Source organism: Leptospira alexanderi serovar Manhao 3 str. L 60, from assembly GCF_000243815.2.
Lineage (GTDB): Bacteria > Spirochaetota > Leptospiria > Leptospirales > Leptospiraceae > Leptospira > Leptospira alexanderi.
The window spans coordinates 47,501-89,558 of the sequence record NZ_AHMT02000020.1 but is presented as its reverse complement, the minus strand read 5'-3'; the positions used below and the strand labels follow the sequence as shown (position 1 = coordinate 89,558).

Sequence of the window (42,058 nt, the reverse complement as noted above, 5' to 3'; positions counted from 1 at the left end):
AAAGATCGAGAGTTGTATTTTTGAGAGATGCAGAAGAGCCACATTTGTTTCTGGGTAAGATGGGTAAGAAGCTGGAGCATTCGAGTATTACAAGTCTCTTTGCGGTGTTTAGAGAGGCGGCTTCTGTCAACAAGCGTCAAGCGGTTCATATCTTCAGGCATACGACGGCGACTGGGATGTTGGACAACGGAGCGGACATACGGCACGTTCAAGAGATGCTTGGACACGCGGATCTAAGTACGACTCAAATCTATACCCACGTAGCGATTCGAAAGTTAAAGGAAGTGTATGACAAGACGCATCCATCACTCCATACGCCGGATTCGAGTTCTTTACTGATCCCTATAAAAATGAGTACCTAAATGCCGGCTTGTCTCCAATAACTATCAAAACTGATTGTATTTGATTTCAATATACCTAAAGTAGATTTAGTTCTTTGAATCAATTGGCTAAGATTCTCCGGACAAAAATTAGCCATATAGTTTTTCTTCCAACGACACCAGATATATTCTTGCGGATTTAACTCCGGAGCATAAGGAGGCAAAAATTCTACTCGAAGCCTTTTCTCATTTGCTTTTAAAAATTCATTCATTGCTTTGCTTTTATGAGCAGATAGATTATCCCAAACTATTAAAATCTTTTTGCGATTTCCCTTTAAAAGTATCTTTAAAAAATAAATAAGGTCCTGGCTTTTAACAGAACCTGTTATGATCTGGAAGTGAAAATCTTTTTTAGAAATAGCACCGATTACTGATAACTTTTTCCAAGACATCTTGTGACGAAGGATCGGTGTCTTACCTATTAAGCTCCAAGTTTTTATCGTATATGGATTCTGGCTGATTCCGCTTTCATCTAAAAATATGACCTTAAACCCTTCATTCTCTGCTTTTTTTATACCGGGCCAAGTTTTCGTTTTCCAAGTTTCAATTGCCTTTTCATCTCTTTCCAACGCTCTTCTTTTAGGTTTTTGATACGAAAATCCTAATTGATGTAAGAGAATTCCTACGTAATCTTGATGATACGTTACTCCGAATTTTTTTCGTATGATTTCCGATACGCGATACGTTGACCAAAGTTCATTCGGATAACCGTTACTGATCGGACCTTTCAAGATGATTCTTTTTAATTCTTTCTTCTCTGAAATGGTCAATTTGGTCGGTCGACCTCGTCGACCATTCCATTTTACTCCTTCGATTCCTTCCGATTCATATCTTTCTCGCCAACGCATTACCGATTGCTTACTTACTCCAAGCTTTTTTGATACTCCGTAGCACGTGTAGCCTTTCTTCAAGAGAGCAATTCCCTTCAACCTACGTTTTTCCAAACGTTTTAACTTTTCCCTTTCTAAGTTTTGCATTATGACAATGGGATATTATTGTTATATTTTTGGTACTCTTTTTTGTAGGGATCAGTAGTCTTGAGCACAGATACCGTTTTGAAATTTTCAATCCAGCGACAAGATTTGAGATAATATTCTTTGAAGAATACAATTACGAACGAATCAGACTTTTTAAATTTTCCGAATCAATAACCCAGTTTGTAAAACATTTCGTTGACGGCTTTTGCGCCCTGACAATTGAGATGAATCTGATCCGAGTAATATTCAGGTTTCATAAATTGTTTTTCAAATTGTAAAACCTTAAGATGTGGGTATTTCGCGTTCAGCAATTCGAAAGCATGCCAAAATTTCGAAAAGTACCCCGTTGACTGAATATACTCCGGAAAAGGCATTAAGATATAATAGACATTTATGTTTTGAGCCTGAGTATATTTGAGAAAATCCTCAAACGCACTAAAATCGAAACTCGGCTCTGTCTTATAAGACGCGAGAACCTCTTCCTTAAGTTTGTCACGACTCATCTGATAGAGGACAGCATGCTGCGGTTTGATTCGATCCGAAATATTTAAACCCCCGTTTTGAAAACTTAATTTTTCGGAAATCCAGCGATTATCCCTGAAATTACTTTCGGGAGGCATACACTGAGGAGTATAAAGTTCCTCGCATCCGCAATCAAGCTTCATCTCAGCTTCAACAGATCTGTAATTCTCATAGGAAAATACGTTTAAAAGGGCTTTGCGATACCGATATGTGGAAAATACGTTCGGAATCGAAGCAGAAAGTACGTAAAGAAGCTCAGGGCCTTTGTATTGTTCGAACATTTCCCCCACAGAAAATAAATGAAGAATTCTATGAGAAAAGAACTTCCAATTGATCTCGGAGACCGCTTTCCGCATATTATCCGGGGCGCTTTCCATTAAAAAATTCTTATACGTTAAACCGGAAATAAAACGGTTCTTTAAATATTCAGAAAGACTCATATTCGGTTTAACATATTTTATGAGACTCGGGTCGATGATCGGATCTCCATACCCCCCCGCAATCAATCCCGGACTGGAGGCAAATAAAATAAATTCCGGTTTTTTATTTCCCGCTTTGAGGTACTTCGAAAGATAATGAGCGTAATATCTTGCTCCCATCGCTGGAAGACTGAAATTATATATCCCAGATTTTTCGGAGGGAATCAAGGACATACTTCTGGAATCTCCGAATATAAGACCTTTGTAATCTAGGACTCCTGACTCCATTTTTTTACGAACATTGTTGACTAAAAAAACCTCCGTATGTTCGTAAAAGTAGATCTCCGTAAATTTGGCTACGAGTTCAATCGAAACCACAATTGAGAGAACGATCAAAACGACTTTATTCTTAAAAAGCGAAATAAATGACATTTTTGCCGAATACACCTTTTAAAACTATACAGTAAAAGAAAAAAAGATACGTAACAATTCGAATTATTACGGGTTTATCGAAAATAAAGAACGCAGAATTATTCTTATAATGAAAATAATCCCAGATCAAAAGAGGTCCCACAATCTTTAAGATTTCCGTAAAGTAGTTAGAGACGCTGATCTGATCGTTTAAACCCTTAAGTACGAAAAAATTTTCTACGATATTCATAAAAAGAATCTTCACATGATTTCCGTCGTAACTTCTAAAGAATATGGAAGTCATCGCAAACATGAAGAACGTAATAAAACAGGACCAAAAGAAAAATCCTTTCGTGAAGAACGAATGATTCAAAAAAGGAAACTTGGATTTGAGCGTAAACTTGAACTTATCGAAAGGCTCGCGGAATATCATATAAAGCACGATATAAAGCCCGCAACAAAGCCCCCAAAACACAAAATTCCAACTTGCTCCGTGCCAGACGCCCGAAAGACCGAAAATGACGAACAAATTTCTATAGTTGTAAAGTTTGCTCACCTTACTCCCGCCTAACGGAATGTATACGTAATCCGTAAACCATCGGTTGAGGGTAACGTGCCATCTTCGGAAAAGCTCCCTAAAGTTTACGCTGAATTCCGGAGTGATAAAATTCTCGCTCAGATGGAAACCTAAAAGAAACGCGGAACCCCTGGCAATGTAAGAATATCCCGCAAAGTCGCAATAAATCTGAAAGATAAACGCACACAAAGCAAGAACGGTATGAATCGCGGAATGTCCCCCCGCAAGTTCCGGATTGGATTTATATACGGAAGAACTTTTCAACAAAACCAGATCCACAAGTTCCGCCAGATTGTCCGCAACGTAGGTTTTCATGTAATAGCCTACAAGAATCAAAAGACAACCCTTATAAAAAAGATCGAGATTGATCTTTCTGTCTTTTTTGATCTGAGGAAGAAGGTCTCCGGCTCTTTCGATCGGCCCCGCGACCAATTGAGGAAAAAAACAAACAAAAAGTGAAAAGTCGATTAAGTTTGTCTCCGCTTTGAGTTTGCGATAATAGACGTCGATCACGTAAGAAAGAGTCTGAAACGTAAAAAAGCTGATTCCTACGGGAAGAATGATCTGAAGAAAAATAGAATCTTGAAAAAGAGTCGGATTCTCCACGCTGAAAAGTCCGGCGGAAGTTTTGACTGCAACGTTTAGGTTATCTATAAAAAAATTATAATATTTAAAAAAACAGAGCATTCCCATGTCGATGAGAACAGCCAAAAACAAAAGCCACCCCCTGGTCTTGAAGGATTCCTTTTGTTCGATCAAAAGAGCGATGTAAAAATTGGAAACGGAAACGGAAATAATCAGAATCAAAAAGATCCAGTCCCACCAACCGTAAAAGATATAAGATACGATCAACAAAAAGAAGTTTTGAATGTTTCTAGGAGTTTTTCTAACGGCAAAAAAATAACAAACCGCCAATACGACTAGAAAAAAGTAAATAAAAACCGCTGAATTAAAAATCATTTCGATAGACCGATCAGGAAAGGGACGGCGTTAGAGTTCCATTCTTTTGGCATCTCGCCAGAGTCTGTCTAAATTATAATATTCTCTTTTTTCCGGAGTCATAATGTGAATGATGATTTCTCCAAAGTCCAAAAGCGTCCAACCCGAAGTGGTGGAAGCTCCCGTTTTATCCACTTCTTTATGAGTTAGTTTATATTCTTTTAATGTTTTTCTGATTTCTCTTGCGACCGCATTCGCTTGAACCGCAGAATTGACGGTACAAATTACAAAGAAACTCAAATAACTATTGACGTTTTCTAAATTTAAGATGCTGATCTCTTCACATTTTTTATCCACCATAATATCGTAGATGACTTGAAGAACTTCTTTAGTAGTCGGATTTTGTTTCGGAGCAGGATTCATGAATCTTTATTTTCTCGGTTCGTAATCGGAACCAACGACGACGGTCGCATCCAAACCCAAATCCTTTCTTAGTACATGATGTACTTCAGCTTTTTCTAAAACGGTTGAAATCCGATCCATGATCGCGGTATTGCCGGAGCGATCAATCACTACGGTTTTCGGGAATCCTTTTTTCCAAGCATTATCCGCCGCAAGCACTTTGATTCTCTTATCGGAAAGAATTCCACGAACATCCTTTGCAAGACCGGAAACTTCGGTTCCGTTGAGAACTTCCGTTCTGGCAAACTCCGCATCTACAAAAACGTCCGAGTTCATATCCTTGAGAAATTTACGAAAAGCGACTCTAGCTCTTGCAATATCCGTTTTTAAATAGAGTTTTTTCGTCTTCGGATCGTTTGCGGGTTCTCCCGGAAGTTCCGAGATTCCGAACTGAATTCTTCTAGAATTGATAAACTTAACGAGGCTTACGAAATCTTCCTTAGAAAGATCGGATTCGATTAAACCGTGCGCAAAGACCAAAAGAGGAGTCGTTAGAAATTCTCTTCTTTGAAAAAGAGTTTCGTAAAGAGTAAGAACCACACTCTCTTGACGAGAGATCCTTTCCAAGTAATCCAAGGTTTCTTTTTTGTCCATCTTACTCGTGTAGTCGTAAACGTCGGCACCGGACATCGTATAAACTCCGGCCTCCCGATTGTACTGCGAGGAATTACGAACCGTTTTGTTATCCGTATAAACGCTTAGACCTCCGAGAAGATCCACGATACGAATCCAATTGGAAGCGGAAAGAGAGATCGTATAATGAAGTTTGGCGTCGATCAAATCGGTGATTGCGCTTTTGACTGAAGATTTAGCACCGGATTTGAGAAGATCCAAAGAATCGTCCGGATCGTCAAACGACGTGATCGGATGAATGAAGTATAACGCACAACGGTTGTTAGACGGAAAGAGAACGGCTAAAAGACCGAACTCGTATTCCTCCGAATCTCCGACCGCATGAAATAAAAAGTAAATCGGCTTACCGGTTGCGATTTTTTCTTCCAGTCCGGTCCGATTGAACTTGCCGATCAAAAAAATGAGAGCTGAAAACAGTAGAATCCCCGCCACGATATAAAGCGGCCAACCCGATGTTTTTTTAAAAGTATCTTTCGACTCCAAACCTACGCTCCGATTCCATTCCAAACCGGAAAACCTGTCTGTCAAACGGTTATTTTTAGACCGCTCCTCGTTTCAAAGGAAACGATTCAAAACGCAGAATCGATTCTATGCTTGCGAAATCGATTTCAGTAGATCGATACTCTTTGTTTTCAAGTAGGCGATTGAAGTAGTTTCCTAAATTCACGGCTTTGATGTAAAACCGCATACACATCGATATGATTTTTTGAGGTTTTGTAAAAAATTCTAAAAGGAAAACGACGAGTCAACAGTTGTCTAAAATCCTTGTAAACAAACGGACCGATTTCAGGAAAACGACTAGCTCTATCAAAAACGGAATCAATTTCTAAAACGAATTCAAAACCAAGATTTTCTTTTTTGCGATTGTAGTAATCTACCGCTTGAACAATGTCCTGTTCGGCGCCCGGCTTGATTCGAACAGGGAGAAGTTTCACTTTTGTTTTTTAAGAAGCGATTTTTTTAAATTCTCCCAAGGTTTGCTAGGTATATCTTCTTCACGAAGAACGCGCTCATCCAACAACTGCTTATCTTCCTTCGAAACATCAAATCCAGGATTTTTGAATGCAATTTGATCCCAAATTGAAGAGAGTGCCTCTATCTGTTCGTTCAACTGCATGTTTTGAATTTCAGCGATTGTCGTTTTGGGAATTATATTCACGGATTTAGTTTCCCTTCGATTTATGAAAAATCAAGTCCAAAAAAATAACGGAAAAAACCTGTCTGTCAAACGGTTATTTTTAGACCGCTCCTCGTTTCAAAACGCAGAATCGCAGGCTTTTCCCCGAACTTTTCATTGACGGACTTTGAAAGAATCGTACAATTCCGTTCTCACCAATCGATATAAAATTTTTTTGAGCCCAGGAGAACTTTTATGAAATCTACGATGATGAACTATCAATTGACCGTTCCCGCTATTTTACGTAGAGCTTCCGAAGTACATCCCGAAAAAGAAATCGTGACGAAGATGAACGACGAATCCATACATCGTTACACATACGGAGAGTTTTCGTCCCGAGTAAACAAGCTGATCGATTCTTTGCAAAAACTTGGAATTCGTCCCGGCGATCGAATCGCTACGTTCGGAATGAATCACTATAGACACCTCGAAGTTTACTTTGCGGTGCCTTCGATGGGCGCGGTTCTGCATACTTTAAACGTACGACTTTTTCCGGAACAGCTCGTATTCATCGTCAACGACGCGGAAGACTCCGTGATCTTTGTGGATAAAAGCCTGGGCAGGGTTCTTCTCGACTTACTTCCTCAATTTAAAAAGAAACCTAAGTTTGTCGTCATGGACGATCTCGAAGCGACAGAGTCGGCAGCTCTTCCGGACGCGATTGATTACGAAACGTTCCTCAAAAACGGAAGTAAGGAGGTCGCCTTACCGGAGTTAGATGAAAATCAGGCCGCCGGGATGTGTTATACTTCGGGAACGACAGGAAATCCGAAAGGAGTCGTTTACAGTCATCGTTCCATCTACCTACACAGTATGTCCATCTGTATGTCGGACAGCTTGGGTATCTGTGAAAAGGAAACGGTTCTTCCCGTAGTTCCTATGTTCCACGCAAACGCATGGGGAATCCCTTTTGCCTGCGTGATGACTGGAGCGGTTCTTGTGTTTCCCGGAAAACATCTGTTAGGTCACGGACTTGCTTCCCTATTAGAACAAGAAAAAGTGAGTATCGCCGCCGGGGTTCCCACGATTTGGAACGTCTTGTATCAACATCTCAAAAAGAATTCCTACGACCTCGGCAAATTGCACACCATGATCGTAGGAGGTTCTGCAGCACCCCAATCCATGATCGAGGGATTCAAGAATGATTTCGGAATTCATATCCTTCACGCGTGGGGAATGACCGAGTTATCCCCCGTCGGAACAGTATGCAGACTCAGGACCACGATGAACGATCGAAAAGAATCAGAAAAAATGCAACTTCTTGCAAAACAAGGTCCGGCGGTTGCGGGAGTGGAACTCAAGGGAATTGACGACCAAGGAAAAGACATTCCCAAAGACGGTAAAACTCCGGGAGAATTGATCGTGAGAGGACCTTGGATCACAGCTTCTTATTACGGAAACCCGAGCAAGGAATCTTTCACGGAAGACGGATGGTTTCGAACCGGAGATGTAATTACAATCGACGAACACAGTTATATCCAAATCACGGATCGCAAAAAAGATCTGATCAAAACGAGAGGAGAATGGATTTCTAGCGTCGAAATGGAAAGTTACGTGTTGAAAGCCCCAGGAGTTTTAGAGGCGGCCGTTGTCGCCAAACCCGACGAGATTCGAGGAGAAGTTCCCGTAGTGTTCGTGGTCGCAAAGGAAGGGGAAAAAGTAGATAAGAAATCGGTTCTCGAAATTCTCAAAGAAAACTTTGCGAACTGGCAATTGCCTCACAGTGACGACATTAGATTGATCGAAGCGATTCCAAAAACGAGCGTGGGCAAGTTCGACAAAAAGGTACTCCGATCCGGAATGAACTCGGGTAAATATTAGATTTTTTGAAAATGCGGACGATTCCGTCGAAAACGCAAAGATCCCACATCTTTTCAAAATAGGAAATACACTTCAACATTCTCGTAGTGTTTTAACGTTATGCTTATTTTGCCTCCTGATGAAGGGCTTTTTTAAGAATTTCTTCTAAGTCCTTCCCGGAAATTACATCGAGCAAGGAAGAATTATCCGCAAGAAAACGTTTGGCACCTTCCGTAAACTCCGCATCTCCGATGATAAAGGCCTTATCCAAACCCAATTCGTTCAACTGAACGATCGTATCCCGGAGAAAAATATCCGAAATTTTGGCGTCCTTCCATTTACGGAATTTAAATAAGGAACGGGTTTCCTTATCCGCTTTGTTCAGACCCGTAAGATTGAGACCGTCCCCTTCCTTGTTGGGAACTTCGCGACTCACGGTATAGTTCAGAGCCATCGCGACTCGAACGCAGAGATTCTTAAATTCCACCCCTTTCAATTGACGATAGTGATCCAAAACTCCGACTCCGATTTTAGAAACGTCCGAAAGAAGTTTATTCCCTTGATCGTCCAAGATCCCTTTGATATGAAAGGATTTGGAAGACTTAAGTCCGGAAAGTTCATAAAAACGTTCCACCGGAAAGAGTTCGCCAAAAATTCTCGCAATCTCGTCGTCCAAGGAGAAACCTCCCGGTGCGGCTTTATTTGCTTCGATTCTTTTGGTCTCCAATTGAAACTTGTAGTTCGCAAGTTCCAAAATTCTTTGATCGTCGATCCTTTCAGACTCGGCCTCAATGAGATATTCGCTCGCTTCTTCCAGCTTACCGAGTTTGACCGCTAAAAGAGAAAAATAAACGTCGGAGTCGATCATCTCCTGTTTCCAACCGCTGTTCCTCGCCATCTCCATACAAAGCCTCGAGTGTTTAAGAGCCTCACCCAAATTCTTTTGAAGAATAAAACAACACATCAAAAACTGAAAGATCGTATAACGTATGTAATCGTCTTCGATCAGATCCGCAACGGAATTTGCGATTCGAACGGCTTCGTCGTATTTACCGTCTCTAGTCAAACTCAGAGCATATAAAAAACCTCCGACCGGAGAGGAAGGCTCGAGATCGTACGCTTTTGCAAAAAAATCGACCGGATTTCCTTTCCGAAGAATCGCGGAAATCACTCCCTTTCCGATGAAGATGGAAGCGTTTTTGATTTTTTCGTCGGAAATTTTGCTTAGGAACCGATCCGCGATCATGAATTCTTTTTGGCCTAAAGCCATAAAACCGATTCGGACGTTCGCTTCCGGGTTTTCCGGGTCGATTGTTACGGTATCCAAATAATGAAAGAGAGCTTCTTCGAATAAGTCCTGCTGGTAGTAGATATCCGCGATTCGGTTGGAAACGGCGATCTCGTTGATTCCCTTTTCGTATGTTCCGATTTTTTTGATTTTCTCAAGATGCCGGGCTTCGTTGATCGTATCTCCTTCCATTGCGTAAATTTTCGCGATCACATAATGTGCCCGAACGTTCGAAGGAGAATTATCCAAAATATCCCGGATCATTACTCGAGCATCCACATAATTCCCCATTGCCGCAAGAGCCAGGGCCTTTTCATAAGCGTCTTTCTTGGTCTGAATCAGGAAGGATCCAGACGCAACGATCAGAATGATTCCAATGGCTACGAGAATGACGAAGATCATTTTTTTTGTTTTTCTTTCAGGTTCCAGTTGGTAAATGGATAAAATCCCGGAAATTGAGTTCGGGCATTATCCAGTCTTGGGATAAATTCAATCATTTTACAGAAACGAAAACCAGATGGGAAAACTTACCTACTTCAGATTCGCATATTCTATTGTAAGACGGGATATCACAATCAGTATTCTTCATATAGGATTTTCCGCTTTATTTTGTTTTTTCCTGATCTTTGGGATCTTTCTACTTAGAATGGATAAAGCTCCTTCCAACTCTTCTAGTATCGAACTCTTCCGGAATTATCCACAGTTGGTTTTATTACTCAGTTCCGCCGGTTTGATCTTTATGGCGATCACAAGAACCCTGCTACGAACGTCTGACGCGGGTATTATGATGGCCGTCGGAGGAAATCGAACCGGAGCAATTCGACTTTTGGTCGCAGAACTCTGGATTTTACACGGAATCGGATTTTCCTTAAGTACGCTCGCGACCGTCTTTTTTCCTCCTTGGGTAGCAGAAGGGTCGAGTTTATTCGATTATGGAAAAGCGTTTTTCATTTGTATTTTTCTCATCTCGGGAATCGGAGCAATTCTATCCTTGATTCTCACCTTTTTGGATCCATACCGATCGATTCGGAGGGGAAAATGATACTTCGCATCAACAATCTCTCCCGAGAATACGGAAAGTCGAAAGCCGTAAACGGAGTTTCTTTCGACATGAATCAGTCCGACTATGTCGCAATCGTAGGTCCTTCCGGTTCGGGAAAAACAACTCTTCTCTCCATGATCACAGGAATGCTTTCCAGCACTTCAGGAGAAGTTTATTTCGATACGACCAAGGTCAGCGAAATGAGTAACGGAGCGCTTGCAAACTTCCGGGCGAGAAACATAGGTCTCATCTTTCAGTTTTCCGAACTCCTTCCCGACCTGAACGTAGAGGAGAATATCTTGCTTCCGGCTCTCCTTGTTGAAAAATTCAGTTCGAAAGAATATTTGGAAAAATGCGAATACCTCATCCAAAGTCTTCATCTCGAATCGATTCGAAAGAGTTACCCGAGCAAACTTTCCGGCGGTCAAATTCAGATGACCGCGATCGCGAGGTCGCTTATCAACGAGCCCGAACTTCTTCTCGCAGACGAACCTTCGGGAGATTTGGACCCCGAAAACAGCGAACTCGTCCGGAATCTTCTCTACGATTTTAATTCCAGAGGCCTTACAATTCTATTAGTAACCCATGATATGAATCTCGCCTTCGACGCAAAAACAATCTATGAAATGAGAGAAGGAGCCTTTACCCGGGTGGTAAAATGAAATCTTATCTCGGAATCGATATCGGAGCGGGAAGCATCAAGGCCAATCTAGTAGCTCCAGACGGAACCATTTTAGAAAGCACTTCCCGCACAACGGGAGTGGAAACAGATGAGTCACAATTCCTGGATTCTCTTGCTAGTATCGTATCGGAAATGAAAAATTCCTCTTTGGCCGCAGTTGGAATCGGAAGTCCGGGACCCATCGACTGCGAAAACGGAATCCTAATTCAATCGGCGAATCTACCTCTTTTGAAAAACGTAGCGTTAGTTGATCATCTAAAAAAAAATTTTCGATTCCGGTCTACTACAACAATGACGCAAATCTCGCCGCACTCGGAGAATATCGTTTCGGTCTCGGAAAAGGATCCCCAAGTTTGGTGATTCTTACTTTAGGAACGGGACTCGGAGGAGGCTGGGTGTATCAAGGAAAGTTATTTGACGGCTACAAAGGAAGCGGAATGGAAGCGGGACACGTCACGTATCTTCCAAACGGCTCCCTCTGCGGCTGCGGACAACGAGGATGTACCGAAGCGTATTTTAGCGCGAGCGGATTCTTAAATCGATATCAGGAAAAAACGGGAAATACTTTAAACTCCGCCGAAGAATTTTTCGATAGGAACCGAAAGGGAGAAACCGTCGCATCAATTTTATTAAACGAAGGAATCGAAGCCCTCGCACAACTCTGTAGAGGGCTCATTCATACCATCAATCCGGAAAAGATCGTCTTTACGGGAGGGCTTGTGTATTCTTGGGATCTATTCGGCAACTCCCTCAAAGAAAGAATTCAAGAACTTATCTTTCCGATTTTCAGAACTTATACCCAAATTCTGCCCGGAGGAAACATATCCGGAACCTTAGGCGCGGCGGCGCTTTGTATGGAGAACCAAGAATGAACGACCACAATTGCATCTTCTGCAAGATCATCCGTAAGGAAATTCCTTCCAAGATCGCGTTTGAAAACGATGAAATATTAGCTTTTTATGATATTTCTCCTCAGGCGCCGGCTCACATCGTCTTCGTCCCAAAGAAGCACATAACGTCCCTCACAGAAATCGAAAACGAAGATTCTTCCCTACTCGGAAACATGCTACTCCGGATTCGAGACACCGCAAAGAATCTCGGTTTTGCGGAAAACGGCTACAGAATCGTAAATAATACCGGAAAAAACGGAGGACAAACTGTTTTTCACATCCACTTTCATCTTCTAGCGGAACGTCAACTGCTCTGGCCTCCGGGTTGAAGTCGGGAATATCGCATTGAAACGTATTTTATTTGGAACCGTCGTCAGCGTAGCTGCTCTCGGATTTTTATTTTCAAAACTCGATCTGAGCGAGTTCGCAAGGATTCAAGAACGCTGGGATCCGATCTATCTCATTCCATTTTGTATCTCTTCCGCCTGGGGTTTGCTCCTTTTTTCCTGGAGATGGCATCTTCTTATGGGAAAACAAATTCGATTCCGTTATGCGCTCCTTTCCTCCTTTATCGGTGTGGGGGCGAATATGTTTCTTCCTGCGAGAGGAGGCGACATCTTTCGTTTATATTTCTGCAAAAAGGAATCGTCGCTTCAATACCCCACTCTGGTAACCGCGCTCTTTATCGAAAAAGTATTAGACTTTTCTTTTATATTTTCCGCGGGAATCTGCGCTTTGATGTTTTTAGGCATCAAAGACGAAAGCAGTGATTCCTTTTTTATCGTATCCTCTTTGGTAATCGCCGGAATTTTCCTAAGTTTGATCGCGGTGAGATTTTTGAATGAAACGATCGTATCGATCCTCGCCTCGGTCGCAAGTCTTTTCGGTAAAAAAGAATGGTTCAACCATAAACTCGCGCATTATGTTCGGGACTTGGGAAGTTTTTTAGTTCTGAAACGATTCATTTTTCCCGCCTTTCTTACCGCATCGACTTGGTTAATCGGCTACGCACTCAGCTACGGTATTCTTCTCAAACTTGTCGGAATTCCGATGAGTTATCCCGGAATCATACTTATCATGTTCGCAGGCGCCGTCGGCGTTATGGTTCCTTCCGCACCCTCCGGTGCGGGCGTATTTCACGCCTCCGTCACATCTTCTTTCGTTCTGATGGGTAAAAAGGCTTCCGAAGGTTTGTTCTATGCGACAACCGTCCATCTCGCACAATTCATCTTACAAAGTGTATTCGCGATAATTCTTTATCTCTACTGGATCATAGACAGAAAAAAACGCGGACTTGGAAAAGCGGAATTTTCCCTCAAAGAATCCGAAGTCATCGAAGTGGAAACCGCAGAATGACGTAGGAATTACGCGGGGATCCAAACGTATTCCGTTTTTTACGTTTCGTCGTCCATTTTCTAGTTCCACGCAAACCGATTTATAAACCCATCCATTTCAAATAACGTGAGTTCGATATAACAAAATGCGAAAGCGATTATTATGTTGCGCCCATAGGAAGCAACATTGAGTTTAAATTCCGAAGGAATTGGAGTGAAAAGCGCGGTCGCGAGCCATTTTATCTATGAAACTCGCGAGCTGCGACGACGACCCGCAGAGCGACCTAAACACCGACCCATAGGAAGGTGTTTGCTGAGTTCAGGAAAGCTCTGCGCCTGAGTTCAGGGGAGTCGTTGCACTTTAGTTTCTTATTCGCCCAAACTTTCTTACGACCCTGCTCACGTTAAATATAAAAAAATAATATACTAAATTACGCACATAGTTCAAAGATTTTCCAACAGACCAGAAAACCAAAATTCCACCCGTTCCAAAGACAATTTTTTGCGATTTTAGTTGAAAGGCTTCGAGTTCGATTACAACTCGTTTTGAAACGAGCGGGCTTGCCTGGAGCGAGTTTTCTTTTTTAATGAAGAAAAGGGAAACAAGAAAAAATAAATGAAAGTCTAATACGCCCATGATTACCGAATCCTTAGGACGCGTCAGAAATCGAAGCGAAATCGCGAAAAAGAACTCGGCACTTTCAATCTACGATACTCATAAGAAACACTTTTTTAAACTTTCTTTGTACGACTTCATTTTAGAATTTTATTCGTCTTCTGTATAGATGCGGCTCGGGCAATACAAACCTTCCATTCCTTTAACAAAAACTCTAAAACAAATAAATTGGATGAAAGCACATGTTTACCACGATATAATCAAACCGTAAAAGTAAATCTGGCGAAACCATGAATTTAAAAAAACCGTCCTTTCTCGGATTAAATCTGAATTTTCTGAAAATAGAAACACGCATCCTTCTGCCTTTTCTTTTCGGTTGTATCTTACTAATCCTTCTTCTAGGAAGTCTTCTCCTTTATTATCAAAAAAAGAATACAGATACTACCGCGATACGAAACGTAAAAACCGTCGCACAACAGATGCTCGCGCTTCGGGTTTATTATTCGGATAATATAGTAAATAAGGCGTTACAGGAAGGAACGGAGGTCACTTACAAATACAAAACGGTTCCGAAAAGTATTCCTCTTCCAGCAACGATCGTAAAAGAATTCGGAGAACATCTTACACGTCAGTTCGAAGGGATTCGAGTAGAATTATATAGCGAATATCCGTTTCCCAATCGACACAGATACGGCGGCCTTGACGACTTTCAAAAGGACGCACTAAATCGTTTGCAGAAAAATCCAGATATACCCTACTATACGTTTCAAGAAATCGATTCAATACCTTACGTTAGATACGCTCTTGCGGATCGAATGCAGACTTCTTGTATTCAATGTCACAACACTCATCCAGAATCTCCGAAAAAAGATTGGAAGATCGGAGACGTAAGGGGAATCCTCGAGATCAGCATGCCAATCAAACAGGCCGAAAGCGGCGCCGACATGATCTTATTTTCCACCGTAGCAATCCTGATCGGACTCGGAACCATATTCATCGTAAACAATACGAGAAATAAAGAAAACGAATCCATGATTCTGGAACTCAATGCAAACCTGGAACAAAAGGTGGAAACGAGAACGGCGGAACTCGCAAAATCCAACGAAGATCTAATGAATGCGATCGGCAATCTCGAAAAATTAATGCGAAATCTTCGGGACACTCAGCACCAGCTCGTACTTTCCGAAAAATTGGCCGCCTTGGGTCAATTGGCCGCCGGAATCAGTCATGAATTAAACACTCCCCTCGGCGCGATCTCCTCTTCCTGTAGATCTATATCGGAAGTCGTGAATAATGAATTAAAAAATGTTCCTATTCTGCTTTCAAATTTAAGTCCAGAGGATTCGGAACGTTTCAATACGATCTTGGAAGAAAGCCTGAAACATATATCCGAATCTCCGATTTTACCGAATCGTGGAATCCGTCAAGAGTTGGCTCGCGATTTGGAAAATTCCGGAATTAAAAATCCGAACTCGGTCGCGCGTACGATCACGGATCTGGGCATACACAAATTAGGAGAGCGGTTGATTCCTTTGTTACGATCGGAAAAAATCGCCGAAATTCTCGCTGCGGTGGCTTCCTTTATCACGATCGCACGCGTAAGCAACGTGATATGGATCGCTACGGACAAGGCTTCTAGAGTCGTAAACGCGCTTAAAAGTTATCTACGCCCCAAAACGGAGGGAGCCCAAGGGGAACTTTACGCGATCGACGTTCAGATGGAAATTGAGAACATTCTAATATTATATCATAATAAAATTACCTATGAAGTCGAAATCGTAAAAAATTACAAAACCGAAAAACGATGTTTGGGAGAGGCGGACAAATTGAATCAAGTCTGGATCAATCTTCTCAACAACGCCCTTCAATCCATGAACTACAAAGGGAAGATAGAAATCGAGACGAGAGAAGAGGACTCTTGGGTTGTGGTTTCCTGGACGGATTCCGGAACAGGAATCCCAGAAACGATTCAAGACAAAATTTTCGATCCCTTTTTCACCACAAAAAAACACGGGGAAGGAATGGGACTCGGACTCGACATTTGTAAAAAAATAATCGATAGTTTCGGGGGAAAAATCGAGTTCCAAACCGCTCCCGGTCGAACCAAATTCAGCGTATGGCTCCAAGCCGTATAACGTGCAAAGTGGAGAATGTCGAATTGGAACTAGAAAACAAAACGAATATAATTCCCGACGTGGACGAAGAGTCGATCATTTTGATTTCGCTGACATAGAAAATAAACTCGGGCACGAATTCTTTAATGAAACACATTCAAATTCTTGAATTTATTTCGAAAAATTTAAACCGATCCTACAAACGCCCTTTGTTCTTCGTTCTTGAACAATTTGTGAACGGTGGCTTTTTGACCTACTCCTTTAAGAAAAGCCTCGTGTCTTTCGGATTCATATCCTTTCAGATTTAATTCTTCCTGAATTCCAGGGCTGGAAAGAATCGGCTCAGTCACCCAGATTTCTCCCGCAGATGCGAGCGCTTGCACTCTTGCCGCAATGTTAACGCTTTGACCGAAGTAATCGAGCCTTTCGTCGTTGACGACGGCAAGAGCAGGGCCTTCATTTAAACCGACTTTCAAACCGATCTCATGTCCGTGTTCCTTAAATTCCTCGTTCATCCGATCGATACGAAACATCATTTCTAATGAAGCAAATAATCCTTCGAGCGGACTAGAAAAAGTCGCCATAATCGCGTCCCCCATCGTTTTCACGATAGCGCCGTTGAATTTCTTTACGGTTTCGGCGAGTAAACGGAAATGTTCCTGAACCAATCGATACGCAAGGATATCTCCCGCTTTATCGTACATTTCGGTCGAGCCTCTCAAATCCGTAAAAAGGATCGTAAGACTTTTTACGTTTAAATTCAATTGACTGCTTAATTGTTGAACGCGAAATAATTCCCGGAAGGTTTGATTGTTCAAAAGCATCTTCGCGGTTAGAAACGATTCGATCACTGTCGGATGTTTCTCAATAATTTCCAGGATTCTTTTCAAGTTCGGTTTAATGATTAAAAAGCCGGAGGTCGCGATCGTCCGATTAGAAACCTTAACCTCGTATTCTCCCGGTGAAAGATGCAATTCCACAGGAGTAAATCCGGTAGAAAGAAGACTGAGATCGATGATCCTATCCTTTGTGATTTCCTTAGAATCAAAATACAAAAAGACGGCCGAGTTATTTTCCACAGAACTGAATTGATACACGGGAACATTTATCGCATCCAAACGAATTTGTTTTGTCGCACCCGGTTCCATAACGATCAAATCTTGAATATTCGAAAAAATGAAATTAAGAAGCTCTTTGGACTTGCGAAAGTTGGCGGAAATATGATATCTGAGATACGCTTCTACATCCGCCAAAGGATTCAGAGATTGTTTCTTAAGAGACGGATTTACCGAAAAACTGACTTCCACCTGATCATCCAAAGTAGTTGGCACGTCGATGTTACAAATATAACAATGAAAACTTTTTTCCTCGATTTGATCTAGAGACGTGTGAGAAGCGGCGACACCTCCACAAGCGGGACAAATCATGTTGTATGCAAAATCAAGAAAACCGATCTTTGCGGAATGAAGGAAAAGATCAAGTGTCTCTCCTATTTCAAAATCATTCTGCTTTGCAAAACGAATCGGATTGATCCGATGAAGCTGCCATTCGTCCAGAACCTTTATGTTTTCCATAAATTGAGCAATGGATTTTTTCGACAAAACTCCAAATCCTTCCAAAGATTTCTTCTTTTGTTCGAAAAGGGTTTCATTCCACATAACGTTCTCCCGGCTTCTTAGCCCAAAACGCTCCCAGTCTTCCGAGCCTCTATTACTTGTCAATCATTTTGTAACTTTTTTTATTACACTTATTTCAAACCAAACGCACTTCCATGAGGCGGATTTTGGTTAGCGAAAATTACTCGAGAAATATTTATTCAAAAGAAAAGAATCGAATTTTAGAATATTCTTGGATTCTTCAGTCAAAGAACCATAGTTTCCATCCGATTTCCAGGATCGAGACGGAAAAAAATGCAAAAACAATCCGTTTCGTTTTTTTGATTTGATTTTTATCGTCCAATCTCTTACTTAAAACTATCTTCTAAATCGAATTAAAAACAGTATTCGGAGTTCATTAAAAGACTCTCAATTTCGGGTGAACCGTTCTTTCGATTTCCGTAAAAACCGACTCCCCGCTTCATATTAGAGAAACTTAATGCCCGAATACTACTTTTTTTCAGGACGTGACTTTTTAGAAAGAAAGGAATGTATATTCGTAAGAAGATTAAAATTCGCTTATAGGAAGGATCAAAAGAAAAGTATACGTTATTTGCTCTTAGTTTCCAGAAATATAAGAAATCATTCCAAGAACGATTCAGTAAATACTGATCTCCATGGGATGGAAGATCTTGTAACTTGAGGTATTCGTGGCGATAGAAAATCTGAATTTTAGGACAAGCAGTAAAATCAAAAAGTATGGATAAAACAAACACCAATCATAATTCAAGAGTTGCTATTACTGGAATCGGAATCATTCTTCCGAATACGTATTCTGTGGATATGTTTTGGAAAAATCTTTCCGAAGGGAATTCGCAGATAGATAAAATCACCCGGTTTCAAACCGACGACATGACCGTAAAAGTTGCGGCGGAGATGAACGACTTCAACTGGAAAAAATTCCTACCTGATTTGGAAGAAAAATACGCAAAACGTTACAACCGGGAAACATTCGCGATTATGTCCGCGATGGCGGAAGCTCGAAAAGACGCAAAATTAGAAAAGGACTCCGTAGATCCGTCCAAAGTAGGTTTTATCGATTCTTCTTCGAGATCCTCTCTTGCCTGGTGGGAACACGCTTGGAAACTCTACCACAAAGAAAAAACCTAAATATCTTCGATCGTTATTCCGTTCTCACTTCGATGGCTTCCAATCCTACCAACCTTACCGCAATCTACGCAAACATTCAAGGATTTGTGACTACGATCACCGCCGCTTGCGTCGGTGGACATCACGCGATCAGTCTTTGTTATCAAGCGATTCGAAAGGGAAGAGCAGAAGTGATGTATGCGGGAGGTCACGAGTTTCCTCTCCTAAAACCTCTGATAATGATGTATTCTGATCCTGCGAGTTCGGTCATGTCTTCCGAAGAAAACAATCCAAAGTCCGCAATCAAACCCTACGATCGCAATCGAGACGGTTTTATTCTAGGAGAAGGAGCGGCCGTTCTCTGTTTGGAAAGAATGGATCATGCCCTCGCCAGAGGTGCGAAAATTTACGCGGAAGTTTTAGGAACCTACAGTTACAACGAGGCAGACCACGCAATGAGAATGGATCTAACTGGTAAAAAAGCTGCGGTCGGTTTAAGCCGACTTTTGAGAATCAGCGGACTCAAACTCGAAGATATTGATTATTTCTGCGGACACGGAACCGCGACAATCAACAACGATATGGCCGAAAGTCGCGCGCTCAATATTTTATACAACGGACTCTCTCGAAGTAAATGGGCTCCTCTCGGTTCCATCAAACCAATTTTCGGTCATACGTTCGGAGCGGCGGGAATCATCAATGTCGCCGCAACCGCTCTAATGCTAAAAAAACAAATCCTTTGTCCAACAATCAACCTCAAGGAGGTGGACCCGGAATGCGATCACGATCATATCACCGAAGGTGCAAGAAAGACTCGGCTTAGAAATGCGATTTCGATGGCCTTTGCAATTGGAAGTCAATCTTCCTTTGTTAGTCTCGCCGCACCGCCGGATCTTCTTTAAGGAAAACAAAATGAGATTCGACAAATTGTATAAACAATACGATTATTTAAAAAAGCTAAGATCGGTTCTCTATTACCAGGGCGTAGTGACACATGAAATCTTAGGGGATCTTACACAAATACTTAAGAGTAGAATTGCAAACGAAAAACGGAAGAACAAGATCCTAAATGTGTTTGTGGAAATGGTTCAGAACGTAAGTCACTATTCTTTGGAAAAAGAAGGAGGTTACGGAGTCGGTTTGATCTTAGTTAAAGAAAAAGATCATATTTTAAAGCTCTCTACCGCAAATTTTTTGAGTTCAGAAACCGCGTCTTCCTTACAAACGAAATTGGATCACCTTTTATCCCTTACGGAAGCAGAAGTAAAGGAATTGTATCTGGAGAAAATCAAGGGAGAAAGACCTAAGTACAGCAAAGGTGCCGGTTTGGGTTTTTTGGAAATATTAAGAAAATCTGATTTTCCGTTTCGCTCCTCTTTCGAAAAAACTCCGAACGGAAACTTCTTCTTTACCCTTACCGTTTTTTTTCGCTTGGGGTAAGTTTTCGAGGTTCGGAACGGGCAAACATCATTCCCTGAACTTCGATCACAATTATAGAAGTATTGTCCTTCGTCATCCTTAGGTTCGCCTCTTCCAAAAGATGATAACAGGCCTCTTTTACGTTAGACGAGTTTTTTAAGATTTCTTCCAAATCATCTATTTTGATGACGTCCGTCAACCCGTCCGTACAAAGCAAAATTCGATCCCCTGTGTTGAGCGAACTCGTGATGTCGAAAAGATCCATCTGAAGATCCGTAGTCCCCCCTCCGATACAGCTCGTGATATAACTCCTAGAGATCTGGTTTCCTTTGATAGTACCCGCAAAAGAATGATCGACCGTAATTTTATGGATTCCTTTGGAAGAAAAATGATAAGCCCTACTGTCTCCCATATTAAAGACAAGGACCTTTCTTTTTCCAAACAAGATGCCGACTAACGTGGCTCCCATTCCCAGCTTTCCGGTCGCTTTGGCATGATCATTGATTTCATGATTGATGATACTGAATAAACTTTGCCAACCGGCACGTGGCAATTCTTCCAAAGGTTGAACGGCCCTTTCCGTCCATGCGAGCTTTTCAAGTGTCATACGACTTGCAACTTCTCCGGAAATATGTCCACCCATCCCATCCGCAAGGGCAAGAATCAGAGGAGTCGTCGCAGAATCTCGAATTCCGGAAGAAGAAAAAGAACCCGAAACGTTTCCGGCCACAATTTCTCCGGATGCGTACATAGAATCCTCATTGTGCGAGCGAAAATTCCCTTTTTCCGTAATTCCAAAGTAGTTGATAATCATGGAGAAATACTGCTAAATTGAAATAATTTCCAAAATTCTATTACAAATATGTGTCATCAATAAGGAACTTCAAGAAGAAATTTTCGTTAAATGATTTTTTTAAGGTAAACCAGTGACCTCATCCTTATTTTCATTTTAAAACATCCCACCCAAAGATTTTTTTGGAGAATTTTCATTTTGCCGAATATCCACCGTCGACCGGAATTGCAGTTCCCGTGATAAAGGAAGAATCCTCGCTGCAAAGCCAGACCACAGTCTTTGCAATTTCTTCCGGAGAGGCGATCCGATGAATCGGGTGTAATTTTACGAGTTGTCTTTCCGCTTCCGCCGGATCTTTTGCGAGATGAAAAAGCTCGTCTAAAATTTCAGTCTTTACCGCACCCGGACAAATCGCGTTGACCCGAATATTCTTTTTTGCATATTCCAAGGCCGCACTTTTCGTAAGTCCGATAACTCCGTGTTTTGCCGCGGCATAAGGATTGATTCCGACAACCCCGTTAATTCCAGATATAGAAGAAACATTTACGATTGCCCCTCCTCCGATCTTAATCATTTCGGGAATCTGGTATTTCATCGAAAGCCACGTCCCTTTGAGATTCACGTTCACCACACTATCCCAAATATTTTCAGGATACTCATGCAGGGGATGATTGAGTCCCATGATTCCCGCATTGTTGATCCCAAAGTCCAGTCTTCCGAATTTTTCCAAAGCGGTATCGATCACCTTTTGAACCTGCTCTCCGGAAGTCACATCGCAAACTACGAAATACACTTCTCCGCCTTGAGAACAAATTGCGGATTCCAGCTTTTTTCCTTCATCTAATCTACGGCCGCAAAATACAACTTTGACACCTTTCGAAACGAACTCGCTTACGACGGCTTTCCCGATTCCGGTGCTTCCTCCGGTCACCACGGCGACTTTGTCTTTCATGGTACTTTCTCCGAATATTATATTAGAATTTTAGAATTTATTGTAAAATTTTTTTCCAAACTAATCCGAAAATCAGATTTTCTCGTATCTTCGCGTCTCGGCACCACTCGTATTTCGAGATGATTCCGCTTTAAGCCCTCATTCTTAGAAAAGAGACATATCGAAATAACCGAAAAAAAATTCCGCCAAAACAAGAATCCAAATCAGAACTCGACTTTAGATCAGTTTTCTCGTCTTTCCGTTTCGGACTCGGACAAGATATTTTTTTAGATGTCCGTTGATGATTTCCAGATCGGATAATTCCCTTTCGATGGAATAGATCCTTAAATCCTGGACAAGAATCAAAAGGTACCTAAGCTCCTCAAGATGCACCTTCGCTTTTAAAATATTTTTGATCTTTTCCGAGAGAATTCTACTTCCCCAAGCCCCGGCAATTCGAACAGGTAAAAGGATTGAGATCGAGCGGATATGTTCGAGAAGAGATCCATGCTCTTTGATTCTAGATATATCCGTTTTATTTCCAAGTGCGTATAATTTTAAAATTAGGCCATGAGCAAGACGCAATACTTCCAGTTTATCAAATTTCCAAATCTGAGTCGCACTTTTCGATGAGGTTTTTTCCTGAATACCTACCGGAGGAGAAGAATAAGAAGGAATTTTTTCTTCGGTAAAAATTTTTCTAAAACCCTCGGGGACAGGCACTACTTTACGAATAGAATAGTCAAAAAACAAAACCCGGATTTTTACGAGTGCGACCTTCTCTCTTCTTTGATCCTTGGACAGACGAAACGTAAGATCGAAAGCTTTTTCTTGTAGATTGTCCAATACGACATCGATCTTAACTTGATCGTTATAGAGTAATTCCCCTTGATAGAGAATTCCAGCATTCGCGAATATAATACTCTTTCCGTAAATATCGGTGACGGAAAAACCGAGATATTGAAAGAACTGAAGATGCGCTTCCATCACGATATCAAGAATGGACGCGAAAGACACGTGAATATCCAGAGCAAGATCTGTCTTACGTATGGAAAGCTCTGTTGAAAAATGATACCTTTCCGGAAATTCAATCTGTATCTCTGTCATCGTTTATCGACTATACCACAAGTATTTGGGACATAAGATCATTTTATATTATTCGAATTTACGTTTCCTCTTCGGCATGAAAAAAATTTTTTCCTAACAAAAAGTCTTCAAGGAAAAAACAAGAAAGGGCTTCGTTCTTTCTAATTTTTAATTTCGGTTATCGGAATACTTGTCTTGAATCAGTCCCGAGTTTTGTTTCAATTTATAAAAAAGTTCTTGCTATAGCATTCTCAAAAGTAAAACTTTCTATCGTTATAGTACACTTTAATTCATTCGGCGTCTGCCCGAGAAAAGAATTGTATAAAAACATTTGATAATTTTAAAAGAAGAAATTTTTTTATAACGATTTACTTCCTCGTAGGGCTATAACAAGAAAGATTCGTCCAAATTTGGAGGCGAAGGGTTCGTCGTGTCCGTATTACTCAGGGAATAAAAATCATTGGAAAAAAATGCGAAGATCTTTAAAAATCCCGATGAGATGATCCGAGAAATGGTGAGCCCGGGAATGTATTTACATCTTTCGGCGACTATGTCCAGACCTAATGCGCTTATCTATTCCCTCGCCCGTTGTTTTCAAAATTCGAATCCAGAATTCGTGATTAGCATGGCGGGAATTCATTCTAGCGCGCACGCTCTCACGATCGCAAAGATCGTAAAAAAAATGATCACCGGTTTTGCAGGCGATAATTATCCGAAACCTTCTCCTAATTCATTATATTCTAATTTACTGGAAGGGAAGCCGTTCGAACTGGAACTTTGGTCCCTTCTCAGCATCGTTCAAAGACTGATGGCGGGCGCAATGCGTCTTCCGGGTTTTATCACAAACTCTCTTTTAGGAAGCGATCTCATTTTAGACAAATTAGGTAAAACCGCATTTCTATTGCCCGACCCCGGACATTGTCCCGTTAGTGCAAACGGCTCCCATTCTCCGAATTATAGGGGTAAGAAAGGAGTGGACCTTGCATACATTCTCCCCTTAAATCCGGACTTCACTCTTTTACACGCGATAGTCGGAGACGAAGAAGGAAACTTAGTTCTCTGCCCTCCCAGCGGAGAGGGTTACTGGGGAGCTCTCGCGGCAAAAGAAGGTGTGATCGCAACCGTGGAAAAAATCGTTCCCAGAGGTTCCATTCCTGCGGAAATGGTTACGATTCCAGGAAATCGGGTAAGAGCACTTTCCGTTGCGGAATTCGGTGCGCATCCTCAATCCCTTCGGGTCCATAATCTTCCGGGAATTCCCGCATTCAAAGGGCTTTCCACATACTTGGACGACTACGAATTTCAGATCGAGGCCAACGAAGCTGCAAACGCTCCTTCTCGGGCCGACAAATGGTATGCAAACTTTGTAAACTTAAAAGGCGGTCACGCGGAATATCTGGAACGCCTGGGAAGCGCTCGTCTTAAGAGATTAAAAAGTATTCCCGAAGAAAACAAAGCCGTCAAACTGGAGAATCCGAAAACGGTAAACGACTCAGAGCAGATGATCATTCTCGCGGCGAGAGCCATTCAAGAATACGTCAAAACCAACGGTTATAAAACAATTCTCGCGGGAATCGGCGCGGCTCACATCTCGGCTTGGACCGCGGCCCGATTTTTGGAAAAAGAAGGAATCGAAGTCAAAGTTGTCACCGAACTCGGTTTTTTTTCGATGAAACCTCATACCGGAGACGTTTTTCTTTTCAGTCAATTACACGCTAAAAATTGCACAATGCTCTCCGACATCACAGGCATCTTAGGAACTGTTGTTCCCGATCACTGCCTCGGAGTTTTAGGCGCGGCGGAAGTGGATTGGTTCGGAAATATCAATTCCACAAAAACGTCCAAGGGCAAATTCCTCGTGGGTTCGGGAGGAGCCAACGACATCGCGGCCGTCGCGGATTGTATCGTGGTCGCAAAAGCCAATCGAGGAAGATTTGTTAAACACGTAAACTACATCACCTCGGTCGGAGACCGAGTAATGGAAGCGGTCTGTCAATTCGGAAGATTTCAAAGAAAACCGAATTCGGATCACGTTTTCGAATTCTCTCACTGGATTCCCCCTCCTTCCGACGAAGAAATGGAACCGGAAGAAGCGGTATTACGTTATACTTCTTGGCTTCCCCCGGACGAAGACATCCCTCTTAAACAAGAACCTCCGGTGACGGCGGAAGAACTCACCGTTTTACGCGAATTGGATCCGGAAAAGATTTACATAGAACAATTTATGGTATATACAAGACTTCCATAATAAAATGAAACTCGAATTTATTAGAGGTCCCTTATGAGTGGAAAAAATCAAACGTCGAACGGAATCAGAATCACCGGCTTCGGCCACTATCTCCCGGAACGAATCGTGACTAACGAGGAAATTCGTTCCCGTTTGAAATTTCCGGAAATGCATCCGGCTGAAAAAGCAGTGATTGGAAATATAGGTGTCAACGAAAGAAGAAGGGCCAACGAAACCGAAACCGCAATGTTTATGGCTTCGAAAGTAGCGGAAATGGCTCTGAAAGACGCAGGAAAAAAACCGGAAGATGTGGATCTTTATATTCTCGCGAATTGGACCGATCGTTATTACCTTCCCGATCTCGCTCCCCAAGCATCGAAACTTTCCGGAACTAAAAACGCCCTCGCTTTCGACGTTAGTACCGCTTGTACGGGTTTCGTTCATGGGGTTCAAACGGCATCCGCATACTTGAGAACGGACAAATTTAAAAACGCTCTCGTTATCGGGAGCGAACGATTTTCCGTCAGAACCAGAATGGGAGGTTACGGAGAATTTACCGCGGGAGACGCGGCGGCGGGTGTTTTTTTAGAATATACGGGGGATAAAAATTTCGGAATCATCGATTCTTTTCTACAAGACGACGGTGATCTTTCAGGTATCATCGTAACCGGACCTCCGCCGACGAGTTACGTGAAAAGTTATCCCGAACTCGTGAGCAAAGCGGCAGAACTCACTCTCAAGTCCATGGACCTGCTTTTGGAAAAAAACGGTCTTACCATAGACGATGTGGACTGGGTCGTTCCTCATCCCGGAACGGACGTAGTCGTTCAAGACGTTCTCAAAAGAACCAAATTCCCGAAAGAAAAGATTCTTATGAACTTCGAAAGAGTCGGAAACACTTCCGCCGCCTCCATCCCGATCGTATTATCAGAATATTATTATAAAGGAAAGTTTAAAAAAGGAGATTTATTCCTTACCCCCGCCGTAGGAGGCGGATTTTATTGGGGAGGACTCTTATTCCGTCTCTGAACGTAATAAGAACATCGATACGTATGAAAATAGAAGGTTACGAAATAAAAGAAAGAATGAACACGGACTCGTCCACGGAGGTTTACAAGGCCGTACGATCGAAGGACGGAATCAACGTAATCATTAAGTACATCCCGATCCTGGACGAATTGCATCCTGCTGTCGTAAATTTGAGAAACGAATATGAAATTTTGAACTATCTCTCATCCGATAAAATGATTCAAGCCTTTGGAATGGAGAAAATTCCGGAAGGGTTCACCCTTATCTTGGAATTCGTTCCCGGAGAATCACTCAAACAGTTTTCCAAAAAAAAACCGGTCAACCTAAACGACTTTTTCAAAATCGCGATCGACCTCACCGAAAAACTCGGAGAAATCCATAATAAAAAAGTAATACACAAAGATTTAAAGCCGGATAACATCATATTCAATCCGGATGAAGACATTTTAAGAATCGTAGACTTCGGGATTTCTACCCGACTCTCCAAAGAAGAAACTTCCTGGTCCAATCCAAATCGCCTCGAAGGAAGCATTCACTATGTTTCTCCGGAGCAAACCGGCAGGATGAATCGTTCCGTGGATTACAGAAGCGATTTTTATTCCCTCGGAGTCACTTTCTACGAACTTCTCACCGGAAAACTTCCCTTTGAAAGCGAAGACCTTCTGGAACTGGTTCACTTCCATCTCGCAAAATCCCCGATCGATCCGCGTAAAGTCCGCGGCGAAATCCCGGAAGCCCTTTCTCATGTCGTATTAAAACTTCTTTCAAAAACCGCGGAGGAAAGATACCAAACCTCGGAAGGACTCAAATCGGACTTGGAGATCATCCGAGACAAATGGCTGGAGTCGGGGGACGTTCCCAGTTTTCCGCTTGGCTCCACGGATTATTCTCACGAATTCAAAATTCCTCAAAAACTCTACGGAAGAGAGGGATACATCGAAGCGTTGTTAAACGAATTCAAACGCATGACGGAAACCGGAAGGACCAGCGTCGTCCTGATAGCGGGCTATTCCGGAGTTGGTAAATCCTCTCTCGTCAAAGAGATCAACAAACCTCTTACGGAATCAAAAGGTTATTCCATTTCCGGAAAATTCGATCAGTACAATCGTAACGTTCCTTTCAGTGCAATCATTCAAGTATTTTCCAATCTGATCGAACAAATTCTGACGGAATCTCCGGAAAGAATCGAAGACTGGAAAAACAAAATCCGCACCACTCTGGGTGCAAACGGAAAGGTTATAACCGACGTTTTGCCGGAACTCGAATTTATCATCGGAGAACAGCCCCCCGTAGCGGAGTTAGGACCTCAGGAAAATGCGAACCGTTTTTATTTGGTATTTCAAAATTTTATAAAAATCTTCGCCAATCAAGATCATCCGCTTGCCATCTTTTTAGACGATTTACAATGGGCCGACACATCTTCTCTGGAGCTTGTCAAGAATCTAATCGAAGACGCCTCTGTAAATTATATTTTTCTAATATTAGCTTATAGAGACAACGAAGTGGACTCCACACATCCTTTTTCCACTCTGATAACGGGTTTGGAAAAGGAAGGATTCCGTCTGGATAAAATTCTACTCAAACCTTTAAGTCTGGAAAACGTAAACGAACTTTTGTCGGACAGTTTACGGAAACCGATCGAAGAAACCCTAAGTTTCGCCGAAATCGTATATTCGAAAACAAGAGGAAATCCGTTCTTCATCAACGAACTGCTGAAACAATTGTCCAAAGAGGAAGTCATCTCTTATCAACAAGGAAGTTCCACAATCTCGGGAGGATGGGTCTGGGATCTCGATAAGATCAAAAAGACGGATATTTCGGATAATGTGGTCGATCTTCTCTTAAAAAGAATCAAAAAGCTCTCCCCTAGAACCCAGGAAACTTTAAAATTCGCATCCTGTATCGGAAGCAATTTCGATCTCGGAATCCAATCCAAAATTTTGGGCGCGACTTTGAAGGAAACCGCGGCGGCGCTTATGGAAACCATGGAAGAGGAATTGATCGTTCCGATCGGAGACAACTACCGACTCGTGGATTCCATGGTAGAAATAGAAGAAAATCAGGATAAGAATTTCCAAATTGCAAAGTCGATCCAATTCCGCTTTCAACACGACCGAGTGCAACAAGCAAGTTACGAACTTTTGAACGAGGATCAAAAACGATCCTTACGTCTTAAGATCGGCAGAATTCTTCTGGAAAACTTAAATGAAAAAGCTTTGGAAGATTCGATCTTTGACGTGGTTAACCACTTGAACACCGGTTCCTCGCTCGTTACGGAAAATTCCGAAAAAAAAGAATTAATACAGTTGAATCTTCAAGCCGCACAAAAAGCGAAACTCTCCGCGGCTTATAAACCATCGAAATTGTATTCGGAAAAAGCGAGAGAACTTCTACTCTCTCTTTCCAAATCGGGTAAAGACGACAAGGGACTTTGGGAGAAGGAGTACGACCTTGCTTATGCGGTTCACAAAGAACTCGCCGAAGCTCTTTACCTCAATGGGAACTTCGAAGAATCCCAGGAGATGATTCAGAATATTCTAAAGCAGGCAAAAACTCCCGTGGAACAAGCGGAAGCATACAACTTGCTGATGATCGAATATTCCGCCCAAGGTAAATACGATCTCGCAATGCCGACCGTAATCAATGCCTTAAAGCCTTTGGGAATCGAACTCCCGATTTCCGGTTTCGAAAAGGTGGTAAAAAAAGAAATCGAAGAAGCAAAAAAGAATCTCAAAAATAGAAACATAACATCTCTGTTAGACGCTCCTCTAATGACGGACCCGAATCACATCTGGGCCGTGAATCTTTTGATCAGCGCTATTCCGATGGCTTACAACAAAGAACCTGCTCTTTTTCCGGTAATCTGTCTGAAGATGGCGAACCTTTTGTTGAAATACGGAAACCTTTCCGATTCGTACGGATATTCTTGTTACGGAATGGTACTCGTCGGAAAACTAGGGGATTATAAAGGTGCATACGACTTCTGCGAACTCGCAGTAAAACTCAGCGAAAAATATATGAACTCGGGCGGATATACCAAAGCGGCAAACATTCTCGCGAACTATTCTTCCTCTTTTGTAAAACACCTTAAGTTTTCCGAAGAAGTCAACATCAAGTGCGTTCAAGCTGCTTTGGATTCCGGAGAATTTTTACACGGAAGTTATGCCGCGATGAACGACGCTTCCAATGTGATGTTTCAAGGAAAGAACCTGGAAATCCTAAAACCAAAGATCAATCAACTCCTCAAGTTCGTAAGAAAAGTAAAAAACAATCTTGCGATTGATACAATCCTCGGGACCATTCTCATTCTTTCCAATTTAAGAGGGGAAACAGGAAGTCATCTCGACTTCTCTTCGAGCGAATATCTGGAAAAAGAGTACATCGATCTCTGCAACGACCACCAAAGTTTGGCTCCGATCTGCACCTTTAAAGTGATGAAGGTTCGTTCCCTTTTAATGTACGGAGAATATCAACTCGCGCTTCAGGAAGCGGAAGAAGCGAACAGAATGATTCTCTATCTCGGAGGTCAATACGGCCCGCTGGAACACAACTTTTTATATTCCCTCGCCTTGGCCGCAAACTACAAAAAAGTTTCCCCCGATCTCAAAAAAGAATATTTAAAAAAGATTCAGGAGAATCAGAAACAACTTTTCATCCTAGCCGAAAGTTGTCCCGAAAACTTTTACCACAAATATCTACTCGTAGACGCGGAACTAGCAAAACTCGAATACAAAAACTGGAAAGCCGCAAGGACTTACGAAGCCGCAATTCGAGAAGCGAGAAAGAACGAGTTTCAAAACGACGAAGCTCTCGCCTGCGAGAACGCCGCGATGTTCTGGCTATCCAAAGGCAGCGTCAAGATCGCCGGAGAATTCATCAACGAAGCATTCCATCGTTACGGACTTTGGGGAGCCAACCTCAAACAAAGTATGCTCAAATCCAAGTTTCCGGAATTCATCCGTGAAAGAGGAACCGGATTACTGCGCACCCATCGAACGATTTCCAGCACAACAGCGGCCGCAACCGAAGTGTATTCGGGCCAGACCTTGGATCTTCAATCCGTATTAAAAAGTTCCACGGCGATTTCCGGAGAGATCAAACTGGAAAATCTTTTGGACAAATTGATGAAGATCGTAATCGAAAACGCCGGGGCACAAAGAGGCGTACTCATCTTGAAAAAGGAAGGAAAACTTTATGTGGAAGCCGAAGGTTCGATTTCCAAAGACGACGTGGAAGTATTGACCGGAGTCCCTCTCGGCAGTAGCAAAAATCTTCCGATATCCCTCATCTATTATGTGGAAAGGACCAAGGAAAACCTTGTTTTAAGAAACGCAAATCAGGACGAAAAATTCAACAAAGACGAATATATCAAAAATTTTAAAACGAAATCGATTCTCTGTGCGCCGGTCATCAAACAAGGGGAAATTTCTGGAATTCTCTATCTAGAAAATAATCTTTCGGAAGGAGCCTTTACTTCGGATCGACTTCAGATTATGAATATCCTTTCTTCTCAAGCTGCAATCTCCATCGATAACGCATTACTTTATGCGAATATGGAGGAAAAGGTCAGAGAAAGAACCAGAGAATTGGCTCAAGCAAACGCGGATCTGGAACTTAAGAATCAGCGTATTACGGACAGCATCGCATATTCTTTGAATATTCAACAGGCGATTCTTCCTTCGGATGATACTCTCGCGAAAAACTTACGCGAACAGTTCGTTTTATTCAGACCGAAAGACATCGTATCTGGAGATTTTTACTGGTTTAGCAAAAAAGAAGGATCCGTTTTCCTTGCGGCAGTCGATTGTACTGGACATGGGGTTCCCGGCGCATTAATGTCCATGATAGGAAATACCCTACTCAATCAGATCGTAAACGAGGCGGGAATCAAAGATCCGGGAAAAGTTCTGGAACATTTAAACCGAAATGTACGACAAGCCTTAAAACAAGACACTTTAGGCGCAAACTCGTTAGATGGAATGGATATTTGTTTCTGTCGAATTGACGAGGATAAAGTACTGTTCGCTGGCGCTAAAAGACCGCTCTATTTTTCAAAAGGTGACAAAATCGAAGAAATCAAAGGCGACAGACATTCGATCGGTGGAAGACAAAAAGAAGATTCCAGAACATATTCCACTCGTGAAGTAAAATTGGAAAAGGGAAAATCCACTATGTTTTACCTCACAACGGACGGATATATGGATCAACCGAATCCCCAAAGACAAAGAATCACGAGCAAAGGTTTAATAAGGCATTTAGAAAGCGTTCTCTCTTTACCCGCACACGAACAAAAGGAAAGACTCTCCACCTTTTTGGATGAATATCAAGCGGGAGAGGTTCAGAGAGACGACATAACTTTGATTGGATTTAGAATTTAATCAAGCAAGCAAAATTACAGGAGTATGTTAAAACGAAATGATAGAAAATAATTCCCTAGAATTGTTTAAACAATATAGAAATGCCTACGATTATCAATTCATTGTTTCCTTCAAAGGCCGTTTATCGCAAGAGGTTCTGACGGAATTCGGTTCGATGATTCGGACTTCCTTAAGTACTGAATCGAAAATTAAAAAAATCTTTGCAGTTTTCATCGAACTCGCTCAGAATATGTTACACTATTCCGCGGAAAGAAAAGTTCTCGAAGATGGAAGAGAAAGCGGCGTTGGCATCATTATGGTTGATGAAAAATCGATTGGCTATAATATTTCAGCCGGAAATCTTGTATTAAATGAAAAAATCGAATTACTAAAAAGTAAATGTGAAAAAATTAATTCTATGTCAAGGGATGAGTTAAAGGCTTATTACCAACGACAGTTGCGCTCAAACAGACCCGAAGAAAGTAAAGGTGCGGGTGTAGGTTTAATCGATATTGCAAGAAAGTCGGATGGACCTCTTTCCTACGATATCTCGCCGGTGGACGATAAACACTCGTTCTTCACACTTTCTGTATATTTTACAAAGGAAAATTAAGAATGGAATCACTGCATATTCAGCAGACCAAAACCTCTCCGGAAGTAATCTTAGACACGGAACAGGGATTGATCGAAATTATCGGAGAATCTTATCCTGAAAATGCGATCGCATTTTACAAACCCGTATTCGATTGGTTAAACGCGATGATGAATTCAAAATCGCAGGTTCAAGTAAAATTTCAGTTAGATTATTTCAATACGAGTTCGTCTAAAGTGATCATGGATATTCTAGATTCTCTCCAAAAATACCACGACCAAAACGGCAAGGTAAAAGTGCTCTGGTTATACAAAGAGGATGACGACGATATGCAAGAGACAGGAGAAGAATTTTCATCCGATCTTTCCCTTCCATTCGAACTTAAATCCTATAAGTAACATAACTTAGCTTTAGAAAGTTACATGGAACCGAAAGACTTCAATTCTTTTTTTGAAAACGAATTTCAATTATTAAGCGAAGTCAACGAAATCTTAGATAAAAAAGAACCCCTCGATCAGGAAGCCCTTTTAAAAGAGCTGAAAAAAATCAGAGAGGCTTACGAATCTCTTTTAAAACAGTCTTCCAAACTCATGAAGATCGGGGATTCCACTCAGAATCGTCTGATTAAAACTCAAACGGAACTGCAGGATTCCAATCAAAGACTTGCGTCTTCCTATCAGAACCTAAAACAGCTGAGCGAAATCGGCCAAATGATCACCGCCAGTCTGGAACCCAAGATCATCCTGACTTCCGTATATGAAAACACAAAGTCCATGCTCTCCATAGATATTCTCGCATTCGGGATCATCGAAGAAGGCAAAAATGAAATCAAATATAAATTCAATTTGATCGAAGGACGTTACACTCCCGCGCCTTCGGTGGATTCTCTTACCGAAGACAACCCCTCTTCTTTTTGTTATCATAACAATCAAGAATTGATTACGAACGATCTCGAAAAGGATTTTCCTCAGTACATTTCCACCATTCAGAAACATTTCGGAGAAAAGATAAGTTCGGTGGTTTATCTTCCTTTGAAAGTAGAGGAAAGATTCATCGGAATTCTTACGATCCAGAGCTACAATAAAAACGAATTCAACGAAAACAAACTCAATATTTTAAGAACCCTTGCCAATTACGTCGCGATCGGAGTGGATAACGCGGACGCATACAAAACCCTTTCCAAAAGGAACCGCGAACTCAAGGATTCTTTAGAAGAAATTAATATGTTAAACAAAGGTTTGGAGAAGGAAAGACAAAAGTCGGAAAGTCTTTTGCTAAACATCCTTCCTAAATCAACCGCGGAAAGATTGAAAGCGGGAGAGAACGTAATCGCGGATTATATTAAGAAGTCCACGGTTCTGTTTGCGGATATAGTCGGTTTTTCAAAACTCTCCACACAAATTCCGACCCCAAACCAGCTGGTCGAAATTCTGAATCAGATCTTCACTTGTTTCGACGACATTGCAAGCAAATACCAACTCGAAAAAATCAAAACAATCGGGGATTGTTATATGATGGCAGGCGGGATTCCAATTCCAACCGAGGATCACGCGGAAAAAATCGCGTTAGCCGCAATCGATATGATTCAGGGACTTAAAAATCTTCAAAAATCTTGGAAATACGAATTCAATATTCGAATCGGTATACACACAGGAGACGTAGTCGCCGGGGTAATCGGTAAAAATAAATTCGTTTACGACCTTTGGGGCGATTCCGTAAACACGGCTTCTAGAATGGAATCTCACGGAGAACCCGGCAAAATACACTGCTCTCAAATGGTTTACGATTCTCTTAAGGACTTATTCACATTTGAAGATAGGGGTATCATCGAAGTCAAAGGTAAAGGCCCGATGAGAACTTTTTTTCTTCTAGGCAAAAAGTAATCTTTTTAAACCGGCCATTCCAAATTCCCTTCAAAAAGAATCTCAAACACCGTTTGTTTTGTCTTACTCATCTCTACATAATAGAGTGTCTAAAATTCTGCGTCTAAATGCAAGATTTGTGCTCAGAGCAACGGTACTCTATTTTATAAGGATCAGTAATATCCGCAAAAAAACGAATATTTAAAATGCTTTATGCGACATTGTTTTAAATTTCAGCCGAGGGCCTTAATTACGTCTGCGGGAGCCTGTACGAGTTCCACAAGCACACCTTCGGACGAGTATGGAAATTCTTCGTTTCCTTTCGGATGAATAAAACATACGTCATATCCCGCGGCGCCTTTACGGATTCCGCCCGGAGTAAAACGAACCCCTTTTGCGGTCAGCCATTCTACGGCCTTGTAAATATCGTTCACCCAAAGTCCGATGTGATTGAGTTTCGGTTCGTGAACCTTTGGACTTTTATTTGAGTCAATCGGTTGCATAATGTCGACTTCGACCGCGTAAGCGCCCTTGCCCATTCTGAGTATATCTTCGTCTACGTTTTCTTTTTCGCTTTTAAACGTTCCTGTTTTTTCAAGTCCGAGGATATCCACCCAAAAAGTTTCGAGTTTCTTTTTGTCTTCTCCGCCCACTGCAATTTGTTGGATTCCCAATATCTTAAAAGGTCTCATGTACGTGTCCGATAAATTCTTTCATCCAAAGAATTATCCTTTCTTGGTTTGGCAATCCTAATTGGTAAACGTTCTATTTATATAGGAGTGTTAATCTTTACTTTTACAAGAAATCTCCGTCATGTTTTTCGTTCCATAGGAAGAAACGTTGAGCTTTTGTTCCAACTACCTCATTCTTTATGGAGTGTTTGATATATTCCAATTTGGGGAAAATGATCCGAAACGGTCCAAAGTATTTCTCCCTGATCCACTTTATATCCTGTTTGTTTTAAGTTGGAAGAATAAAAGATATAATCGATCGTCCGATCGGGTTTTCCAATCGCCGGATCGTTCGGATAATACGTATAGTATTTTTCTTTTCCAGCTCCATTCAAAATATTGAATGGAACGGCGGAGTTCCATCGATCAAAGAGAGGTTTGATTTCCTGCTCATCCGAATAAAAGAAAGCGCCGTTAGGATGCATAAGTTTCCGATCGAACTCGGGAGGAAGTAAATTAAAATCCCCTCCCAACACCCAATAATGTCCTGCGAGATCCAGCTCTTTCAAAAGGCCGGCAATCGTCTCCACCTGTCTGCGCATCGTATCCGTTCCTTGGGAAAATGCATCGAGGTGCGTGTTCAACACAGTAAACTTATCACCACCTTCAATCGGCAGATCGTTTTGAAGAATTGCCCTTTTCAAATTGAATTGGGTAGAGATAGGATCCGCAGGCATAAGCGGTAAAGAATGTCGAATTCCGTCGGAAATTTTATATTTACTCACCGTCGCAAGTTTCATCCCCACACTGCCCCAAATTTTAGGATGCGGAACGAAAAAAGATTTCCAGTAAAAAGCTTCGCTTCTGCACATATAGGCGGGCCCGATCTGAGAAAGAACTCTTTCCAGTTGATCCTCTTCGAAAGTATTCTTGGATCCGTCATGAAGTTCTTGTAAAAGGATCACATCCGGATTTTCCGAACGGATATAGTCGGTTACTTTTTTAAGAGTTTCTTCGATCTCCTCTCGGGAAGGACCAACGTCCGGTCCGTCTCCTTCGGGTAGATCATACCAAAAAACTCTTTTTTTCCGGCAAGATATTGCACGTTCCAGACCAAAAGTTTGACCTTAGAATCCGTTTTCAAGATTGGAGCGTTCTCGTTACAAAGAATATTCGCGGGTTCCGCCTGATCCGGATGATACGTAATCGAATAGACCAAAATCAAAAAGGAACCGAAAAGAATTCCGAATATAGCCGCGATTTTTTTCAACCAACCCATCATTATCTCCTAAAGAACTCAAGCGAAAGACATACGTTCAAAGAGAATAAAATTAGTAAAAGAAAAGCGAGTGTAAAGGATTTTCTTTTTGAAAGGGTGAAATTAAATTGGCCTTAAAACTGAAGATGAAAACATTCTTTACGATTCTATTCCTAATTCTCCTAGTACAAACATCCGTCAATTCGGAAGAACTCGAACTTAAGATCCGTATCAAAAACGGAACCACCGGTAAAGAAGGCAGCATCGAATCTCTTCGAATTATAGCCCTTCAACAAGGGATGATTCCTATTAAAGAAATTGGACCTTCAAAAGGTTTTTTTATCGTCCCGAAACTTTCCGTTCCGGACGGAACGCCCATTCTTCTTCAAGCGAAGTACGCGGGAATCAATTACAACAAAATGGTTCCTCCTGTGCCCGTCCTTCGCTCCGGAGTTCAAGAGATTGTTGTATATGAAAAGACAAAGGAAAAATCTTTCGTGAGAACGAGATCCGCCATGCAAATTTCCAGAGGAAGAAACTTCCTTAGAGTATTTAAGATTTATTTAATATCCAACAATACGATTCCTCCTAAAAGTTTTCAGGACGAGCAAAATCCTTTCGAAATTTTCGTTCCTTCCGAAGCAAGCGAAGTAGTCGGACAGTTGACTCAGGGAGAATCGAAAATGGCAATCCCCCTTCAACTCAAGGACGGCACGAACGGAAAGTTATTAGACAGAGCGATTCTTCCCGGAAGTTCGGAATTACAAATTTCTTATACGATTCCCGCTAGTAATCTTTCCACTGTCACGTTCAAGGATAGGATGCTCGCCGAAAAAGAAGAAGGTTTTAGAGCCGTCTTTTCAAAGCCGCAAGACATGGAAATTTCTTTTATCGGAGCTTCCAAACAGGAAAGAATTCAAGAAGACGTTCCTTCCGACATGAAAGCGTTCAAGGTAGATTACCCTTCCCCCAAATACGAAATTTCCATCTCAGTCTCGGGTGGAGCGCCGATTACGGACACGGACAAAATCAATCGGAAAATAGAAAACGGAACCTGGTCCATGGAACGCTCTTTATTGGGGTTAGTAGCTATATTAGGATTTCTTTTTACTCTTTCTTTCATTTTCGTTTTTAGAAAGAGCTAAAGTCATTTTTCCTACAAACTTATCCGAAAAGGAATTCAGATCCGTTGCGGCATTCGTAAAACTTTCAAAAAAAATCCATTCGAAACTGCAACAAAAACGGAGGTAGATTTAAAACGACTTATCTTTGATATAAGAAAACATCACATCCCGAATTTCCCCCAAAAAATATTTGAAAATCGGAAACAAATACCAAAAATTCACATCCCAAAATCTTTCCGAGAACAAACAAAAAATTCGAAAACGTTAAAGATTCGAAACCGCGTTTTTTTCGTTTCTTTTTTTCTGTGAAGTCGGAATTTCTTTTTTCATCTTTAAGGAAGGATCGGAGTCCACCTTTTCTCTTTGAATGGTTTCTAAAAACGTTTGGATATCGTTCAACACCACATCTCTGTGTTCCGGAAATTCGTTCATCAACTCGTGATAAAGTCCAGGATAAATTTTGATTCTTTTGTTTCTATAAATTAGATTTTTATAAAGTTCCGTAGAACCGTTTACGTCCACAAGCCCGTCTTCCTGGCCGTGAAGGATCAAAACCGGACATCGAAGCACGTTCGCTTTTTTGATCAGTTTAGGCCCGATTTCCAAAAGCTCGCTTCCCATCTTGAGGGAAACCTTTCCATGAACAAGGGGATCCTGTTTGTAGGCCTCGATCACGTCCGGATCGTGGGAAAGATATTGAAAATCCAATTCCGCGTCCACGATGAGGGAAGGAGAAATTTTACTTAAAAAACCAGCCGCGAATTTTTTAAGCTTCTTTTTAAAATCCACTTTCACCATCAGCGCAGGAGAACCTAGAATCAGACCCAGAATATTGTCCTGATTAATTCCCTCCTGAGAATACCGAAGCGCAACGGCTCCTCCGAGCGAATGTCCCAAAAGAAAAAAACGCTCTTTTTTCTCTCTTTTGAAAACCTCGGAAACGAAATCCGCCAGATCTCTCACATATAAATCGAAAGAATCCGCATGTCCCCTTTTTCCCTCCGAATTACCGTGACCTCTCATATCGAAAGAATAGAAATTAATATCACTTCTTGCAAAGTAACGGAGCAAGTTTGCATAACGCCCGCTATGTTCTCCGAAGCCGTGATGAAAGATCACCAATCGATTGGAGTTTGGCTTCGTCCAGGATTGGCAGTACAATTTTGATTTATCGGAACCGGATAAGATATAAAATTCTTTGTGATGAAAGGTCATTATTAATACCGATTTATTTGAGAGAAAAGAATCATTAAAACGATACGGGTCAACTAAATATTATAGAACTGATCAAAAATGATTTTTTTTCATCGTGACGTCATTTTTTTAAAACGTCTCCATAGCCCCGTTGTGCGGTTTGCAACAAGAAATCTCGAATTCCAAAATCAAATTCAAACTTTCCTTGAGTTTTACTTCACTTTCTTCATTGTTTGGATTCGCTTCCTAAAAAAGGAAAAAATCAAACTATATAGAACCGGAGAAAATATGGAAAAAAGACCCTTAAAGAAAAGCACTCTTCGTTTTTTTGGATTGGAAGAATTGGCGAATCACGGATGGAACTCGATTTTAGCATTCTGGATGATTATGGGAATGGCTTTTTTTCTTTTCGCGGATCAGAATCTAATCGCGCCTAACTTAAAAAACATCGGAGCTTCTTTCGGTCTTAATAATCAGAAAGATGTAGATTGGTATATCGGAGGGATTATCCCGATTCTATTCTTCATCCTAGGCGGAGCCGTTTCCGTAAGCATGGGTTATTTATCCCAAAAATATTCACGAAAAACCCTTATCCTCTTTTCCGTATTTTTAGGTGAAATTCCCTGCTTTCTTTCCGGATTCGCGACCAGTTATTCTGAATTCGTAATCTATAGAACTCTTACCGGATTCGGTCTTGGAGGAATATTTCCGCTTCTTTTTACGGTACTCGGGGATTATTTTTCGGACAAATCCAGGTCCACAGCCGCCGCTTATGTTTCTCTTTCGATGGGAATCGGTCTCGGGATAGGCCAACTTCTCGGAGGAGTTTTAGGAAACGCCGATCCGATCAACGGTTGGAGAATGAGTTTTATCTACCTTTCCATTCCTTCTTTCTTTTTTGCGGTCATTTATTGGATCTTCTGTAAGGAGCCGATCCGAGGCGGAGGAGAATCGGAATGGTATGGAATCGCGGAGAAATTTCCAGAAGAAAGTTTTCATCTTCGTTGGAGTGACGTTAGACTCCTTTTCAGAAACAAAACGAACATAGGAATTTTTCTTCAGGGAATTCCGGGTTGCGTTCCCTGGGGAGTTTTTTTCGTATTCTTGGTGGATTATTACGAAACTTCCTATCACCTAGACAAAACGACGGCCACGATGCTTCTTACTTATGCGGCGATCGGTGTGTTTGCCGGAACATTTTTAGGAGGGGTCATCGGACAAAAAATATACAACTATAACAAACGATATCTTCCTATTTTTTGTATGTCCAGCATATTGATCGGAGTTCCGCCCTGTATCTATCTTTTAAAAGCGGAGAACATCGCAAATTCGGGGCTTTTTATCGTAATCAACATCGTCACTGGTTTTATCATATCCGTCACCGGACCGAACGTGAGAGCTACATTAATGAATGTGAATATTCCAAAAAATAGAAGTAGTATGTTCGCACTCTATAATCTCACCGACGACTTAGGAAAGGGACTCGGACCGGCGATGAGCGCGGTGATTTTGGGCCTGACTCCGGGGGACCGTTCTTTAGGGCTTTCCATCTCTGTTCTTTTTTGGATTCCCTGTGCCTTCTTCTGGTTGATTGTATTGAAAAATTTTGAAAAGGACGAAAAAAACGTGCATGATTATCTGGCTTCTGAAGCCGAAAAAATCAAAGGGGCGACCTAATTGGACTTCGAAATCTATCTATTCGACATCGAGGGGACCACAACTCCCATCGAATTCGTTCATAAAATTCTCTTTCCGTATTCTATCGGGAAGTTCGAAACTTTTTTTCGATCGAATTCTCTTGAGAGAGAATGGATCGAAAAATTACTCGAAGAAGGAAAACATGATTCCACGTATTCGGGACAGCTAACGGATTCTCCTCAACATTTGAGCGATTATTGCAAATATCTCGTTTCCGTGGATCGGAAGAGCGAACCTCTCAAAGAAATTCAAGGAAGAATTTGGAAACACGGTTACGAAAATGGAGAACTGAAAAGCTCCCTATTTACGGATGTCCCTTCGTTTTTAAAAAGAATTCAATCCGCCAAAAAGAAATCGGCCGTATATTCCTCCGGAAGCATCCAAGCTCAAAAATTAATTTTTAAATATTCGGACTTGGGAGATTTGACCGGATATTTTTCCGCTTACTTCGATACGGGAATTGGAGGGAAAAGGGAATCTGCGAGTTATTCAAGGATCGCGGAGCAACTGGGAATCGCACCGGAAAAAATCTTATTTTTCACCGATATCAAGGAAGAAGCCGACGCCGCAAGAAGCGCGGAATTTAATACGACTTTACTAGAACGTCCCGGGAATTATCCGCAACCGAAACATTCCCACCCTAAAATTTCTTCTTTCGAAGATTTCAATCCTTAAAGTCCAGTATTAAAAATACGAAAAAAGCTGTCTTAAAAATACTTTATCTTTGTTTAAAATGCCGATTCCAATTATTCTAAGATGTTTTTAAAATAATTTTCAAAAAATCATTTTTGAATCGGCTCCAAAACATTCCAAACACATCTTTTTTCGAAGCAAGATGGAAAAATCGACCGATTCTTATAAGGTGAGACCCTTTCGAATCTTTTTTTCAATCCTTCTTTTTACCTCATCCTTCGGGAAAGTAGACTCAAGAGAACTCGTCTACGCCTTCCGAGAACCGGGCAAACCTGAAAAAGAAAAGATGATTCTTGTGGGCGAGACCGTACTTTATGATAAAGTGAAACCGATCGAAGAAGAAGGAAAAAACAAATATCTCGACATCGGAGTCGATACGAGAGCCGACTTAGTTACGATCAAAATCAATTTCGATCCCGGACTTAGAGTCGGACAAACCTTATATCTTATTGAAAAAGATTTTGATCATAAAAATTACAAAAACGGAAACATCGTCGCACAGATCGAGATCAAGTCTATCTTTCAAACGTCTTTTATCGGTAAAAGAGCGAGAGGAATCGGAAATCTCGGGCTCGTAAAAGATAAAAATCTCATGGTAGCGGCTCCTTTGGTTTCGGAAAAAATAGAACCAGCGGTCGTCGAAAGAAAAAAAGGAGACTACCATTTTTCCAGAAACGAAATCGCGGAATCAATCCGCGCCTACAAACATACAATCAGCTTGGACCCTTCCTCGCCGATGGGCCATTTCCGTTTAGGACTTCTCTATAAAAAAACGGGAGAAGCATACATATCGGCCGGATCGGAATTTTCGATGGCCTGGAAAAATCGTAAACGATTCGCGAACTCGCAGGAAGAACTCGAATTTTATACGGAATACATAGACTACCTCAATCATAAATACGAAACGGAAGGCTTTCAGAATCAGTCCATTCTTTCCAAATCGATGGAGGTCATTCGGGAAGCATTCAAACTAACCGGATCGGATCCAGAACTTCTCATTAATTCTGCTTTAACTTACTATTATCTCTATAGGGAAAAATCCAAATCCGACAAAACTCCGGACCGAGCTTCCGCAAATCGAAAAAGATCGGACGCATATTTCGAAATTTCCGAAAAA

32 protein-coding genes and 3 pseudogenes (1 of these 35 only partly in view) are annotated in these 42,058 nt (G+C 41.5%); 20 read left to right on the top strand and 15 right to left on the bottom strand.

Features of this window, described 5'->3' with window-relative positions; translation table 11 throughout:
- A partial coding sequence (locus LEP1GSC062_RS07490) for a tyrosine-type recombinase/integrase (protein ID WP_155827657.1) occupies nt 1-362 on the top strand: 362 nt, incomplete at its 5' end.
- Here LEP1GSC062_RS07490 and LEP1GSC062_RS07485 read toward each other — a convergent pair.
- The 7 genes from LEP1GSC062_RS07485 to LEP1GSC062_RS07455 form a co-directional block, all read right to left on the bottom strand.
- The gene (locus LEP1GSC062_RS07485) at nt 359-1,357 is read right to left on the bottom strand and encodes an IS630 family transposase (RefSeq protein WP_020983868.1); all 999 of its coding nucleotides are present in this window, start codon (nt 1,355-1,357) and stop codon (nt 359-361) included. The genes LEP1GSC062_RS07490 and LEP1GSC062_RS07485 overlap by 4 nt on opposite strands.
- A gap of 167 nt (nt 1,358-1,524) precedes the next feature.
- Entirely contained in the window at nt 1,525-2,730 is a 1,206-nt protein-coding gene (locus LEP1GSC062_RS07480; RefSeq protein ID WP_010578683.1) for a hypothetical protein, read from the bottom strand.
- Nucleotides 2,708-4,246 (bottom strand): MBOAT family O-acyltransferase, encoded by a 1,539-nt coding sequence (locus LEP1GSC062_RS07475; RefSeq protein ID WP_020983837.1) that lies wholly within the window; start codon nt 4,244-4,246, stop codon nt 2,708-2,710. Before LEP1GSC062_RS07475 ends, LEP1GSC062_RS07480 begins: the two co-directional genes overlap by 23 nt.
- A gap of 30 nt (nt 4,247-4,276) precedes the next feature.
- Nucleotides 4,277-4,648 (bottom strand): ribosome silencing factor, encoded by a 372-nt coding sequence (gene rsfS, locus LEP1GSC062_RS07470; protein WP_010578681.1) that lies wholly within the window; start codon nt 4,646-4,648, stop codon nt 4,277-4,279.
- Between the two features lie 6 nt (nt 4,649-4,654).
- Nucleotides 4,655-5,848 carry an LCP family protein gene (locus LEP1GSC062_RS07465; protein ID WP_020983826.1) on the bottom strand — a complete coding sequence of 398 codons (1,194 nt, stop codon included), beginning with the start codon at nt 5,846-5,848 and terminating at the stop codon, nt 4,655-4,657.
- Nucleotides 5,849-5,952: 104 nt separating this feature from the next.
- Nucleotides 5,953-6,255 carry a type II toxin-antitoxin system RelE/ParE family toxin gene (locus LEP1GSC062_RS07460; protein ID WP_004496273.1) on the bottom strand — a complete coding sequence of 101 codons (303 nt, stop codon included), beginning with the start codon at nt 6,253-6,255 and terminating at the stop codon, nt 5,953-5,955.
- Nucleotides 6,252-6,479, bottom strand: a complete 228-nt coding sequence (locus tag LEP1GSC062_RS07455) for a hypothetical protein (RefSeq protein WP_002735479.1) — start codon at nt 6,477-6,479, stop codon at nt 6,252-6,254. The genes LEP1GSC062_RS07460 and LEP1GSC062_RS07455 overlap by 4 nt, the downstream gene beginning before the upstream one ends.
- A 213-nt stretch (nt 6,480-6,692) precedes the next feature.
- Here LEP1GSC062_RS07455 and LEP1GSC062_RS07450 point away from each other — a divergent pair, with 213 nt between their 5' ends.
- The gene (locus LEP1GSC062_RS07450) at nt 6,693-8,318 is read left to right on the top strand and encodes a long-chain fatty acid--CoA ligase (RefSeq protein WP_020983870.1); all 1,626 of its coding nucleotides are present in this window, start codon (nt 6,693-6,695) and stop codon (nt 8,316-8,318) included.
- 103 nt (nt 8,319-8,421) lie between these two features.
- Here LEP1GSC062_RS07450 and LEP1GSC062_RS07445 read toward each other — a convergent pair whose 3' ends face one another.
- Complete coding sequence (locus LEP1GSC062_RS07445; RefSeq protein WP_010578677.1) at nt 8,422-9,987, bottom strand: tetratricopeptide repeat protein; 1,566 nt, start codon at nt 9,985-9,987, stop codon at nt 8,422-8,424.
- Between the two features lie 115 nt (nt 9,988-10,102).
- Here LEP1GSC062_RS07445 and LEP1GSC062_RS07440 point away from each other — a divergent pair, with 115 nt between their 5' ends.
- The 6 genes and pseudogenes from LEP1GSC062_RS07440 (at nt 10,103) to LEP1GSC062_RS07410 (ending at nt 16,284) form a co-directional block, all read left to right on the top strand.
- Nucleotides 10,103-10,627 (top strand): hypothetical protein, encoded by a 525-nt coding sequence (locus LEP1GSC062_RS07440; protein WP_010578676.1) that lies wholly within the window; start codon nt 10,103-10,105, stop codon nt 10,625-10,627.
- Entirely contained in the window at nt 10,624-11,289 is a 666-nt protein-coding gene (locus LEP1GSC062_RS07435; protein WP_010578675.1) for an ABC transporter ATP-binding protein, read from the top strand. The genes LEP1GSC062_RS07440 and LEP1GSC062_RS07435 overlap by 4 nt, the downstream gene beginning before the upstream one ends.
- Nucleotides 11,286-12,181 (top strand): annotated as a pseudogene (locus tag LEP1GSC062_RS23005) (ROK family protein). Before LEP1GSC062_RS07435 ends, LEP1GSC062_RS23005 begins: the two are co-directional and overlap by 4 nt.
- A complete protein-coding gene (locus tag LEP1GSC062_RS07425) occupies nt 12,178-12,528 on the top strand; it encodes a histidine triad nucleotide-binding protein (RefSeq protein WP_010578674.1) in 351 nt (116 codons plus the stop codon). Before LEP1GSC062_RS23005 ends, LEP1GSC062_RS07425 begins: the two are co-directional and overlap by 4 nt.
- Nucleotides 12,529-12,544: 16 nt before the next feature.
- The gene (locus tag LEP1GSC062_RS07420) at nt 12,545-13,555 is read left to right on the top strand and encodes a lysylphosphatidylglycerol synthase transmembrane domain-containing protein (protein WP_010578673.1); all 1,011 of its coding nucleotides are present in this window, start codon (nt 12,545-12,547) and stop codon (nt 13,553-13,555) included.
- Nucleotides 13,556-14,439: 884 nt separating this feature from the next.
- Nucleotides 14,440-16,284 (top strand): ATP-binding protein, encoded by a 1,845-nt coding sequence (locus tag LEP1GSC062_RS07410; RefSeq protein ID WP_010578671.1) that lies wholly within the window; start codon nt 14,440-14,442, stop codon nt 16,282-16,284.
- 164 nt (nt 16,285-16,448) lie between these two features.
- Here the strand turns inward: LEP1GSC062_RS07410 and LEP1GSC062_RS07405 are convergent, their stop codons facing one another.
- Nucleotides 16,449-17,921, bottom strand: coding sequence for an adenylate/guanylate cyclase domain-containing protein (locus LEP1GSC062_RS07405; RefSeq protein ID WP_010578670.1), 1,473 nt, complete (start codon nt 17,919-17,921; stop codon nt 16,449-16,451).
- A gap of 696 nt (nt 17,922-18,617) precedes the next feature.
- On the opposite strand from LEP1GSC062_RS07405, the pseudogene LEP1GSC062_RS07395 reads away from it, so the two are divergent.
- Together LEP1GSC062_RS07395 and LEP1GSC062_RS07390 are read left to right on the top strand one after the other, a co-directional pair.
- Nucleotides 18,618-19,909: pseudogene (locus LEP1GSC062_RS07395) on the top strand (beta-ketoacyl-[acyl-carrier-protein] synthase family protein).
- A 10-nt stretch (nt 19,910-19,919) separates the two neighbouring features.
- Nucleotides 19,920-20,447: a SiaB family protein kinase gene (locus tag LEP1GSC062_RS07390; RefSeq protein WP_020983831.1), complete on the top strand. Its 528-nt coding sequence runs from the start codon at nt 19,920-19,922 to the stop codon at nt 20,445-20,447.
- Here the strand turns inward: LEP1GSC062_RS07390 and LEP1GSC062_RS07385 are convergent.
- The 3 genes from LEP1GSC062_RS07385 to LEP1GSC062_RS07375 all read right to left on the bottom strand — a co-directional run bounded on the left by LEP1GSC062_RS07385 (nt 20,422) and on the right by LEP1GSC062_RS07375 (nt 23,257).
- Entirely contained in the window at nt 20,422-21,240 is an 819-nt protein-coding gene (locus LEP1GSC062_RS07385; protein WP_020983823.1) for a PP2C family protein-serine/threonine phosphatase, read from the bottom strand. The two genes, LEP1GSC062_RS07390 and LEP1GSC062_RS07385, sit on opposite strands and share 26 nt — an antisense overlap.
- Nucleotides 21,241-21,412: 172 nt before the next feature.
- A complete protein-coding gene (locus tag LEP1GSC062_RS07380) occupies nt 21,413-22,171 on the bottom strand; it encodes an SDR family NAD(P)-dependent oxidoreductase (protein WP_010578666.1) in 759 nt (252 codons plus the stop codon).
- A gap of 216 nt (nt 22,172-22,387) precedes the next feature.
- Nucleotides 22,388-23,257 carry an acyl-CoA thioesterase gene (locus tag LEP1GSC062_RS07375; RefSeq protein ID WP_010578665.1) on the bottom strand — a complete coding sequence of 290 codons (870 nt, stop codon included), beginning with the start codon at nt 23,255-23,257 and terminating at the stop codon, nt 22,388-22,390.
- A gap of 439 nt (nt 23,258-23,696) precedes the next feature.
- Between LEP1GSC062_RS07375 and LEP1GSC062_RS07370 the strand changes: the two genes are divergently transcribed.
- The 6 genes from LEP1GSC062_RS07370 to LEP1GSC062_RS07345 are packed head-to-tail and all read left to right on the top strand — an operon-like array spanning nt 23,697 to nt 34,324.
- Entirely contained in the window at nt 23,697-25,484 is a 1,788-nt protein-coding gene (locus LEP1GSC062_RS07370; RefSeq protein ID WP_010578664.1) for a CoA-transferase, read from the top strand.
- A 33-nt stretch (nt 25,485-25,517) separates the two neighbouring features.
- The gene (locus tag LEP1GSC062_RS07365) at nt 25,518-26,492 is read left to right on the top strand and encodes a ketoacyl-ACP synthase III (RefSeq protein WP_020983867.1); all 975 of its coding nucleotides are present in this window, start codon (nt 25,518-25,520) and stop codon (nt 26,490-26,492) included.
- 23 nt (nt 26,493-26,515) lie between these two features.
- Nucleotides 26,516-31,870 (top strand): AAA family ATPase, encoded by a 5,355-nt coding sequence (locus LEP1GSC062_RS07360; RefSeq protein ID WP_020983834.1) that lies wholly within the window; start codon nt 26,516-26,518, stop codon nt 31,868-31,870.
- Between the two features lie 37 nt (nt 31,871-31,907).
- Nucleotides 31,908-32,462, top strand: coding sequence for a SiaB family protein kinase (locus tag LEP1GSC062_RS07355; protein WP_004500278.1), 555 nt, complete (start codon nt 31,908-31,910; stop codon nt 32,460-32,462).
- A gap of 2 nt (nt 32,463-32,464) precedes the next feature.
- Nucleotides 32,465-32,839 (top strand): DUF1987 domain-containing protein, encoded by a 375-nt coding sequence (locus LEP1GSC062_RS07350; RefSeq protein WP_002722704.1) that lies wholly within the window; start codon nt 32,465-32,467, stop codon nt 32,837-32,839.
- A gap of 24 nt (nt 32,840-32,863) precedes the next feature.
- Nucleotides 32,864-34,324, top strand: coding sequence for an adenylate/guanylate cyclase domain-containing protein (locus tag LEP1GSC062_RS07345; RefSeq protein WP_010578661.1), 1,461 nt, complete (start codon nt 32,864-32,866; stop codon nt 34,322-34,324).
- Between the two features lie 212 nt (nt 34,325-34,536).
- Here the strand turns inward: LEP1GSC062_RS07345 and LEP1GSC062_RS07340 are convergent, their stop codons facing one another.
- Together LEP1GSC062_RS07340 and LEP1GSC062_RS07335 are read right to left on the bottom strand one after the other, a co-directional pair.
- Nucleotides 34,537-34,995, bottom strand: a complete 459-nt coding sequence (locus tag LEP1GSC062_RS07340) for a VOC family protein (RefSeq protein ID WP_010578660.1) — start codon at nt 34,993-34,995, stop codon at nt 34,537-34,539.
- Nucleotides 34,996-35,165: 170 nt separating this feature from the next.
- A pseudogene (locus LEP1GSC062_RS07335) lies at nt 35,166-36,253 on the bottom strand (endonuclease/exonuclease/phosphatase family protein).
- A gap of 125 nt (nt 36,254-36,378) precedes the next feature.
- On the opposite strand from LEP1GSC062_RS07335, the gene LEP1GSC062_RS07325 reads away from it, so the two are divergent.
- Nucleotides 36,379-37,377: a hypothetical protein gene (locus tag LEP1GSC062_RS07325; RefSeq protein ID WP_039941477.1), complete on the top strand. Its 999-nt coding sequence runs from the start codon at nt 36,379-36,381 to the stop codon at nt 37,375-37,377.
- Nucleotides 37,378-37,620: 243 nt separating this feature from the next.
- On the opposite strand, the gene LEP1GSC062_RS07320 is transcribed toward LEP1GSC062_RS07325, so the two are convergent.
- The gene (locus LEP1GSC062_RS07320; protein WP_020983842.1) at nt 37,621-38,571 is read right to left on the bottom strand and encodes an alpha/beta hydrolase; all 951 of its coding nucleotides are present in this window, start codon (nt 38,569-38,571) and stop codon (nt 37,621-37,623) included.
- A 267-nt stretch (nt 38,572-38,838) separates the two neighbouring features.
- Between LEP1GSC062_RS07320 and LEP1GSC062_RS07315 the strand changes: the two genes are divergently transcribed.
- From LEP1GSC062_RS07315 to LEP1GSC062_RS07305, 3 genes are all read left to right on the top strand, one after another.
- Nucleotides 38,839-40,227 (top strand): MFS transporter, encoded by a 1,389-nt coding sequence (locus LEP1GSC062_RS07315; RefSeq protein WP_039941497.1) that lies wholly within the window; start codon nt 38,839-38,841, stop codon nt 40,225-40,227.
- Complete coding sequence (mtnC, locus tag LEP1GSC062_RS07310) at nt 40,228-40,923, top strand: acireductone synthase (protein ID WP_010578655.1); 696 nt, start codon at nt 40,228-40,230, stop codon at nt 40,921-40,923.
- 160 nt (nt 40,924-41,083) lie between these two features.
- Nucleotides 41,084-42,058, top strand: partial view of a tetratricopeptide repeat protein gene (locus LEP1GSC062_RS07305; protein ID WP_020983858.1) — the 5' portion only. It continues 237 nt past the right edge of the window; only the first 975 of its 1,212 coding nucleotides appear in the window; the start codon lies at nt 41,084-41,086; its stop codon lies off the right edge, out of view.

Bases quoted from the DNA above. Each gene is read 5' to 3' on its own strand.
- LEP1GSC062_RS07485 (WP_020983868.1), bottom strand. From the start codon at position 1,357: ATGCAAAACTTAGAAAGGGAAAAGTTAAAACGTTTGGAAAAACGTAGG.
- LEP1GSC062_RS07480 (WP_010578683.1), bottom strand. From the start codon at position 2,730: ATGTCATTTATTTCGCTTTTTAAGAATAAAGTCGTTTTGATCGTTCTC.
- LEP1GSC062_RS07475 (WP_020983837.1), bottom strand. From the start codon at position 4,246: ATGATTTTTAATTCAGCGGTTTTTATTTACTTTTTTCTAGTCGTATTG.
- rsfS (WP_010578681.1), bottom strand. From the start codon at position 4,648: ATGAATCCTGCTCCGAAACAAAATCCGACTACTAAAGAAGTTCTTCAA.
- LEP1GSC062_RS07450 (WP_020983870.1), top strand. From the start codon at position 6,693: ATGAAATCTACGATGATGAACTATCAATTGACCGTTCCCGCTATTTTA.
- LEP1GSC062_RS07445 (WP_010578677.1), bottom strand. From the start codon at position 9,987: ATGATCTTCGTCATTCTCGTAGCCATTGGAATCATTCTGATCGTTGCG.
- LEP1GSC062_RS07440 (WP_010578676.1), top strand. From the start codon at position 10,103: ATGGGAAAACTTACCTACTTCAGATTCGCATATTCTATTGTAAGACGG.
- LEP1GSC062_RS07435 (WP_010578675.1), top strand. From the start codon at position 10,624: ATGATACTTCGCATCAACAATCTCTCCCGAGAATACGGAAAGTCGAAA.
- LEP1GSC062_RS07425 (WP_010578674.1), top strand. From the start codon at position 12,178: ATGAACGACCACAATTGCATCTTCTGCAAGATCATCCGTAAGGAAATT.
- LEP1GSC062_RS07410 (WP_010578671.1), top strand. From the start codon at position 14,440: ATGAATTTAAAAAAACCGTCCTTTCTCGGATTAAATCTGAATTTTCTG.
- LEP1GSC062_RS07405 (WP_010578670.1), bottom strand. From the start codon at position 17,921: ATGTGGAATGAAACCCTTTTCGAACAAAAGAAGAAATCTTTGGAAGGA.
- LEP1GSC062_RS07390 (WP_020983831.1), top strand. From the start codon at position 19,920: ATGAGATTCGACAAATTGTATAAACAATACGATTATTTAAAAAAGCTA.
- LEP1GSC062_RS07385 (WP_020983823.1), bottom strand. From the start codon at position 21,240: ATGATTATCAACTACTTTGGAATTACGGAAAAAGGGAATTTTCGCTCG.
- LEP1GSC062_RS07380 (WP_010578666.1), bottom strand. From the start codon at position 22,171: ATGAAAGACAAAGTCGCCGTGGTGACCGGAGGAAGCACCGGAATCGGG.
- LEP1GSC062_RS07375 (WP_010578665.1), bottom strand. From the start codon at position 23,257: ATGACAGAGATACAGATTGAATTTCCGGAAAGGTATCATTTTTCAACA.
- LEP1GSC062_RS07365 (WP_020983867.1), top strand. From the start codon at position 25,518: ATGAGTGGAAAAAATCAAACGTCGAACGGAATCAGAATCACCGGCTTC.
- LEP1GSC062_RS07360 (WP_020983834.1), top strand. From the start codon at position 26,516: ATGAAAATAGAAGGTTACGAAATAAAAGAAAGAATGAACACGGACTCG.
- LEP1GSC062_RS07355 (WP_004500278.1), top strand. From the start codon at position 31,908: ATGATAGAAAATAATTCCCTAGAATTGTTTAAACAATATAGAAATGCC.
- LEP1GSC062_RS07350 (WP_002722704.1), top strand. From the start codon at position 32,465: ATGGAATCACTGCATATTCAGCAGACCAAAACCTCTCCGGAAGTAATC.
- LEP1GSC062_RS07345 (WP_010578661.1), top strand. From the start codon at position 32,864: ATGGAACCGAAAGACTTCAATTCTTTTTTTGAAAACGAATTTCAATTA.
- LEP1GSC062_RS07340 (WP_010578660.1), bottom strand. From the start codon at position 34,995: ATGAGACCTTTTAAGATATTGGGAATCCAACAAATTGCAGTGGGCGGA.
- LEP1GSC062_RS07325 (WP_039941477.1), top strand. From the start codon at position 36,379: ATGAAAACATTCTTTACGATTCTATTCCTAATTCTCCTAGTACAAACA.
- LEP1GSC062_RS07320 (WP_020983842.1), bottom strand. From the start codon at position 38,571: ATGACCTTTCATCACAAAGAATTTTATATCTTATCCGGTTCCGATAAA.
- LEP1GSC062_RS07315 (WP_039941497.1), top strand. From the start codon at position 38,839: ATGGAAAAAAGACCCTTAAAGAAAAGCACTCTTCGTTTTTTTGGATTG.